41 protein-coding genes (1 of these 41 running past the window's edge) are annotated in these 57,671 nt (G+C 33.9%); 15 read left to right on the forward strand and 26 right to left on the reverse strand.

The genetic code is table 11. The features are described from left to right. The first annotated feature begins 342 nt into the window (after nucleotides 1-342). Nucleotides 343-621, forward strand: coding sequence for a hypothetical protein (locus tag AVL50_RS00890; protein ID WP_044208412.1), 279 nt, complete (start codon nucleotides 343-345; stop codon nucleotides 619-621). A gap of 61 nt (nucleotides 622-682) precedes the next feature. On the opposite strand, the gene AVL50_RS00895 is transcribed toward AVL50_RS00890, so the two are convergent. From AVL50_RS00895 to AVL50_RS00935, 9 genes are all read right to left on the reverse strand, one after another. Continuing rightward, a complete protein-coding gene (locus tag AVL50_RS00895) occupies nucleotides 683-922 on the reverse strand; it encodes a hypothetical protein (protein ID WP_062614591.1) in 240 nt (79 codons plus the stop codon). Between the two features lie 433 nt (nucleotides 923-1,355). After that, the gene (locus tag AVL50_RS00900; protein WP_062614592.1) at nucleotides 1,356-2,339 is read right to left on the reverse strand and encodes an HNH endonuclease; all 984 of its coding nucleotides are present in this window, start codon (nucleotides 2,337-2,339) and stop codon (nucleotides 1,356-1,358) included. Then, on the reverse strand, nucleotides 2,317-4,035 hold the full coding sequence (locus tag AVL50_RS00905) for an AAA family ATPase (RefSeq protein ID WP_062614593.1): 1,719 nt from the start codon (nucleotides 4,033-4,035) through the stop codon (nucleotides 2,317-2,319). Before AVL50_RS00905 ends, AVL50_RS00900 begins: the two co-directional genes overlap by 23 nt. Nucleotides 4,036-4,316: 281 nt before the next feature. Then, nucleotides 4,317-5,615, reverse strand: a complete 1,299-nt coding sequence (locus AVL50_RS00910) for a toprim domain-containing protein (RefSeq protein ID WP_062614594.1) — start codon at nucleotides 5,613-5,615, stop codon at nucleotides 4,317-4,319. A gap of 296 nt (nucleotides 5,616-5,911) precedes the next feature. Further along, nucleotides 5,912-6,418, reverse strand: coding sequence for a hypothetical protein (locus tag AVL50_RS00915; protein ID WP_062614595.1), 507 nt, complete (start codon nucleotides 6,416-6,418; stop codon nucleotides 5,912-5,914). A gap of 60 nt (nucleotides 6,419-6,478) precedes the next feature. Next, nucleotides 6,479-6,727, reverse strand: coding sequence for a hypothetical protein (locus AVL50_RS00920; RefSeq protein ID WP_157491083.1), 249 nt, complete (start codon nucleotides 6,725-6,727; stop codon nucleotides 6,479-6,481). A 119-nt stretch (nucleotides 6,728-6,846) separates the two neighbouring features. Then, nucleotides 6,847-8,016, reverse strand: a complete 1,170-nt coding sequence (locus AVL50_RS00925; RefSeq protein WP_062614597.1) for a hypothetical protein — start codon at nucleotides 8,014-8,016, stop codon at nucleotides 6,847-6,849. Nucleotides 8,017-8,034: 18 nt separating this feature from the next. Further along, complete coding sequence (locus tag AVL50_RS00930) at nucleotides 8,035-8,376, reverse strand: hypothetical protein (protein ID WP_062614598.1); 342 nt, start codon at nucleotides 8,374-8,376, stop codon at nucleotides 8,035-8,037. Beyond that, complete coding sequence (locus AVL50_RS00935) at nucleotides 8,373-8,732, reverse strand: hypothetical protein (RefSeq protein WP_062614599.1); 360 nt, start codon at nucleotides 8,730-8,732, stop codon at nucleotides 8,373-8,375. Before AVL50_RS00935 ends, AVL50_RS00930 begins: the two co-directional genes overlap by 4 nt. A gap of 190 nt (nucleotides 8,733-8,922) precedes the next feature. Here AVL50_RS00935 and AVL50_RS00940 point away from each other — a divergent pair, with 190 nt between their 5' ends. From AVL50_RS00940 to secG, 5 genes are all read left to right on the forward strand, one after another. Then, a complete protein-coding gene (locus AVL50_RS00940) occupies nucleotides 8,923-9,420 on the forward strand; it encodes a hypothetical protein (protein ID WP_062614600.1) in 498 nt (165 codons plus the stop codon). Nucleotides 9,421-9,549: 129 nt separating this feature from the next. Continuing rightward, nucleotides 9,550-10,884: a sigma-54-dependent Fis family transcriptional regulator gene (locus tag AVL50_RS00945; RefSeq protein ID WP_062614601.1), complete on the forward strand. Its 1,335-nt coding sequence runs from the start codon at nucleotides 9,550-9,552 to the stop codon at nucleotides 10,882-10,884. Beyond that, nucleotides 10,877-11,407, forward strand: a complete 531-nt coding sequence (lptE, locus tag AVL50_RS00950; protein ID WP_062614602.1) for an LPS assembly lipoprotein LptE — start codon at nucleotides 10,877-10,879, stop codon at nucleotides 11,405-11,407. The genes AVL50_RS00945 and lptE overlap by 8 nt, the downstream gene beginning before the upstream one ends. Nucleotides 11,408-11,492: 85 nt before the next feature. Then, nucleotides 11,493-12,824, forward strand: a complete 1,332-nt coding sequence (locus tag AVL50_RS00955; RefSeq protein WP_062614603.1) for a hypothetical protein — start codon at nucleotides 11,493-11,495, stop codon at nucleotides 12,822-12,824. 31 nt (nucleotides 12,825-12,855) lie between these two features. Then, nucleotides 12,856-13,215 carry a preprotein translocase subunit SecG gene (gene secG / locus AVL50_RS00960; protein ID WP_082795605.1) on the forward strand — a complete coding sequence of 120 codons (360 nt, stop codon included), beginning with the start codon at nucleotides 12,856-12,858 and terminating at the stop codon, nucleotides 13,213-13,215. Nucleotides 13,216-13,284: 69 nt separating this feature from the next. Here secG and AVL50_RS00965 read toward each other — a convergent pair whose 3' ends face one another. Then, complete coding sequence (locus tag AVL50_RS00965; protein ID WP_062614605.1) at nucleotides 13,285-13,701, reverse strand: DUF1761 domain-containing protein; 417 nt, start codon at nucleotides 13,699-13,701, stop codon at nucleotides 13,285-13,287. Between the two features lie 210 nt (nucleotides 13,702-13,911). Here AVL50_RS00965 and AVL50_RS00970 point away from each other — a divergent pair, with 210 nt between their 5' ends. Beyond that, nucleotides 13,912-15,768: an amidohydrolase gene (locus AVL50_RS00970; protein WP_062614606.1), complete on the forward strand. Its 1,857-nt coding sequence runs from the start codon at nucleotides 13,912-13,914 to the stop codon at nucleotides 15,766-15,768. 241 nt (nucleotides 15,769-16,009) lie between these two features. Here the strand turns inward: AVL50_RS00970 and AVL50_RS00975 are convergent, their stop codons facing one another. The 5 genes from AVL50_RS00975 to AVL50_RS00995 form a co-directional block, all read right to left on the reverse strand. Continuing rightward, entirely contained in the window at nucleotides 16,010-20,776 is a 4,767-nt protein-coding gene (locus tag AVL50_RS00975) for a glycosyl hydrolase family 18 protein (protein ID WP_062614607.1), read from the reverse strand. Between the two features lie 309 nt (nucleotides 20,777-21,085). Continuing rightward, complete coding sequence (locus AVL50_RS00980; RefSeq protein ID WP_062614608.1) at nucleotides 21,086-22,132, reverse strand: ArsO family NAD(P)H-dependent flavin-containing monooxygenase; 1,047 nt, start codon at nucleotides 22,130-22,132, stop codon at nucleotides 21,086-21,088. Nucleotides 22,133-22,287: 155 nt separating this feature from the next. Continuing rightward, nucleotides 22,288-23,721 (reverse strand): BCCT family transporter, encoded by a 1,434-nt coding sequence (locus AVL50_RS00985; RefSeq protein ID WP_062614609.1) that lies wholly within the window; start codon nucleotides 23,719-23,721, stop codon nucleotides 22,288-22,290. A 4-nt stretch (nucleotides 23,722-23,725) separates the two neighbouring features. Continuing rightward, entirely contained in the window at nucleotides 23,726-24,664 is a 939-nt protein-coding gene (locus AVL50_RS00990) for a bifunctional UDP-sugar hydrolase/5'-nucleotidase (protein WP_062614610.1), read from the reverse strand. A 4-nt stretch (nucleotides 24,665-24,668) separates the two neighbouring features. Next, nucleotides 24,669-25,391 (reverse strand): 5'-nucleotidase C-terminal domain-containing protein, encoded by a 723-nt coding sequence (locus AVL50_RS00995; protein ID WP_172826735.1) that lies wholly within the window; start codon nucleotides 25,389-25,391, stop codon nucleotides 24,669-24,671. 266 nt (nucleotides 25,392-25,657) lie between these two features. Between AVL50_RS00995 and AVL50_RS01000 the strand changes: the two genes are divergently transcribed. After that, the gene (locus AVL50_RS01000) at nucleotides 25,658-35,380 is read left to right on the forward strand and encodes a T9SS type A sorting domain-containing protein (RefSeq protein ID WP_062614612.1); all 9,723 of its coding nucleotides are present in this window, start codon (nucleotides 25,658-25,660) and stop codon (nucleotides 35,378-35,380) included. 154 nt (nucleotides 35,381-35,534) lie between these two features. On the opposite strand, the gene AVL50_RS32850 is transcribed toward AVL50_RS01000, so the two are convergent. Further along, nucleotides 35,535-35,675 carry a hypothetical protein gene (locus AVL50_RS32850; RefSeq protein WP_157491084.1) on the reverse strand — a complete coding sequence of 47 codons (141 nt, stop codon included), beginning with the start codon at nucleotides 35,673-35,675 and terminating at the stop codon, nucleotides 35,535-35,537. Nucleotides 35,676-36,031: 356 nt separating this feature from the next. Here AVL50_RS32850 and AVL50_RS01005 point away from each other — a divergent pair, with 356 nt between their 5' ends. Both AVL50_RS01005 and rfaD read left to right on the forward strand, forming a co-directional pair. Continuing rightward, on the forward strand, nucleotides 36,032-37,951 hold the full coding sequence (locus AVL50_RS01005; RefSeq protein WP_062614613.1) for an OmpA family protein: 1,920 nt from the start codon (nucleotides 36,032-36,034) through the stop codon (nucleotides 37,949-37,951). A gap of 67 nt (nucleotides 37,952-38,018) precedes the next feature. After that, nucleotides 38,019-38,990: an ADP-glyceromanno-heptose 6-epimerase gene (rfaD, locus tag AVL50_RS01010; RefSeq protein WP_062614614.1), complete on the forward strand. Its 972-nt coding sequence runs from the start codon at nucleotides 38,019-38,021 to the stop codon at nucleotides 38,988-38,990. A gap of 76 nt (nucleotides 38,991-39,066) precedes the next feature. On the opposite strand, the gene cydB is transcribed toward rfaD, so the two are convergent. The 5 genes from cydB to AVL50_RS01035 form a co-directional block, all read right to left on the reverse strand. After that, the gene (gene cydB, locus AVL50_RS01015) at nucleotides 39,067-40,104 is read right to left on the reverse strand and encodes a cytochrome d ubiquinol oxidase subunit II (RefSeq protein WP_062614615.1); all 1,038 of its coding nucleotides are present in this window, start codon (nucleotides 40,102-40,104) and stop codon (nucleotides 39,067-39,069) included. Between the two features lie 12 nt (nucleotides 40,105-40,116). Further along, nucleotides 40,117-41,493 (reverse strand): cytochrome ubiquinol oxidase subunit I, encoded by a 1,377-nt coding sequence (locus AVL50_RS01020; protein ID WP_062614616.1) that lies wholly within the window; start codon nucleotides 41,491-41,493, stop codon nucleotides 40,117-40,119. Nucleotides 41,494-41,797: 304 nt separating this feature from the next. Further along, the gene (locus AVL50_RS01025) at nucleotides 41,798-42,253 is read right to left on the reverse strand and encodes a CBS domain-containing protein (RefSeq protein ID WP_062614617.1); all 456 of its coding nucleotides are present in this window, start codon (nucleotides 42,251-42,253) and stop codon (nucleotides 41,798-41,800) included. A gap of 176 nt (nucleotides 42,254-42,429) precedes the next feature. After that, the gene (locus tag AVL50_RS01030; protein WP_062614618.1) at nucleotides 42,430-43,173 is read right to left on the reverse strand and encodes a LytTR family DNA-binding domain-containing protein; all 744 of its coding nucleotides are present in this window, start codon (nucleotides 43,171-43,173) and stop codon (nucleotides 42,430-42,432) included. An 11-nt stretch (nucleotides 43,174-43,184) separates the two neighbouring features. Then, on the reverse strand, nucleotides 43,185-44,252 hold the full coding sequence (locus tag AVL50_RS01035; RefSeq protein ID WP_062614619.1) for a sensor histidine kinase: 1,068 nt from the start codon (nucleotides 44,250-44,252) through the stop codon (nucleotides 43,185-43,187). A gap of 236 nt (nucleotides 44,253-44,488) precedes the next feature. On the opposite strand from AVL50_RS01035, the gene AVL50_RS01040 reads away from it, so the two are divergent. From AVL50_RS01040 to AVL50_RS01050, 3 genes are read left to right on the forward strand one after another with little or no spacing between them, the layout of a single operon-like run. Continuing rightward, nucleotides 44,489-45,616: an efflux RND transporter periplasmic adaptor subunit gene (locus AVL50_RS01040; protein ID WP_062614620.1), complete on the forward strand. Its 1,128-nt coding sequence runs from the start codon at nucleotides 44,489-44,491 to the stop codon at nucleotides 45,614-45,616. A 22-nt stretch (nucleotides 45,617-45,638) separates the two neighbouring features. After that, entirely contained in the window at nucleotides 45,639-48,854 is a 3,216-nt protein-coding gene (locus AVL50_RS01045) for an efflux RND transporter permease subunit (RefSeq protein WP_062614621.1), read from the forward strand. Between the two features lie 59 nt (nucleotides 48,855-48,913). After that, nucleotides 48,914-50,236, forward strand: coding sequence for a TolC family protein (locus AVL50_RS01050; protein ID WP_062614622.1), 1,323 nt, complete (start codon nucleotides 48,914-48,916; stop codon nucleotides 50,234-50,236). 270 nt (nucleotides 50,237-50,506) lie between these two features. On the opposite strand, the gene AVL50_RS01055 is transcribed toward AVL50_RS01050, so the two are convergent. Continuing rightward, nucleotides 50,507-50,962 carry a TspO/MBR family protein gene (locus AVL50_RS01055; RefSeq protein WP_062614623.1) on the reverse strand — a complete coding sequence of 152 codons (456 nt, stop codon included), beginning with the start codon at nucleotides 50,960-50,962 and terminating at the stop codon, nucleotides 50,507-50,509. Nucleotides 50,963-51,358: 396 nt separating this feature from the next. On the opposite strand from AVL50_RS01055, the gene AVL50_RS01060 reads away from it, so the two are divergent. Beyond that, on the forward strand, nucleotides 51,359-52,258 hold the full coding sequence (locus tag AVL50_RS01060) for a hypothetical protein (RefSeq protein ID WP_157491086.1): 900 nt from the start codon (nucleotides 51,359-51,361) through the stop codon (nucleotides 52,256-52,258). Nucleotides 52,259-52,437: 179 nt separating this feature from the next. Here AVL50_RS01060 and AVL50_RS01065 read toward each other — a convergent pair whose 3' ends face one another. Both AVL50_RS01065 and AVL50_RS01070 read right to left on the reverse strand, forming a co-directional pair. After that, entirely contained in the window at nucleotides 52,438-53,796 is a 1,359-nt protein-coding gene (locus AVL50_RS01065) for an MATE family efflux transporter (RefSeq protein WP_062614625.1), read from the reverse strand. A 121-nt stretch (nucleotides 53,797-53,917) separates the two neighbouring features. After that, a complete protein-coding gene (locus AVL50_RS01070) occupies nucleotides 53,918-54,499 on the reverse strand; it encodes an NUDIX domain-containing protein (protein ID WP_062614626.1) in 582 nt (193 codons plus the stop codon). A 253-nt stretch (nucleotides 54,500-54,752) separates the two neighbouring features. Here AVL50_RS01070 and AVL50_RS01080 point away from each other — a divergent pair, with 253 nt between their 5' ends. Further along, nucleotides 54,753-55,244, forward strand: coding sequence for a hypothetical protein (locus tag AVL50_RS01080; protein WP_062614628.1), 492 nt, complete (start codon nucleotides 54,753-54,755; stop codon nucleotides 55,242-55,244). A gap of 70 nt (nucleotides 55,245-55,314) precedes the next feature. Here AVL50_RS01080 and eat read toward each other — a convergent pair whose 3' ends face one another. Together eat and AVL50_RS01090 are read right to left on the reverse strand one after the other, a co-directional pair. Then, nucleotides 55,315-56,649, reverse strand: a complete 1,335-nt coding sequence (gene eat, locus AVL50_RS01085; RefSeq protein ID WP_082795609.1) for an ethanolamine permease — start codon at nucleotides 56,647-56,649, stop codon at nucleotides 55,315-55,317. Nucleotides 56,650-56,772: 123 nt separating this feature from the next. Beyond that, on the reverse strand, nucleotides 56,773-57,671 hold the 3' portion of the coding sequence (locus AVL50_RS01090; RefSeq protein ID WP_062614630.1) for an AMP-binding protein. It continues 742 nt past the right edge of the window; only the last 899 of its 1,641 coding nucleotides appear in the window; its start codon lies beyond the right edge, outside the window; the stop codon is at nucleotides 56,773-56,775.

Genomic DNA, 57,671 nt, shown 5'->3' on the forward strand with positions numbered 1-57,671 from the left:
GGATGGGAACAAGTGGTCATACTCATTTCCTGACTGAATTCTTCGCTTTTTATCTACTGTAACACCCAAACCGCCATTCAAGTATCTTACTTGATGTTGGCTCATAATTTCGTTGTCTCTATCTTAATTCTTAGGCAAGAACGCACCATTTTTTTGTTTGATAAAGAGGTGCTTCTCTAGGTAAACTAATTTGATGAAATAAAATTAGGAGCTTAGGTTTATGAAATTTTGATCTAATTCAACGTATTTAATCTAGTTTGATGTTTTTACTTTTTTTCTAATGTTTTACTAGAATAGAAATGATTAACTTTAATACTTCAGATAACTTAATTCCAACTAAATATGATTCCTGGTAGAGATAAAATATCCAATAGTGACTTTATTAAAATGCTCAATCAAAATATCCATTTTGATATTAAAAACAAGTTTATTGAAGAATTCAAAAAGGGAACTGTTGTATTTCAAAAAAAGCAAATTGCTGCAATGCTAAATATCAATGAAGGCTCATTTAACTATCAAGTAAGACAACTGGGCTACGATAGCCGTAAAATAATCAAACGTAAGGACGTCATCGATATCCTCAATGAATTGTTTCAAATTGATTTACTTGAAGAGGATTAAAAAAAGCCATCACATTGTGACGGCTTTTAATAGCTATTTTTCTGATACTAAATTACTATGTTTATCTCGATTCTTCCTGATTTAGCCCCATACCTTCCCCTTCATATCCTCCATCATCTGAATCCAGGTGATTAAGTTCCATAAGATCCGCCAACCTTTTCAGCTGAATACCCTGAAGCATTGAAGCTATAACACCAGGATGCTGTGCATGTTTTTCTCCCAAAGTACCTTTTACTGCTTCTTGAACCTCAGTGATTGCCTCTTTATAGTCTTCAACAATTTCTTCATTAATGTTTTCCATCTTAGTGTTTCTAATTTGTGTTCTAATTCTTTAAGAACTCTAAGATAGAAGACAGTAAATCCGTTCTAAAGAGATGCTAATCTGTGTTAGCCAATTTGACCTGATTACTTGTTTTTATTTTGAATATACACCTCAGTGTTCATGCAAGATTGTATAATATTAAAAATGAACGTTGGAATAGCGTAAATACAGTGTAAAATGTACGTAGTAACGGTATTTTGACTTGTATTTAAAGTATAGTTTGAACGTAAAATAAAGTTAGAATTGAAGGTCTTTGTTAGATAAAAATTTTATAATTTCAATTTGTGTATAAAAAATATTCTTATACTTTGAAAAGTATAAGAATATATAAACCTAGCTTAACACATTATTTGGAATAACTTACGTTCAAACACCATAATTATGTAACTATCATATATGCCCAAATAACTTTTCATATTAGTTTTTTACACCATGTGCCCTCATATATATCCCTTTTTAACTTTCCAAGTTTATACAAATGCACTTGTTCTTTACATTTTGGAATCTCTGCCACTTCCAATAGGTCTTCATCAACTTTCTCATTAAAAATAGCTTCAATTTCATTCTTTTTACTTGGGGTCATCTTTGCAATTAAATTAAACTTCTCTAATAATTGAGCTTTTGCTGTATTGTAACGTTCAATCAGACATAAATCTCTAATTGACTTATCAGAAAAGCCATTTATACTTTCAAAAGTTATTTGAAATTTATTCAAATCCATACCATAAATAAACGGATTTTCTAATTGAAATTGGAAATAATTTTCAAAGGATTTATCGAATGGATTAATATGTGTATTTATTAAAAATAATATTTCACCTTTAAATCTTGAATTACAATTGTGACATGAAGGAACCAAATTATACATAGATAATGCTAAAAAAGGGTACTTACTCTGAGGAACAAAATGATCTAGATCTAACAAAGCTAATTTGCTTTTTTTTACATCTCGAGTCACTATACTTAATTCATCAAAATTACAATAAGGACATGGTATTCTTTGTTCGAAACCTAATTCTTTTAAATAATCAATACAGAATTTAGACTGTCGAAATGTATCATAATTAAAGATTCTTTTTAGATTATTTCCTATTGTAGAATCTACAATTTTACCTTTAGAGTTAGTTGTATAAAAGATATCAGTAGAATATTTATCATTAAACAAAGTAATGATTTCGTTTAATAAAAAGGGACTACCAATTAGTATATTTTTTAACCTTATCAATAAAAAGCGATAGACTTCTTTATCAATTTTTGTAGTGGCTTTATGATATTCATTCTTTAGCTTATAATGAGTTGAACGTTTCATAAATGTGCCATCTTTTTTTTTGGGATTAAGGTTTTTGTAAAATAACTCCTCTTGTTTTACTCTATTATTGATTTCTATTTTTAGCATTTTCCAACATTTTTTCTAATTTAAATCTAATCACATCATCACCTAAAATAGAAACTATGTGTTTAACTTCTTCTAGTTTGTATTCATCAAGTTCTGAAGATTTTAGCATAGTTACAGCATTTTTAATTTTTGTGTAAGCAAATTTACTTATCGTTCCTCCATTGAGGAAAAATGAATTAGTATATAAATCAAGGAGATTTGTTCCAAAGGTTTCTTTTGGAGACTTATTATATGGAATTACCTCACACATAAACTCATCATTTTTATCCAAATATATAAGATTACACCTAGGCAAATCAGAAACTAAAAATGGAGAATGAGAAGTAAGTATTATCTGAATTTCAACATCATATATTAGATCAAAATATTGAAGTATTCGGCTAAGGAATTCTTGTTGCCAAACAGGATGCATATACAAATCACCTTCATCAATGCAAATTAATAAATGTTTCCTATTATTTACTTTTTTTATTACGGAATGAAACTGTGAAAAAACATTCAAAAAGGCTTTATGACCAGAACTTATGCCTCCCCATGACAATTCTAGAATACGTTTATGATTAAAAATCGATAAATTATCTTTTAAGATTTTTTTATTTTCATGGTTGAAATCAATAAAATAAAAGGCTTTCGACTGATTATACTTTCCTTCTTTGACTAATCTAGGATTTAAATCTTTAATGGCTTTAATAAAATGTAATAATGAAAATGCATCATTTTTAGTTAAACCATTTATTTCAGTAAATTCAAAAAATATTAATTGAATAAATTTATCAATAGCCTCAACAAGATCTTTGATATTTAAATTATTGTAATTTTCAAATACGCTAGTAAATATATCCTTTAAAGATGTAAACCCTGTATTTATCTCAAATAATTCATTACTTATATTTCTTATTTCAATTACCGCTTCAGATAATATATATGAAAATAAGGAGTATGTATATGAATAAGTAAAATGATTAATTGGATTACTTGTTTTTAAAGCATTCTTAAACTTTTTATTAATAACATCTAGAATTTCAGAATCAATGTAATTTATTTCGGCTTTATTTTTTTTTACATAAGATGGTTTTATGGTAGTCGATATAATTATACTTCTTGGAATTTCTAAATCTAGATTATGATAATTTTCTGATAATAAGAATTTAAATTGATTTAGGATATCACTTTTTCTCTTAGTAACAGATTTACTAGGTGTTAAGTTAATTACAGAACTTGGTATATTTAATTCTCTATCATCTTGTATATTTGAAAAATATGCAACATTTAAATTGGATAAATCTTCAGAGTCATTAATTAAATTGAATGGGGTCTCAGAAATAATACTTGAATTAAAATTTGAATAAACATAAATCCGGCTGGCGGACCTTAAATTTGAATCAACTCGTAATTGAATATCTGGTGTGTTATTTGATCTAAAAACAGCCACAAAATTAAAATAAAATGTACTTTTCTTGCTTTTAATAATGTTAGCAATAAGTTCAAGTAAATTACTTTTCCCTGTTGAATTCTTACCAATAACACCTGTAACATTTAATATCTTTTCCCCAAAAATATTATGTTTTTTTTCTATTTCATCTAGTTTAAGATGTTTACTATTCCTTTGATATTCTATCTCGTAACTATCTGACAGGTTAAAACCAATATTTTTAAAATTACGAAATCCATCAACCCAAATATATAAAAGTTCCATTTGTACGTTAGTTAATTATCTGATTACTCAATAGATAAGATTATATGTAAACATATTCATGAATGATGTATATTGTAGCTAAACTTCAATTATTGAAAACTTCATACAACTGATATTTAATGATTTACCATTACCAACCTAAGAATTTACTTAGTCAACAAAGATGAAAACTTTGTACACCATATTCACTTTTTAATATATCTTTTTTGTAATGTTATATTAGTTACTACAAATAAACGTGTTTTACTTAACAAAACATGCATGTATTTATCAATACATAATCACAAAATCGTATTATCCACGCCCTTCACTGCCTGGTTATAATAAAAAGTAACTGATTGCACTACCCCCTCAGCTTTTTGTTTCATTACCCTATCATACATTATTTTAAAACCTGAAAAATTAGAAATCAACTCATCAATAGTTTCATTGAATTTCAATTTCTTTTGATGCTTTTCTCTTTCCTCTTTTGTATCTAAAGAATACCAATATTTTGAAGCTAAATCATCTGTCATATGCACAGAAGTTGACTTCTTATATAGTACTAAAGCCTTAAAAATTGACTCCTTGAAACTTGCATTATATCTCAATGATGTTTGATCTATGACACCTCGTTCTGCTTGATGCCTTACAACCTTATCATTGATGTCTTTAAAACCATCAAAGAATGGTCGACAATCGTTTACCAAAATTCTTTTGCTTTCTATTTTAGATTGTAAAGATTGTATGATTTGTGTTCCGGCTTCGTCATTATCAGTATAGCAATGGAACGTATGGTAATGATTTGTCAACCTTTCAAAGTACTGTTGAAATACAGCAGTTGTATTGAGGATTATGATATCCGTATTAAAAATTAAATCTGCTCTATTTGTATAGTTTAAAATGGAAAGAAAATCAATCATACTTTCAAATATTGTCACTTCTTTCACTGTTGTATCAAACCTTTTACATCTTATATAAGTTAGATCTTTTTTACCAATAGAGGATTTAAATCTTTTATCGGTAGACATTGAGGTCAACTCCCAACCGTCTGACATATTTTTCCATCCAATTGCAAAAAATGGCTTCCCATCTTTTCTTAAATTTCCGTTTGATTTATAGAGAACCACAGACATATGATTTGCTGCATCATTAGGATTAACACCCCTACTTTTTAAGTATTTTATTGCCATACTATTTTTCAAAATATCTTTATGGCTTATGTATTCATTTTGTGAAGTCTGGAAAACTTCTCCTTCATTGATTGTTTTTGCTTGTACATCATGAAAAGTTTCTGTCATTTTAGAATGATCTGCAACTGGTGTTTCATTATACAAAATTCGATAGGCTTCTTTATCTGATACATTTTTCATTTGTACCACTAGATCTGCAATATGACCTCCTACCCCAGTTGAGTGATCAAACCATACATCTTTTTGTATATCAACTTTAAAACTTGGATTTGAATCACTTCCAGTAATTGGAGAACTATACCAAAACTCCTTACCTCCTTTTCTTATTTTCTTGGGTATATGGTTCTGCTTGAATAAATATTCTGCAATTGTTGGTAACTGCGTTGATAACTTTTTTTCTTTTTTCATATTTGAAATCTTTATTTAGTATGTACTTAGAATGAAAAACTTAGAATTAAGAGACTTAGAATGAATACTTAGAATTATAAGTTTTAACAGTCTTTACCCATTATGACTATTAATGAGTCTGTATTTTGAGACGAATACATTAAAGTTTAGGGTGTAGGATATCAGGCCACTTTTTGAGTGGCTTTTCTTTTTTCAAGTTTTTGAGTGTCCCTCAGCTGATCAATACTGAAAGGAATACGTCTATTCAATACTCAAAAAACAATTATATTTCTTTAAGGTGTCTAACTCTTAGAGTGTTACAATGAAAGGATAGAATGCAATAGGAAGATGGCCCAAAAGTTTTTCTCATTTTTAGAAATAACAATTACTCCAGCTTCTTCTAACCGGTTATAATGCCTTTGTAAACGTTCGTAATCTGCTTTTGTGTAATTACCACGTGTCTTGATTTCTTTTGTGCTAATTGACTTACACATCGCCATTGGTGGTAAATCTAATTGTACATATTTCTTACCTTCAATAATTTTTGATTTGCCTTTTACTTTTTGATCATTTGCAAACCTATATCCTAAATATGCTGTAAAGATCTTATCTGCACGCATAAAGTGGGTATCTTTTACAGATTGCTTTTTGGGTGCATCCCCCCTATTGTCATTATACACTTCTACTTGTATGTTATATTTTATAAGGTGATCTCTTAGATTATTGGCTGTCTCGATAAAAATGTCTTTACGTTCCTTTCGAATTCTTTCAGGTGCTGTACGTACTTCTTTGTTATCGGTTGTAACCGTAACTGTATTATTCATTTTATTATTGCTATATGTGTGACTGTGTATTAACTGTGTAATTGTGTATCGACTGTGTGTTTACCAATCAAAAGACATAAACTGCATTAAATTCTGTTTGTCCAATCCATTAAGAAATTCCAAAGGATTTTTAGAATTCACAAATGTTCTATAGAGATGCTGTCCGCATTCACCAAAACATTTATTAAAGTGATATTCTTTTTCTGTTGGTGAACTGCATTTCATTCTACTTTCGAAATCTCTCACATTACCAATGAACATACTAATTGTGATATAAGTCTGACGCTCATTTATTATAGAATTACTCATTATGATTAAATTTTAAACACAAACTTTCTACTGTGTTTTACACTCTACACAGACAAACATATTGTGTAGGTCTGTGTAAGAGTGTGTAAACAACATAAAAGTGAACCGCTAAGCTATACCTAACTAATTTTGCTATTACTGAAATCTAATTCTGATTGTCCTGGGTTGGTGTAATGAGGGCGATGTTCATTATTGTATTTATCCTTACAATTTCCATCACCTTTATTACAACAAAACTTCTGAGAAGGGTGCTTTGCCTTAAAACTTCTTCCACAAGTGAGGCAAACTTTCTGGTTCTTATCAGGTAGGGGAGCAGAAAAACCTATTCTACTTTCTTCTTTCTTTTCTTCAACTTTTGGAGGTCCAAACGCACTAATAGAATAGGCTCCTTGTTGTGGAACATGAAAGTTACTTGCATTACTCATTTGTTGATTCTTATGAGCTAGTTGATAACTAATTTTGCCAGCTATTTTTTCCGCAAACTTTGATTCAACTGAATAACAATAAAACAACGATAACCATAATGTTACTTCAAATAAAATGGAAAGACTCATCGCAATGGATTCCCAAAATTGAAAGTTCTCTGAATTATCTGATAATGCTTCCTGCTCCAATTGCGATAAATCATTTAATTTGCTTACCCTTTCCTTTTCCAAAACTGCTTTTCTATCTTCTACATTAGTAAGTTTTTTTCTCACAGCTAGATTAGAAACATTTATCTTCCCTTTGTAGCTAACGGAATTAATATATTCTTTTGTTTCTTGATTTATCTTCAAAATTGCATTTTCGAAATCATCATTCACCTTTTTTCTTTCCTCCTCATAATTCACTTTTATAGAGTTGGATTGATCCGCGAGATATTCACCCCATTTCGCTCCTCCAAGAGTGGAAGTAAAAGCAGATACTAAACCAAGTAAAACAATAAAAAAGATAAGGGATGAGGAATACTTTTTAGTATTGTAGTGTTTGGCTAATAATCTTTCTAAGCTAAATCGTTTTGAAAGCTCTATCAATCCGAGTAAAAGAATACTGGCCACTAACAGTACAATTACGAAACCTTTATTGTTATGAAGATCAATAATAAAGGAAATTGGTAAAAAAGCAGCTAATAAAAAGCTAATAATTTGAGCTATAAAACTCACTCCTTTAATAAAAAGAGGAGGGGTACTTTTTTCTTCTTTAGAATACTTATTATGTATTCTCAAAGCTTCATTAAGTTGACCTTGTTGTTTAAGCCAATTGGCTTCATGATCTTTTTGATTTTGAATTTGATCAAACACATCTTTCATAGTTATTGTATTTAGGTTTTAATCCTCCACAATTATTTTCCAGCCCTCTTTTTCATAGTAAGTAATTAAAGCCCAAGTTCTAATAACAATATCTTTTACTGATTTATGATACCCATTAATACCTGATTTACTACCACGAAGAAGAAAAATGTAACCACCTGAATCAAAGGTTAAATCGAAAATACCTTTATTAGATATTACTTTGATTTTTCTATAATCAATAGTATCAAGGTCAAAATTTGGCAATAGAACTACTTCCTCATATGAAGAAGACAAAGAATTAACTTTAACTATTCCATTTTTTTCGATCTTATTTAATTCAAGGTTTTCTAAAGAGCAATTATAGCTTGTTCTGTTCATTTGTAGTTTGTTGGTAAAAGTATTATCTGACCAGCTTTTAAGTCATTTGCGTTTGCCACATCATTTAGTAAAAGTAACAAACAAAAGTTTACTTCATGAGTTTCTGCAACTCTCCACCACGACCATATATCGTTGGGATTATAATCAGGAATTACAAACTCCTTTATTTCATTACACCGTTTCAATCGATGTACCTCCGCAATCATTTCAAAAGTAAATTTACAGATTGAGAAAGTGCTTAATACAGCGTTTCCAGCCTTATCATTATTTTTGATAGGCGTTATTTCTACAAAACTTGATAATACTACTGTTAATAATATCATAAGAATTGCATTTGAAACTTTAAAATGTTTCATTTGTTGTACATTTTTATTTAAATGATAAAAGGTCACGAGGGTTGCAGCCCGTTATGTGGCCTTTTTTATTATTAAAGATTTTTTTTAACTTTGTATAAGTAAATCTTTAACTCAAAGATATAAGGTTAAATTTAATAATTCAAACTTTGATTTAATATTTTTATAATGTTTAATTTAAATTATAACAATTATGAGTGAAATCTCAGAAAGAATTATACAGCTGTATGATTTGGATACTTGGGGAAAATCAAAGGAACTTGCTGATAGAATGGGAGTTAGTAAAATCACAGTCAATAATTACAAGAACTGTGAAACTCCTCCACAAAAATTAATTCAGCAAATAACAAAAGACTTTGATGGTAAAGAAGGGCGACCTTTAATAAATTGGAATTGGCTTTTTTCTGGTGTTGAACCTATGTTCAAAGAAGTTTCTGAAACTCCTTTGGAACCTAAACCAGAAAAAAGAGAAGATAAATTAGATAAAATACTTTCTAAAGTAGATCTTATGGAAGATTACATAAAAAGACTAGAAAGTAAGTTTAAAGAATCTGAGATGAGAAACCGTCTTATGATGGATGGTTTAGGCTTTCGGCTCACTAACTTAGAAGGTGGAGATTTAAACGTGGGAAAGCAAAATGATGGTTCATTAGGAGTTACTATTGCTAAGGTTTACAAGCCTGTTGCATAACTCCGGTCAATCAACCAAAGATACTAATATTTTAGTATCGCGGTCGTGAATCATCAACATAAATGATTGATTATCAAAGACCTTGTCTGAATGTAATATTTTCATGACAAATAGTCATATCAAAATTCTATGGAGAACAGAGAATTATTATCTATAAAACAAAGATTCGGAATTATTGGCAACGCCAGTAGTCTGAACCATGCTATACAAGTAGCGGCACAAGTCGCTTCAACAGACTTAACTGTAATGATTACGGGAGAAAGTGGATCTGGTAAAGAGTCCTTCTCTAAAATAATTCATCAGTTAAGTGCTCGAAAACACGGAAAGTTTATTGCCATAAACTGTGGAGCGATACCAGAAGGCACCATCGACTCAGAACTTTTCGGTCACGAAAAAGGATCATTTACAGGAGCTAATGAATCTAGAAAAGGATACTTTGAAGTAACTGATGGAGGCACAATTTTTCTGGATGAAATTGGTGAAATGCCTGTGGAAACGCAAGCAAGGTTACTTAGGGTACTGGAAAACAAAGAATTTATCCGCGTAGGTTCTTCTAAGGTTCTAAAAACGGATGTACGAGTTGTAGCCGCTACAAACGTAAACCTTTTGAAGAATGTACAAAAAGGTAAATTCCGTGAAGATCTTTATTACCGTTTGAATACTGTGCCGATTGCCGTCCCTCCATTAAGAGAAAGAGGCAATGATATTGAATTATTATTCAGAAAGTTTGCCACAGATTTTGCAGAGCAATACCACGTACAACCTCTTTCACTTACGCCTGAAGCAAAGAGAATTTTGTTAAGCTTTTCCTTCCCTGGTAACATCCGTCAACTGAAAAACTTAGCAGAGCAAATGTCAGCTTTAGAATTGGAACGCGTTGTTTCTGGAGAAACAATGCAACGCTATCTTCCCAATGCCAATAATCAATTGAGGGTACTGGACAATGAAGATCAATCTTTAAATGAGAGAGACCTATTATATAAGGTGTTGTTTGACATGAGGCAGGACATGAACGATTTGAAAAAAATTGTGATTCAATTGGCTCAAGGTAAAACCAATGCAAGTACTGTTTTGGCGGAAAATCCGAAACTTTTCAGTAATGTAATGGACGAAGGAAGCACCAGTACTCCTGCACCAAGCAGAGAAACTGGACTTACGGTGAGACCTAACACAACGCCATCTACTTTTAATTACAATACACCTCCTCCCCCAGCACCTGAAAATAATGATCCTTTAATTATCACTTCGGATGACGACAACTACGACAACAATACCTATGATTTAGATAAAGTTGTAGAAGTGAAAGCTGAAGAGGAATCTCTTTCTATAGAAAAGAAAGAAAAAGAATTGATTATTAAAGCATTACAAAAAAACAATAACAAAAGAAAGTACGCCGCACAAGACTTAGGTATTTCAGAGCGTACCTTGTATAGAAAGATAAAACAATACGAATTAGATGAATAAACTATTCAAATTCTCAAGGGTACTTATCCTTTTACCTCTATTCGCATTATCAGCTTGTACTGGAGTGCGGTTTACTTTTTCAGGGGTAAATATTGACCCTGCCATTAAGACTTTTTCGGTGGAGCAATATACCAATGAAGCTTCAGACGGACCTCCAACAATGGCTTTTACATTTACGGATGAACTAACACAATATATTCTTCGTAATACAAGTTTGACGATGGCACCTCAAGGCCTTAAAGGCGATCTTGAATTTGGTGGGGCCATTACGGGATATAGAGTGACACCTGTATCTCCAGGTGGTGGAGAACAACAACAAACGGAGCAACAACGTCTTACAATTACTGTTAAAACGAACTTTATCAATAATTTTGACGACGAAAAAAGTTTTGAACAAGGGTTCTCATTTTTCTTTGATTTCCCTGGTACTCAAAATGTACAAGATGTTGAAAGTGAAGCTGTAGACATCATTTTTGAACAAATTGTTTATGATACCTTCCAAAAAGCACTAGCAGATTGGTAAAAAAGTGTATATTTGGATATAAAGCAATATTTTGTTTTATATCCAAATATATTTTTATCCCCCACTTCGAGCTTACTCTTAAAACGTGAATCATATATTAATAAAAAATTGGTTACAAAATCCTTCGACAATAACCAACGATGATGCGGAGGAAATCAAGAAAGCAATTGATGCCTACCCCTATTTTGCAGCTTTGAGAGTTTTATTAGCTAAAGCTGAAAAAGGTAATGATGAGGTGGTTAAAAGTGCGGCTGCATATGTATCCCACAGACCATCATTACAAGCCTTTTTAGACACTGATTTTGACAATAACATCAATTTACCTAGCACTAGTGGTATTGAGATTGAAAGAGATGAAGCAGAACTACTAGAAACGTTATCATCTGAACAGGAAATCAGTGAGTTGCAAGAAGAAGCAACAGAAGAGGCTCCTACTACTTATAATACCACTGAAGAAACAACTACAATTGAAGAGGAAGAAGTTGAAAATGAACTAACTCTGACTCCAATTGAAAGAGAAATTGAATCACTTAACACTTCACATGAAGAAGATTTAGAAGAAAAAATCTTAAGTGATTTAGCCGCAAACGACGAGATCAACACCACTCCAGAACCTTCTGAAACAACCACTTCAACATCTATTGCTGATGAAGTGCTGGCAGAACTTTCAAGAATGTCAAGCCAAATTCATGATGATGATGAAAATGTTGAGGTAGAAACATCCAACATCACTGAAGAAAAGGTTGAAGAAGAAGAAACTATTGAAGTAGAAAATAATACAATTGAAGGGGAGACAATTGAAGAAATTGATGATGACACCTCTTTAGGCATTACTTCTGATGAAATGATGGACCGCTTCCAAGGCTTCTTGGATACAAAGAAGAAAAAGGAATCTGAAATCATCAATGAATTATCTCAAGAAGATGAAGTGGATGCCGATCTTTTAGATTTTAGTAAAAATGCTTCAAAGTACGCTGTAGAAGATGTCAATCAAGAATTAACTTTCAATGGCAATTCTATTCCTTTATATGACATAAATCTTCCTGATGATGTAACGGAAGAAAACAGTTACGAGGAAAGTATAAAAGAAATGGATGATTCGAATATCATTGACTTCAATCAATTCAACCCGGAGTCAACGATGTCATCTCAACAGAAAATCATTAATCATTTCATCAATGAGCATCCTGTAATTCCTCCAGTAGCACAAAATGAGGAAGGTTCGGAAGACAGTATAGATCTCTCTGAGGTGAACCAAAACAGTGAATTCACACCTAAAACGGAGAGTTTCGCAAAAATGTTGGAGAAACAAGGAAAAAAAGAGGAAGCAATATCAATTTATCAACATCTTATCTTGAAAAATCCAAATAAAGCTACTTTATTTGCAGAACGAATTGAATTCTTACAAAAGAATTAGAGTTATATAAAGTTATAAACATTATAATACAATGATGTACTTTTTCATAATCTTGATCTTAGTAATTGCTGTACTTCTTGTATTAGTAGTTTTAGCTCAGGATTCTAAAGGTGGAGGACTTACTGGTGACATGGGCGCTGCAAGTAGCTCTATGATGGGTGCAAGAAGAGCTTCTTCTTGGATTGAAAACGCAACTTGGATTTTAGCTGTATCTTTGTTTGTATTATCTATTGGCGTGAACATCTTCATTCCTAAAGATAACACAGCAAATACACCGACTTCATCAAGTATCGAAAACGCAGAAGAGGTATTGCCACCAACGCCTACTACTCTTCCAGCTGAAGAAGGTACTCCTGCTGAAGCTCCTAGTGAAGCAGCTCCTGCTGAGTAACACACATAATCAATATAGATTAATAAAAAAACCACTTGATTCAACGAGTGGTTTTTTTATTGCCTAATTTTAGAAAGGCCAGCCTCCTATTATGGCTCCTTGCACGGTTAAAAATGTGATTTGATAACCACAATCAATCAACCATAATTTAATAGACCTTCTTTGATACAGATAATTAATCCCCATGGAACAGCCCACAAACATTATTCCTATAATAAAACCATGCATTGCTCCATTATGAAGTCCAAAATCCTGATTACCGTGAGCCATTAACATTGCTTGTCCAAATGACATCACTAACATTAAAATAAAACTTGTCCCAAAAATCTTTGGCATACTCCCTTCTTGTAAGTATTCATCTGTAAATCCTAATTCTTTTTGCCAAGTCTTCCCAAAAACAGAGGGATTATACCATATTGCTCCAAAAACAAACGAGACCAATGCAGCAACTAATACTGCTAAAAAATTAATTGAAGAAAAATCCATAGTAAAAGTTTAATAAACAGTGAGTAGTTATTCTAAGTACAAATTCAAAATTAAATTATCAATTCAATAGAACAATAAATTATCACTTACCTTATTAAATATCAACGAATTACTAAATAAACTTTCAAGAGAATAAAATTATTTTTCAAATACAATAGGGTTTTCTCTCCTACTTTCCCCTTCCATAAGTAGATAATAAACTCTAGAAAAATGAAAAAATTAATACAATTCTCCGCAATTATCGGACTTCTTACATTCGCTTTATTCACTTCATGTGAAAACATAGAAAAGGCAGACAAAGTATTTCTTCATGGTAAAATTTACACCGTTAATGAGCAACAGAAATGGGCTGAAGCTGTTGCGATTAAAGACAATAAAATTGTTTTTGTTGGTAATGATAATGAAATAGAAAAATATATTAATTCGAATACTGAGGTCGTAGATCTTGATGGGAAAATGATGCTTCCAGGCTTTGTAAGTGGTCATGATCATCTTATTTCTTCCAATTGGATGAAAGCAGGAGTAGAACTTTTTGACGCAAAATCAAAGGAGGACTACCTTAGAATGATCAAAGAATATGCAGATAGTCATCCGGAAGAGCCAATTGTTTTTGGTTATGGATGGAATAAAGATACTTATGGTGGATGGCCAACAGCAAAGGAACTAGATAAAGCTGTCCCAGATCGTCCTGCAATGATATTTGACTTTACTATTCATGATATGTGGTTCAATACAAAAGGATTGGAAGCAGGTGGTGTCACTAAGGACTCTCCTGATACCGTTCCGGGGATGTCGTATTGGAGAAGAAATCCTGATGGTTCTCCTCAAGGTGTGGGTGTTGAAATCATCTGGCTGGAGGCTTATATCAAAGCTGGTGCTTGGAACCCTGCCAAAATGATGGAGGAAAGTCAAGAAGTACTTTATAACAAATCAGCTTCAACTGGTATGACTACTGTAATTAATCAAGGCCTAATCACTCCTAACTTGATGAACTTTGAGCGTTACAAAAAGGATATGGTTTATTCTTTTGAGATGTTGGATTCATTGGATAAAATCGGTGAGTTAAAAATCAGAACTTTCCAGAATTATGTCTATAAAAATTCTGATTTCGATGTAGACGAGTTCGTTGCTGATGCTCTTAAATTAAAAGGGAAATATAATTCAGACCGCCTTAGACTACATGGTATTAAAATTCACCCTGAAGGAAACTGGAATAGCAACACTTCATTGATGCTTGAAAATTTCAGCAATATTGATTCTAAGGGAGTATCAGGTGTTGGTCAAGATAAGCTGATGGAAATTCACTTAAAATCCAACAGAAATGGATTGGATGTGCATACTCACGTAGACGGAACAGCAACAACAAGATATACTATTGATGCTATTGAAGCTTCAATAAAAGAAGGAAATACTGCTGCTAGAAATGTATTGCAACATTATTTCTGGACACACCCTGACGATCATCAAAGAGTTTTGGACATGAAGATTCCAGTGAATACTACTCCATTATTTGGTTCTGACTGGCAGGGTCAAGCAAAAGATGCTTATAAATTTATGGGCAAGTACAGAACAGACAATTACTATATGCGATACACAGAGTTGCCTGTTCATGAAGGACACAATTTAAGTATCAGTGCTGATGTTCCTAGTTCACCTGTAAACCTTGTAGATCCACTGTTCAGTGTTGAAGGAGCTGTAACGTTACAAGATCCGCAAAATGAGAACTCAATACCTTTCCCTACTACAAAAACGCCAATGCAAGTAGAACAGGCAATCAAAGCGGTAACCATCTACCCTGCATGGCAAGCGAGAATGGAGGATAAAATCGGTTCAGTTGAAGTAGGAAAATATGCTGATTTTGTGATTCTAGAAGAAAATGTTTTTGAAGCTGGCTTAAGAGACATTGCGGACATTAAAGTATATGCCACAATTATGGATGGTAAGTATACTTATCAAAAAGAAAATGATGGCAACCTAACAAATACAGGTTCAAAGCATAAAGTATTCTTACCAAAAGAATTAGGATGTTGTGAGCATGGTCATCCAGAACATCTTCATAATCACTAAAATTCTGTCAAAGACAAGAAGCTATTTCACGTGTTGTGAAATAGCTTCTCTTTATTTAAGTACCAGGACAAATGATATTTTTTTTATCCTAATACTTATGTAGCCCCTGTACACTGTCCACCGTACACACTGTACGGTGTATAGTGTACAAGCAGTACGGTGAATAGCGTACAGTCTGTACGGTGGGTAGTGTACTAAACATTCACTTTCTTCCACCCTATTCATTAGATTGAGATATGATTTATTTCTTCAAAATTCTCTTCACAATCTGCTGCTCTCCTACTTGGACTTTTACTAAGTAAATGCCAGAAGTAAGCGAGGCTCCGTCCAAATCAATCACTGTCTGTCCTACTTGAACATCCTTAATGATTGTATTCAATACTTTACCTTGCAAACTGATCAGTTGAAGATTCATTTTACCAGACTCATGTACATTCAACTGAATGCTTGCTGTAGTGTTGAAAGGGTTTGGATAAGTAGTCATTTCCAATAATTCACCTTCCAATGGATTATTTACAGCAATTTGTCTTGTACTACTTGAAGCTGCATTATTCATTGCATTCAACAAACTGATTGAAGGATCCTCTACATCAAAAGTCAATTCCCAGATGATTGTACCTTGTAAACCGTTATTTCTTGCATAATTCACTTTTGCCGCCGCTCCTTTTGGTGTTTCAAAGTAGATATCTCTTCCATCAAGACCCACATAACCGTTTAACTGATTGGCGTCATTTGGATCATAAGAAGTAGGTGCATCAGGATATAAACTTACAATTTCATCATAACCGATAAAATAGAATCCATTGGCTCCTTGCCCTGCCTCAGCTTTTGTCAGTGAAAGATCATAACCGTAGAAAGGCACACCAATTGTCAGCTTACTCTTATTCACACCGTGACCAGACCCTTGCCAAGTAGACCAGTTACCACTCCAGTATTCTAATGAAGTTTCTACAGAATAAATAGGGTTATCAGCACTTGCTTTAGCGTATTTACTATTGTCTACATCATACAATGATGAGTGAGGACCAATTGGCGAATCACTCCAAGAACCTGTAAAGTCATAGGTCATCAAGCCTAACCAATCAAGGTATTCTACAAAATCAGCATCATAGTTATTACCATACCAAGGCGTAGCAAAAACAGCTGATGATAAAAGCATTGATGGACGCTTCGCTCTTAATTTCTTCGCCAATAAAGTCAATCCATAAGCGGCAGGGTGAGCTCCTTGCTCTACTTCTCCACCCCATTTATCTGTACCTCTTGTTCTACCACCTTGCTCTGAAGTACCCGGAATTGCAGGATCTTGCCAGAAACATTCCATATCCAAGTCAATTCCATCTAAGTTATACTTATCTACAAAAGCTAATAATTTATCAGCTGCCGCATCAATTGAAGCTGGATTACTTCTATAACCTTCCATTACTTTAAGGAAACCATAATCTTCTGCACCACCTAAGGCGATTGAAACTGTAGCTCCTGCACTATGTGCTTTTGGAACAATGATCGGCAATAATGAATCTAGTACATGAAGTGATTCAGCTGTATATTCACCACTTGCAAAATCAGCATCTGTATAAGCACCGCCTACTTTTGTATCATAAACAAGGAACGATACATTAACGTGAGTAACTTTAGTATAATCCAAATCTCCAGGGCTTCCTTTCCAAGTTGGAACATAACCAATAATACGTTGTTGTCCTGTTGGAGCTGGCGCAAATGGACCTGTCAGATTAATACTACCGTCTGCATTGATATCATTAACCGCTGAAGTTGTGAATTGAACCGCTTTTGTAGCTGTAGTCACATTACCTTGATCATCAGTTGCTGTTGCTGTGATTTCATAAGTACCGAAAGCTGTTGGAGTGAATGTCGTTGAAGAAGCATTGACCGTCATTCCATCCACAGTTAATACAACGTTAGAAACTGTTCCATTCTCATCAGTAGCTTCAACTGCAATATCAATTGTTGTCAACGAAGTATAAGTATCTCCAGATGGATGAATAAATGTTACTGTTGGTACTACATCACCGATACCGCCATTTCCGCAAACTTCACCAGTATCTGACCAAGGATCACCACCGTCAGGAGCATTACCTTGTGTCCACCATTTTGCACTGTAAATTACACCATTGTAAACTACTTTGTCTCCACCTGTGTAAACCTCTGTCGATGACCATTCAGGATAAGGACATTCTACTACATCTGGCTTTTCTGAAACCGTGATTACTTTACTATCCGAAGCTGTTAAACCATCATTGTCAGTTACAGTTACTGCTACAGTGTATGTTCCAAAAATAGTAACACTATAATCGCCTTCTGCAACTACGTCACCATTGACAGTGTACTCTGTTGAAGCAATAGTACCGTCTTGATCCGAAGAAGTAGATGAGATTGTGAATGTATATGGAAGTGTTTCAACTTCAACAGTTCCAGAAGCTGATAAAGCTAATGTCACTTCAGGTGCTAATGGCTGAGGTTCGGTTACAGTTACTACCGCTTGAATCGTTGCTGTCAAACCATCACTATCTGTAGCCGTTGCCACAACAGTATATTCTCCATAAGCATTGATATCAAATGATGTACCTGTTACTGCTTCACCATTAACCGTTACTTCAGTCGAAACCACTGTCCCGTCTTCATCAGTACTAGTCGTTGATAAATCTAATGTATGCGGGAAGCTTTCTACCATTACAGTTTCAGATGCAAGTGCATTAAAAGAAACTGATGGTGCTACAGGACCTACTTCACATGGACCTAATGTTTTCCACCAATGTTCTGCTGAACCTGGAGTCACATTGTATAAATTATTAACAGCCGCTTCATAGAGAATTCCATTATAGCTAACTACATCACCCGAGTTGTAAATTGTAGGATATCCTTGATATTCTGGAGCATCACATCCTATTGTACCTGTAGTTTCCTCTTCAATTGTGATAGAAACAGAAGCACTAGCGGTTGCTCCCTCATTATCCGTTACAGTTACTGCAATAGTATAAGTTCCAAAAGCTGATGGCGTCCAAGAAGCTGGTGAAGCTGTAAATTCTTGACCATCTACTGCAATAAGCGTTGATGCAATCGTTCCATCTTCATCTTGTGCATCCAATACAATTTCAATTGCATCTAATGTTTTCGAAGTGATTTTTGTTCCATCTAATGGTGATGTAATTGATACAGTTGGATCTATATTCGGTACAGTAGGATCTGAAATAGTAATAGTACCCGTTTTAATTGTCGATTTTCCTTGATCATCTGTTACCGTCACTTCTACAGATTGCTCACCATACGCTGAAGGCAAGAAAGATACTGTATTTGTATTTCCAGAAGTGGTATAAGCTGCATTATTTCCATTGACTAAAACTGCAATTGAAGCAATTCCTGTATCATCAGATGCTGTAAAAGTGAAAGACACTTCAGCTAATTCAGTTTGTTCGATGGCTTCTGAAGGTAAAGTCAATGCCACTACAGGAGCTGGATTAACAGGACCTGCATTTTCTGCAAAAACCTTATTAACAACATGTACTAATTCTGGCTTCGTATCAGGACATAACGGATAAGTTCCAACCTTTCCAGTTTCAGCACCCACATTCCAATCTGTAAATACAGTCCAGATTATCACACCTCCAATATTGTTATCTGTGATATATTTTGATTTCAGACCAATAGACTCCTCATCATCGTAACTTGTGAAATAGCTTACACCATTTGCCTCTTTCGTCATATAAGGAACCTGAGCTTGACTATCCCAGTGTCTTGTCCAGCCACCAGACGCCAAAGCTTCTTTTACTTGGAAATAGTATGGAGAACCTTCCGTAGCACCCCAGTTATTTAAATCTGCCGCTGATGAAACTGGTCCATCTACAGAGAAAGTAACATCTTTTTTAATGGTCGGCACATTCACGCCAGGAGTACCTTCCACAACGACACCTCTACCATAAAAGGCCATTCCCATGTTGATCTTTTCAGTATCAACACCTAGTTCATCACGCATATAAGAGAATGTTGTATGCCATGAGAAATCTCCCCACTCCTCACCATCATAAGGATATAATGGTGAATTGTGACCTGAAATACCTGACCATCCACCATGAAAATCATAAGACATCATGTTGTAGTAGTCCATTACTTTGTTTAATTCAGTCCACTCCAAATTTTGCAATTTTGCAGGAGCTGCACTAAACGCCGCTGTTAGTAAACGGTCTGGCCCGATCACATCTCTGATGTCTTGCATCAAAAGCGTAAAATTGTGGTAATCGGCTTCAGAACCTGTAAAATTCATACCTGCAAATGGCCCTGGATATTCCCAGTCGATATCAATTCCGTCAAAACCGTAATCTTCTACCAAAGTTCTACAATCTTCTAAGAATCTTGCCTTTTTAACAGGATCTGCCGCCATTTCTGGAAAATGCTTACACATTGACCAGCCACCAATAGAGGCCATTACTTTCACTCCGTACTCATGTGCAATACCAATCATACCCGGTGTAGGATATTCTGTCAATGGCCAACCGCCTGTTTCACCAGTAGCAGTTTTAGTCCATCCTTTCCAACCTCCATCAGGGTGAGGCTCATAACCTAATTCTGACAGCACTTCATCCCATCCCCAGAATTCTTGAGGAAAACCAAGTACCATTGCCTGATCATGAGACGAGTACTTATCCGGATGTAATAAATCGGCAGGGCTTTGAATCGCACTTTCTTGGTAAATCTGCTTGTTTCTCAAATCACCACTGTGCATAGATCCATCTACAGCCACTCCAAAGAAGGAGAAATTAAGAATGGTGTACTGTGAGTAATCAATGTTGTAGTGGTTGAGCGCTCCTTTCGGAATGTTGAAGTCTGCACCTTTCCATGCATCCCAGTTGGGTACATATCCGATGACTTGTTTTTGGTGATCGCTTGTAGCATAAGGGCTTCCGCTGTCAATTTGAGCGTAAGCACTTGCAAAAGAGAGCATACCAATAAGGCATGCATAAAGTCCAAGCCTGAACTTTCTAGTTAAGCTTTGCATTGTTCAATAGTTGATAGTTAAAAATAATTTAATGTAGTAGCTTGAATGAGGAGTGTTACTGAAGAATTACAATCCTCTTTGCTGGTTACACTTCAAAACTATTTCATTTACAACTATTTACAATAATTCAAAGTATGACATTTTCGGGTACTAAGTGTTCATTAAACACTTTAATAATGGGTACAAATTAAAAATTGAAGAGGGTACAAAACCATTACAAAAGTCGTTTTTTAGAGTGAGTTTAAGGGTACAATCAAAAATAGAAGGGAAACAAATAAGATTTTTCATTTACATTCAAAAGAACGCATATTATTGTAGAATATAAGCTACAATTTCCTCAACGGTTCTTCTAGCGGTTTTTCCAACTCCATAAATTGTTGCCGAAGCATAGCCAGTCCAGTTTCCCATTCCCACTAGCCATAACCCCTCTTGCCCTAGTACTTTAGTATTCTTTGTCTTTACTTTTTCATTTTCAACAATATTCAATGAAGAAAGATAATCCAACTTTGTACTAAAGCCAGTACACCACAATACAGTATCAAATTGTTCATGAGTACCATCTTCCCAAATTACACCATCTGAAGTAAAAGTGAATGTGCTTGGTCTATGATTCAACACCCCTCTTTCTCTTGCATCTTTCACAGAATCGAGCATTACAATATCACTGATTGAATAGGCTTCCTCTGAGATTTCACCTTTTAAATATTCTCTGTATTTTTTATTCGCTTGCTCAAAAAGGTGTCGACCATCTACGTCATCAGGTAAAAAATTTGGAGGTGATAAAGTAGCCCACTGTACTTTTTTATGTTGAGTCAATTCTGCCACTAGTTGAGCTCCGCTATTTCCTCCTCCAACAATCAATAATTTATCGCCTTGAATATCTGAGGGCTTCTGATAGTCAACAGAATGCAACTGTTGTCCTAAAAAAGAATCTATTCCTTCATATTGAGGAATTTTTGGTCCTGATGCTGTTCCTGTTGCACCAACCACTGCTTTCGTTAAATACTCTCCTTTATTGGTTTTGATACGGTAAAGTCCATTTTCATAAACTGTATCCTCTACTTTTACAGGTCTTTCAATTGGGAAATTGTAACGTTTTTCGTATTTCTCAAGATAACTGATAAACTCTTTTTTGGTTGGATATTCCTTTTCAGGAGGAGGTAACATCCACCCAGATAAAGAAGAATAGACCCCTGGAGAAAATAACTGAAGTGAGTCCCAAGCTTTATTCCATGCTCCTCCTGCTTTTTGGTTATCATCTAAAATTAAAAACTTCAAACCATGCCTATTTAAAAAATAAGCCACTGACAATCCTGCTTGCCCACCTCCTATTATTATTACATCAAATTTATTCATTCTCAATCGTATACTTTACTCTGCAGTAAGAGATGTTTCAAACATGCTCAAAAGGTTACCACAAATCCTTCTATAGTTATTATCACAAAATAAGCACATTTACAGCGTGATAGAACTATACTTTTTAATAACAATCTTAAATTTAATGACAATTATCATTTTTTATTTTCAATTCCATTTGAATTCACCAAACTAAAAAGAAAAGAAATCCCCTGAAATATCAACAAAAAAATAAATGGAATTGCCCCTGCAATAGCAATCACTTTATTCAAGTCAACGTTATTTTCATAAATCAATGCTAATGTGATACCTATCATTACAAGGCTCCACATCATTTTATTTGTTTTAGATTCTTCTTCTGTCAGCAATGCGGTCACATAAACAGCTGAGTCGGCACTTGTAATTACGAAAGTGATCAATAAAACAATGGCAATAAGGGAAAGTAATAACGGGTATTGAAATGCATCGAAAAAAGTAAAAATACCTTGAGTATAATCCTTCATCACTTCAGTTTCAATCGTTGAATAATTACTCATAATACTACTTCCACCTCCAAAAGCTACAAACCAAATCATAGATATTAGAGTAGGGACACCGATTACGCAAATTAAGAATTCCCTGATTGTTCTGCCTTTTGATATTCTTGCTATAAACAACCCTGTAAATGGAGCCCATGCCACCCACCATAAAAGATACACAATGGTCCATGCCCTTGACCACTCTGCGTTTGCCTCATTGATTGAAAAGGAAACTTTAGGTAAAAAAAGGAAATAATCAATCAATTCCTCAAAAAATAAGCTGGATAATGGGGCAACCCCAACACAAAAGATGATCACAAGCAATAATGCAGATGCTAAGAACACATTAAAATTACTCAATAATTGCACCCCTTTTTTTAACCCCGAAAGAGATGATAAAGTAAAAATAACAGCGATAAAAAGAAGAAGGATAACCCTAAATTTCAAGCCTAATACTTCACTCTCGAAAATGGAATTCAAACCTGTCTGGATTAATGCTATTGAATTGGCTAATGTACCAGATACACCAAAGAGAATTGAAAAAACAGCTAGTATATCTACACTTTTCAATAAGTATCCTGTTTTGGAGGACAAAGTGTAAGAAATTGTCATCTTCCTGCCTTTGTTGTAGGTGAACCATGCTATGATTAATCCCGAAAAAGCATAAATACTCCAAGCATGCAATCCCCAATGAAAATTAGTGATACTTAACGCAATGATAATATCGTTAGTGCTATTTAAGGGAGATGACAAATGGAAGATTGGCTCTGCTACTCCCCAGAAAATCAAACCAGATCCCATACCTGCTGCAAAAAGCATGGAGAACCATGATAAATTGGAGAATTCTGGTGTAGAATTCCCCAATTTAACTTTCCCGTAAGGAGATATTATTAATATTAAACAAAGCAAAAGTATTGATGTAATAATGAGCAGGAAAGTTGTATCAAACGTTAACAAAAGAACTCCTACAACATTGTTTACTACATCAATGCTATGCTTTGGAAAAACCAAAAAAATAAGTGCTACTGTAATACTCAGCCCAAGGCTTAAGTGATTAAAGGTAACTTTCATAAAATCAGACTAAGTAGCTATTAAAAGCATCTGTATTATAAGCTAACTTTTCTTTTGTTTTTTGATTGAAGTAGAAATCTAGTCTACCTAATTTAATTCCAGCATACCCTACCTGAGTGATCAATACATCCTTTTGAACTGCATTTTTCTTTACAACAGGCTCATCTAAGAATGTATGAGAGTGTCCTCCAATGATCACATCAATATCTTTTGTTTTTTCAGCCAAAACCATGTCAGAATAATCACCTTCATTGAACGCTTTAAAACCTAAATGAGAAAGACAGATCACAAGATCACATTTATTCTCCTCTTTTAGAGTTTTAGTCATCTCTTGTGCCTTTTCAATAGCATCAAGATAGATTGTCTCTTTATAACAGGACTTAGATACTAGGCCATCTAATTTAATACCAACTCCAAATACACCAATTTTTAAACCGCCTTTTTCAAAGATTTTGTACGGTTTAGTTTTCCCGTCAGCTGATGTATTTTTAAAATCGTAATTACTAACTAGAAAATCGAAATTGGCATGCGGTAACATCTCAGAGAAGCCGTCAATAGTATTATCGAAATCATGATTTCCCATTGTTGCGGCATCATATTTCATCTCTGACATAGATTTGAATTCAATCTCTCCCTTGAAAAAGTTAAAATAAGGAGTGCCTTGAAATATATCTCCAGCATCTAATAATAACACATTATCCTCCTCTTTTCTGATCTTTTCAACCAAAGCTTTACGCTTGGCAACACCGCCTAAACCACCATATCTTTTATGGCTATCAGGGAAAGGTTCGATCTGACTGTGCGTATCATTGGTATGTAAAATTGTGATTTTAACAGGTTTCTGATCAGCAGAAGCCCACGACATAGGCATTAATAAACCTAAGGTACTTAATGCAGAACCTTTCGCTAAAACTTTAATAAATTCTCTTCTATTGTTCTCCATTTCCTTAAATAATCCTTGATTTATTATCTACAACAATGCCATTTGGCTTAGACTTACAATATTCTAATAATACATCTCGTATCATTAGTTCAAGATCTATATATCCAGTACCTTTTTTTAGGAAACTCATATTGTCTCCGCCATGGTACAAGTAGTCTGAAGTTAATATTGCATACTCCTTATTAGGGTCAAAATCTTCTCCATTGACCTTAGCATCAACCACTTTATCACCTTCTAATTTCAAAAGCAAACCTGAAATTGCTTCTTTATTTTTGGCTACCATATTGATTAAATCCATCATTTCATCCCCTTTTAGATAAATGATAATCAACTTATTATCAAATGGCATTAACTTATAGATATTTCTCACTAAAATATCTCCGGCAAAAATATTAGACCTTAAGCCTCCGTTGTTCATCAAGCAGATGTCAACTTTCGCTTCTGTGTGATTCTCTACATACTCTCTAGTTGCATCACAAGTGAAGTTCCCAAGTGTGTTTACCTCTCCCCATTTCACAAGATCAACAGGAGTAGATGAAAGCACCTGATTCATCTTTTTATCCAATTTTTCTTTATAGGGTTTGATAAGAGTTGAGAGCGTATCATCCGGAGTTATTGAATTATCGATAGAAGTTGGATGATAAGTAATTTTTGTAAGACTTTGCCTCTCGGTTTTACAACCAATAAGAAGAAAAGCCACAATTAAGAATTGGTAAATTTTGTTCATTTTGAACATTGAGTTAAACGATCATTTAGTAGGCGATAAAAATAGAATAGATATTCAGCTTTATCAAAATGGAAATGATAATTGATTCAAAAATGAGCATTTTGATTCAATTTTAACATTTATTTGACTTTTCTTCTTCTCTGAATGCAATTTTTACCCCATATGATATGATTATAGAATCTTTAATAGTATTTTGCGTAACATTCATTTTATAATAATCGTTAACAAAAACGAGCTACAATTTAATTCATCAGATTATAACTAACATGACGAATAAGATACATTTCTTTTTTATTGCTCTTTTCACGTTTTTATGCTTTAGTGTACATGCACAAGATGTTATCATTGAGAAAGAAAATGGACAATTGCCGGCCCCTGCTGGTGAGCAAACAGGATTTGGACAAAAAATTCTTTATTCCAATTCAAACAATTTATTATTCACCCACAACGACCAAAAAGTTTTTTCTTATCAAAGAAACTCAAGCGGTGATTATGAATTAGTGGATACAAGTTCGGATTATACTAACTACAAGGCCACTGTCACAACCATTACGGTTTATGATGAAGGCAATAATCCGACTAATATTGATTTAATAAAAAGTGATTATAAGTATGTCATCAATACTGGATCAGAAGTTGACCTATTTGACTATGAAGCAACTACTGACCATCCTATCCTTTTAGGTTTTGACAGTTCTGAAGGACTTTGGTATTATGGTATTTTCATTACTGAAATTCAATCTTATTACTATTTCAATTCGCCTTTCAGTTTTAGTGATTTTTACTTGAATAACACTAACGACTCTGGTGAATTCACGCCTATGACTGGTCCTCTATTCTTTGGACAGGATATGCACTACACTTCAGATAACATTACAGTAACTGTAGGTGGAAATGATTTCACTTTGTCTAAAATGAAAGATGAGTTTGATAATGATGTTTATTTAGATTTAGATTTATCAAGTGAAGCAGGACAAATCATTAACAATACGAACAACTTGATTTATGGACTAGAATATTCTTCTGGACGATATTTTTATTACGTTTATAATGAGACTGATGCTTTATATGAATTAGTTGACACTTCATATCCTACTTTTGAAGATTTTGTAACTAATGATTATTTCCCATATGATTCATTTATTGAAGAGAGGGACTATAGTGTAAAGGCTCTTTCTACTAGTGAAATCACACTTTCAAGAACACTTTCTCATGTTGAATTTGATGAAACCAATCAACAATTATTGCTAGGTTTTGAAGATCAATATTACAATCAAGGTGTAATTGAAAAGTACAATCTCTCACTTGAGTTGCTTGAAGCAGGTATGGGATTATGGGATAAAGCAGGTATTATTTCACCTATTCATGCCGTTTCTGGTTTTGGTAGAAACTTTGACATTGGAAACAATACTGTAATTGCATCTGATCAAGGCATTGAGATACAAGATAATTCAAATACACTCGTAGACTCTGTACACATCGCATCAAAAGTTGTTGGTTTAAAACACTTTAATGATAATAGTTCTGTTCTGATATGGACTGAAGACGAAATAGCAATCTATCATGAACCAACGTTTACAAGTGTAGGAAGTCTTGTTAATATTACATCTATTTCCACTCCAGTAAATGATGCTGAAATCATTGAGAATGGGGATGACTTTGCGGTTCTTATAACTTTTGACGATGATGAAGTAATTCATTCTTTTAGAAGTACCTTCCCTACTTCACCAAATCCTTTCAGCTTACCAATTACACCTCTAGCAGTTGTTACTAAACCTAATGAAACTCCAGGTGCAAATCAAAACTTCATTTTCTCTCAAAGTGATTTAGGAACATTTGGTTTATCCAGAGATCTTCAAAGTCTATTTACCTTAGATTATGACTTCACATCAAATATTCTTACTCTAAGTAAAATAGATGATATCACAGGAATTGAAAACGCAGCTTTATTTGGTGAAGATTTCAGTTTAGAGTCGAGTTTAGTGATTTCTACATTCGAAAATTATCTTACGGAATATATTTTCCAATATCAAACGGAAGCAGATGGAGATTGGACTGCTGCTTCAACATGGGTGAACGGTTTTGTTCCTTTAGGTCTTGATCAAGATTTGATTAAAATTAGCCATGATGTCTACAAGGATGATGAATTAACGATAAAAGCATCAAGTTTTGAAATTGAAAATACTGGTATACTCACTTTACCGGAAGGTAATGCTACTTCTGCTGCAATTGATGAGTTCACAAACAGTGGTACTTTAAATGTCGGTAGTAAATCAACATTTGCCATCCAAGCAGGTATAAATAATACAGGAGCACAAATAAACATTGGCAGTGACAATCAGTTCGAAAAACGTGAAGCTCTGTTTGATTTCTTCCAAAACTCTGATGACACTAGAGTATTTAACAATGAAGGTTTAATTACAATAAATGAAAGTGGTTACTTAATCATTGGGGGTAACTGGAAAAATACAGCCGCTAACGGTATTGTTTTTACAAGTGATAGCGATCAAAGTGATTCTGAATATGCAAAGATTGAGATTTATACAGAAGAGCATGATATAACTGTTGATCTAGTTGATATTTCAATTCCAGACCTAACACTTTCCAACTATTCTAGTAATTTAACTATTACAGGTGATGTTCATGTTCATAATAATTTTTATCAAGATATAGAAGGTGATATTATCAATACTGATGGATTGAACCTTTTTATTGAAGCTCCTATTTATGAAAGTGATAGAGTATATGTTGAATTTGGAGATCTTGTATTAAACAACCTAACAATTGTAAGTGATCAACATGAATTAGATGGTTTTTCTTTTAAAGTAAAAGGAATTCTAGATTTACAGGCCGACTTTTATCCATACGGTGAATTCATAATTGAAGTAGATGAAACGAAAAACCAGATTATTGGTGATTATGCAATCCGTTCTGATTTTGATTACTACACTGCAAGTTTCTATTTAGATTTAAATAAAGAACCTAGTAGTTTTTCAATGAATATTCCATTTGCAGTAGACATGAATAGTGAAGGCGGACAATTTAGTTTTGATACTCCAATTTCACTAAATAATCTTACTCCTACTTACCCAAGTGAACCGGATGGTAATATTCAAATCAATATCACACCCAATACTTTTTATTATTCGGACATATCATTCCAAATAGAAAGTGTTGATTATTATGCATATAAAAATAGAACTTGGAACTTCTATTTAGAAAATATAGATCAGCTTTCAGGTAGTGTCACAACCTCTTTAGAAGGAGCAATTCCTTATTATGTTGATGAAGTTTCAGATTACAACTTTGCACTTTATGATGCTTATGCAGAGGGTGATCCTTACTCTCTGCTTACTGGTCATACTATAGTAGATGATAATATCTCTGTTAATATTAATTTTACAGCTCAGGATTACAACCTTTCACTTACTTCACTAAAAGACCAGAAGTTATTCCACTCTATTAAAGATGACTTATGGGATTCGAATGAGACTTGGGATATTTATGATATTCCTTCTTCAAACGATAGTGTAGTTGTCAGACATGATATTATTGTTGAATCTGGTTATTTTGGAGAAGGAGAAATTACGGAAGGTGAGTTTACTGTTGGAGAGTTAACAGAAGCTGAAACTTCTGAGTCAGAAACTAACAATATTATTATTTCCGGCATTTATAGTGCTAACGCCGTAAATATCACTTCAAGAGATGTTGAAGGAGAAAATGTATATGGCTCTTTATATGTCGATGGATACTCTTCTCCTGTATTATTTAGATGTAGCAATATTATTATTGACGATCAATGTGATTTAACACTGTCAGATTATGCCACAGTTGTAATTGATGATATTGAAGAACTTGAAGTTCCAATTATACCTGAAGGAAAAAGCACAACTAACCCTGTCATTAATATAAATGGAAACATTAGTATAAATACTGAATCATTTTTAGAAATACACAGAGACATCAATTGGAATGGTACACTTTCAAGTGATGAAACTTCAGAAGTTTCATTTTATGGTGATATCATCTCGGGTTCCTCAACTTTCCAAGCCTCCAATTTCACTTTTAATGAGTTAGACTCTGAAGACGACAGAGTTATTAACATTAATGTTCCTTTTGAAATTTTAGACTATGGCTCTATTCAAAGCCAAGGTCAATTAGGTATTAATTTCAATAATGGCTTTTCAATGGCCTCATCAGCATTAATTCAAGACTTAGGTTATGTAACGATTAATGGAGATGAGAGTGGTTCTTCCGATGTATTGGATTTATATACTTTTGAATATTCTAAAGAAAGTGAACTCGTTGTTGAAATAGTTGAGAACAATGACACTGATAACTTCTTAAGCCTTACAATTAATGACTATGAGACAGTCAATTTCAATAATAGTGTAACTATTGGAAAGAGCTTAATTGTCAATAATTCAAATGATAATAAAACCACAATCAACCATCATGGAGATAACTTTATTATAAATTATGAAGGTAATTCACCTGATACTTTTGAGGAAATTCTTTCCTTTACTAATGTTGAAAAATTCATAGGTAACCTTGATGCATCTACAACATTGAACTTGAATTGGGAAGGACTTCAATTTAATAAACCTATTTTCGATGGCTCCACTTACTTTGAAAACTTTGTAAGTGTTGGTGATACTGTATACTTGGTCAATCCAGACTTTATTAATATCTCAGGCAGCTTTGCCTTATTAGCACAGCAACCTGTTATTCGCCATGTAGAAAAACAATTATTAGATGACTCTTTTGTTCAAACTGATATCATAAGATCAGATCAAGATTCTATCTACTTTAGGTTTTTGGTCAATACTTTAGGTGGTACACGAAATTCATTGCATGAAGAAGAAGTATTAAACATTTATTATAATGACAACTTAATTAGCAGTGCATCATATACCATCATTCCAAGGAGCTCTGATGGATCTACCACGCAAGAGGCTTACGGCTTTCCAAAAGAGGATTTAGATGGACTCGGTGGTTTTGATATATCAGCGTATCAAAATGTTGATTTGTATATGGCATTAGAACATGATTCTGTTTCAAGTTCTGAAAGTACTAGATCGCTTATTACCTACTTGAATATTCCAAGTGGATATGTTCATGAAATTGATAGAGAACCGTTAGTCAACTTCATAAGAAATTTAGAATTTATTGGTAAAGAATCTGTTGAAACACAATTTAACTGGACCGATGATGATCTCACACAATGGTTAACTTATGGTGTATTAGATTCTTTAGAAAACCTTTCTGATTATATAGTACTAAATGGTGAAGGTAGAGTTTTAAGTATTGATTTTTCTAATAAAAATATCGTTGGTGTTGACTTCACAACTTTAGATTTTAGTAATGTAATTTCTTCTGAAGGTGAAGGAATTATCCTCAATGATGCGGAGCTGTTAAGCACTCCTATTTTAGAAATGGAATACCTAACAATCATCGACCTTGACGAAAACTATCTTGATTACAGTGATTTAGAAGGTTTTGATCAAGGAAGTTTCAGTTTTGATCTAGAATACAGCACCCCTGCCTCTCCTTTTGATTCATTTAGTTTTGACTTCAAAAAAGACGTAGCGAATACAACATACATCTTCAATCAAGAGGGTACTTATCAATATGATAATATTGCCATTACTAATGATACTGACCCGGGTGACGCAATCAATGTAATCAATAACGGAGATGGAACACATACATTTGAATTTGATTACACAGGAAAAGCAGAAGGAGACCATAATTATACAATCGTCATCGAAAATACCGGGACATTCGAAAATCTTTCAAGTGTTCCTCAAATTGAATTTGCCCTAACAGCAACTATCGAAAACGGAGAAGCTGAAAAGGATACATTATTTAATTTCTTAACTGCCTTAGGTGGTTACGAATCAATAAGTATGGCTGACAATATGAGAGATTGGGCCGATGCTGATAAATTTATTATTGATGAGTTTGGGTATGTAACTGACATTGACATTTCTGGTTTAGGACTTACAAGTGTTCCTGAGAAGATCTACGATTTTAATAATTTAACTGACCTTAATGTAAGTAGTAATGAATTATTTTTTGATGATCTAGATGCTTTATATACAGGTTTTACAGCTAACGGATTATCTGTTGATATTGTATTTGACACTCAAGACTACAGTTATACGATCAATACTCCAACTATTCATCATGGAGAACAATTTATTACTGAAGAAGATTTCAGTTCTTATTCAGGTGAAAATGATTTAACATATGAATGGTATCTTAATGGTAGCTTTGTTTCAGATGCTAGTCTACTTAGCGGAGACCACTTTACCATTCCTGTAATTGATGAAACTTATGATGGCAACAACCTTGAATTACAGTTAACACATGGTAATTACGATGAACTTGTAATTACGGTTGCTGAATATAATTTAGTTTACGCTTTAGGTCGTGAAGACTCCGTAGCTCTTTATGACTTATTGGTTGAAATTGGTTTAAATCCTGACTTGACTTTAAATATGAGAGAATGGGTTGATGAAGACAACGAAAGCATTGCTACAACTATTGATGTATTTGGTAGAGTCACCGCTCTTGATTTATCTGACAAAGGATTGTCTTCAATTCCAACGAATTTGAGTAGGTTGGAGTATTTAGAAACTGTTAATATTGCAGACAATAACCTTGAAGACATTACACTAAGCAGTTATGTTAATAAAGGTGGAGACAACATACTCTTTAATGTAGATAACAACCAGCTTTTCTTTGATGACATTATTGATAACCAAGACTTCATTAGCAGTTACAATATTCAAACATACAATAGCTTCACTACTGAAAATGAAGTGGTGACTTACGGAGATTCTTATAGCTACGATGGTAGTATTTCAGGCTTTACGTTGAATTATACTTGGGTAAGAGAAAGCGACAATTCTAACTTTGAAGCTGCATCTCTTTTAAATATTCCATTTATGGATGATACTTTTGCTGACAGTTACCTTTTAAGTGTCACTTCAAATGATGTTGCTAATTTATCGATTGATATTGCAAGAGTAAATCTAGGGTTTACACTAGGCCAAGAAGATTCAGTAGCCTTATATAATCTTTTTGTTGAATTAGGAATCACACCTGATCAAAGTTTGGAAATGCGTCAATGGCTAGATAACAATAATGATAGTATCGCTACTGAAATTGATAATTACGGTAGAGTAATTTCATTAGACTTATCAAGCAGAGGACTCTCAAATTTACCAGCAAATGTAGCTTCTTTCGATTATCTGACTACTGTTGATTTAACTGATAATCAATTTGAAGATATTGCTCTGACATCTTATATCAATACTAATTCAGAAAATATATTATTTGATTTAGATAGCAACTATCTTTTCTTTGACGACATCATTGACAATAGTGCGTTTATCAGTAGTTATGCTGATCAAACTTATATTGATGCAGATACATTAACTCAAGTAGTGAGTTATGGAGACAGCTACAGTTTTGATGGAGCTTTTGTAGGACAAACTTTAAATTATGTATGGACAAAAGAAAGTGACGACTCTCAAGTGAGTCTTACATCGCTATTCAGTATTGATTTCATGGAAAGTCAAGATGGAGATAGTTACAGACTAAACGTAACTTCTGACGCGGTGAGTGGCTTAACTATTTTCACAAAACAGATTGATGTATTATTCACTTTAGGTCAGGAAGACTCTTTACTATTGCATCAGATGTTTACAGAAATTGGTCATACAGCTTATGACCCTTCTACTGAGTTTAGAACTTGGATGCCAGAGAGAGTTGAAATTGATAATTATGGTAGAGTATTAGGATTGGATTTATCAGGCTTTAATATTAATGACGATGAAACCAATGTATTAAGCAGCCTACCTTCTCAATTAAGTTCATTTGAATATTTAACTGAGCTACAGCTTGAGAACAACTATTTAGATTTTGATGATCTAGCGTCAATTGATGCTCTAGTTGACATTACAACTTACACTCCTCAGCTAAGCGTTCCATTTACAGAGAGTCATTTTGTAGTACAATACGCTGACTTTTCAAAAGAGTACACATCAACAGAAACGAGAAAATACTCATGGGTATTTAATGAAGATACTTTGAATACTGCTGATGTTGCTTTACTTGAAGTATTCTCTTTCGATCCTTCAAAAGAAGGTTTATATCAATTGATTGAAAGTGCCCCTGAGAGTCAATGGAATGATTTAAAATTACTGATTGGAGAAGTGACATTAAACTACCAAAGTTTAATTTCTGAAGCAGATTCGATCGCCCTCCATCGATTATTCACTCGTATGGCTGTTGACTTTGATGATACTGAAAGAATCATTGATTGGCCAAGAATGGAATACAATTTAGATGGAGAAATTACAGCAATTTTCTTACACGAATTGAATAGTTCCGATTCACTTCCAAACTTAATTGCTCAATTTGATGATTTAGAAACTCTTAAGTTATACAACAGTAATATTTCCCATATCAGCGACAGTCTATGGAATATCAATACACTGGAATATCTTGATTTATCTGACAATAATTTATTTGATGATGATATCAATGGATTAAGCAGATTAAGCAACCTCACTACATTATGGTTGAGTTTGAATAACCTTTCAGAGATTCCTGATATCAGTGGCAATTTCAACTTAAGATACTTTATTGCAGATGATAATAATATCACGAATATTGGATCTGAATTTAACGGTTTATTGAATTTAATTGACTTATCACTTGCCGGAAATAATATTGAAACCATTACTACTGATTTCACACAGTTGATTTCATTGAAAAAGTTAGATTTCTCAAGAAACAACCTAACAGAGTGGGTAGCAGAACTTCCTGAAAGTGTTGAAGAGTTACTATTGTACACCAATTCAATTTCATCGTTGGCTAATATCCCAAATGATATTATTGTCAATATTGCTGACAACATCTTATTCTATGATGATCTTGAAGGATACTTAGTAGAGTTCTTAAACTACTCTCCTCAGCGTTTTGATATTCAATATGAGAACATAGCCATGATCCAAGGTGAAAACTACAGCTACTCACACAATTTTGAAAGTGAAGAATTAATTTATATCTGGTTTAAAGATGGTGTTATTATAGACACACTTCAAACAAAAGATATTAATCTTGTTGATATGAAAAATGCTGATGCAGGGGTTTATACATGTTTTGTTTCTCATCCGTATTGGACAGATCTTTCGATTCAAACGGTACAAATCAGCATTGGTATCAATTGTGGAGATGATTTGAGTGTTAGCTTGCAAACTAACTCTAATGAGTGGTTCTGTGATGGAGATGAGATTGATGTACAGATTGAAGCAGTCAGTTCATCAAGCGATCTTACTTACATCTGGTATAAAGGTGATGAATTGCTTCCATTGTTGAATACTGCAGTGGTCAGTGTTCATGAAGCTGGTAAATATTCTGTAAAAGTTCAGACTTCAGAAGGTTGTATTTCTTTCTCAGACAGTATAGAAGTTCGTATTTCAACACCAATTGAAATTCCAACTATCATCGCACAAAATGATTCTCTTACTGTAGATGTGGTTGATAACAATCTTCAATACTTCTGGTATATTGATGGCGAATTAACAGAAGAAAGTGGTGCTATCATTCCAAAATATGTCAGTGGTAATTACACTGTTGAAGTCGTGAATGAATCAGGCTGTTCTGAAACATCAGAAATATTTACAGTTCTTCCTTCAGATATAGTTACAAATCTTGATAATGAACTAAAAGACTTGATCAGTTTGTACCCTCAACCAGCAAATCAGATCTTGAACATTTCATTTGACAGCTTTATTCAGGTAGATCAAATTAACTTTATCACTACTTCAGGTACAAAAGTGAACATTGACTTCACTCAAAACCAAGATAGTTATGAAGTTCCTACACAAACGCTGAAAAATGGTATTTACTTATTGGAATTAATTCAAAAAGATGGACTTACATCTTATCATAAAGTCTTGATTACACACTAAAAAATAAAGCAGTTGATCTTTCGTAAAACGATTGACCAACTGCTTTAAAATAGACAAAATTAAAGTCCTAGCTGCGAGCCATGCATCTAGGACTTTTAATTTATACAGAAAACAGGTTTGAGTTATGATTCTATTATTTGATAATGTGTTATTCTTATTCTACAGTAATGACATCCATTGATGATTCATTAACTTTGACAGTAACGTCTCCTTCTTCCCCGGTCTGCATAGCATTTAACATTGAGAATAAACCAATTAAGAAAATCAATGCTAAAATTTTAATTAATGCTTTCATGGGGGGAACTATTTTTTTTTAATTTACTATCAATTTTATAACAATTAAGTACGGGCAAAAGACAAATTAATATAAGTTTTTATGCAAAATAACTGAATAATACAAGCAATATCTTCAAATAGTACTATTTATATAAGTCTCTTCATTTTTCAACTCTAAACGAAATCACATTTACTTTTTTATTCCTATTTCAAGTGAAGAATTTAACTTTATGGAAAAAGAGAATTATATTTATTCTTAAGTTTTCTTATGAAAAATATAATCACCAATATTTCTATAATATGCTGAAAATTCTCTGTAGTCTTTTTCTAATTATTAACTTTTGTAATACCACTTTCAGTCAAAATGACTCCACATTGACCAAAACCTTTTTTCCTAAAAAGGGAAAAGCTCTCAATACTGCAAAACAAAATTTCAAGATTGGTGAAAATTGGTTGAATCAATATAACAACTTAGACAGTGCATTATTGTACTTCAACAAGGTAAATGATTTTTGTTCAAATATAAATGAAGTCAATTATCAACTTGGTTATTGTCACCTTCAGCAGGGAAACCTTTCTCTTGCCGATTCTTTTGCAACAAAAGCGTATCAGCTTAATACTACCTTACCAATACTTTATCTTAATGCAAGAGTACATCATTACAGAGAAAATGCCGTAAAAGCATTGCACTTCTATCAAAAGTATATTGAGTTATACAAACCTCCTACATCACCTGATAAAAAATATGTAGAGAGGTTGATAAAACATGCCAAAGCTATGCTTCTTTCCTCAAATGAGAATTACGTAGTTAATAATATGGATAGCTTAAACTCTGAATTTGATGAATTTTCTCCAATATTTATCCCTAGTACTCATCAGCTTTTCTTTACTTCCAATAAAAAGTCGATGAGTAATATCAATGAAGAAAGTACTAATATTTATTATTCTTTTTGGGAAGATAGTTTATTTCAAAAAGGGAAAATTCTTAACAATAGAAGTATTAATATAAAAGGAAACAGTGGTCTTTCTTCTATTTCAAAATCAGGCAAGACAATGGTGATCTATCATGGTTTTGGTGTGGGTAAATTATATTATGCTAAAATTGACCTAAACAAAGACATCAAACTTCCTGAAAACAAAAAGAAATTACCCTCTCCTATTAACAACTTCTTTTATGAAGTGGTAGGGGGAACATTTACACCAGATGGAAAAGCATTTTATTTTTCTTCAAAACGTAAAGATGGTGCTTTCAATCTGTACTACACTAAGAGAGATGGTAAGAAGTGGATAGATCCTATTTTGGTTGAAAACATCAATTCTAAAGGAAATGAAATTGATCCTTTTTTCTCAACTAATGGAGATACACTTTTTTTCTCATCTGATGGACCTAAAAGTATTGGTGGATATGATATTTTCTATACTACAAAAAAGGATGAAAATAATTGGTCCACTCCTATTGGATTACCAATGCCAATCAATTCAGCTTATGATGAAAAAACACCAAGTACCAATGACAATGGCAGTTTAATTTTATTCAGTTCAAATAGACCAAATGGAAAAGGTGGTTTTGATATTTATAGTTCTTCTTATGAAAAAGAGAAAGCGATTGTAAAAAAGGATGTACAATCAAAAGCGAAAAAAGGTAGTAATCTATTCGATTTAGATTCAATTCTCAGTGAAAATCTTTTGAACACCAAATTATACATATTAAGTAATGTAGACTCTAGTCAAATTGCTGATGCAGATATTACAATCTATACTCATCCTGAAAACACCGTAATGAGAAGGCTGAAAACCGATACAAATGGAATAGCAAAAATTGATGCTGTTCCCATAGAGCATGTTTTCGGGATCAATATTATCAAAAAAGGTTATGATTTATATTCTCGAAAAATCTATATCGACTCGCTTCAAAGTGTATATACTCTATTTCTAGGCCCCATTAAACTAAATCAAAACATCACCTTAAACAATATATTTTTCGATACCAATTCTAGCAAAATAAAAAAAGCGTCCTACAATGAGCTAGAAAATATTCTTTCCTTTTTGACCGTAAACCCTTCTATTGCAATACAAATAGAAGGCTATACTGATAACACTGGAGACCATGATATTAATGTGATGCTTTCACAAAAAAGAGCTGATGCTATCGTCAACTATCTTATCACATCAGGAATTAAAAAAGAAAGACTTGTAAGCAAGGGCTTTGGAGAAGAAAACCCCATAGCCGACAATAACACTGCTGAAGGGAAAGCCAAGAACAGAAGAACGGAATTCAAGGTCATTAAAAACTAATTCCCATTATTTTGTTGGTCTAAGAAAATGATCCGTTATCTTCGTACAAAATTAAAAATATAGAACAATGATAGTTGTAACAGGTGCTGCCGGATTCATTGGCAGCTGTATGATTTCTAGATTGAACGAAGATAACTTCAATCATATCGTTGCAGTAGACGATTTTTCATTTCCAGAAAAAAATAAAAACCTTGAAGGAAAGAAAATCTTAGAGAAAGTTGAAAGAGAAGAATTCTTTGAGTGGTTGGATAAAAATCATTTAGAAGTTGAATTTATTTTTCACTTGGGTGCTAGAACAAGTACAGCTGAATTCAATAGAGAGATCCTTGCTCATTTGAATACTGATTACACAAAAAAAATGTGGAATGCGACCATTAAATATGCTATTCCATTAGTCTATGCTTCTTCTGCCGCTACTTATGGCTTAGGAGAATTAGGGTACGAAGACAGCGAGACAATTATTCCAGATTTGAAACCTTTGAATCCTTATGGAGAATCAAAGAATGATTTTGATATTTGGGCTTTAGGTCAAAAAAAGAAACCAATGTTCTGGGCTGGTTTGAAGTTCTTCAATGTTTATGGTCCTAACGAGTATCATAAAGAGAGAATGGCATCAGTAGTATTCCATGCGTTCAATCAGATCAGTAAAACAGATGGAATGAAACTTTTCCAATCGCACAATCCTGATTATAGAGACGGAGAACAACAAAGAGACTTTGTTTATGTTAAAGACGTTGTGGAAATCATGATGTTCTTAATGTATCACCGTCAAGCTAAAAGTTCTGGCATCTATAATGTTGGTACTGGTGAAGCAAGAACATTCTTAGATCTTACAAAAGCTACTTTTAAGGCTATGGGTAAAGCAGAGAACATTTCTTACATTCCAACTCCAGAAGACATTAGAGACAAGTACCAATACTTTACTGAAGCTACAATGGAGAAGCTTAGAAAAATTGGCTACGACAAACCTTTTACTTCTCTAGAAGAAGGTGTTGAAGACTACGTGAAGAATTATTTGACAGAAAGTAAGCGTTACTAATTGATCAAATTGATATAAAAAAATGCCTTAGCTTTAATTTTCAAAGCTAAGGCATTTTTTATTTTAGGAGGAAATCCTAATAACTATGTTCATCTAATTTCACTCTTCCCCAGAATACCTTATATACAATAAATGTGTAGGCCAAAACCAAAGGAGTTCCAATCGCTGCAATTGTCAACATCAGTCCTAATCCTTTTTGAGAAGCTGCAGCATTATAAATTGTAATTGAATTATTCGGGTCATTAGAAGCAATCAATAAATTTGGATACAATTGAACTGCCACTAAGATTAAAAGTAAACTAAAAGTTAAAGAAGAAAATATAAACGCCTGCATATATTTCTTTTTCCTTGCCAAACGTGGAATATTTGCAATGGCAAGAATAGCAGTTAAAGGCAAGAAAAATAATGAAGGATGGTCTTTAAAACGTTCTGCTAAATGTGGTTGAAAAATCAAGGTAAACACACTTAAAACACCAAACATCACAATAAAACCAATCATACATTTCTCCAACATTTTCACTACTTTATCAAATAGCTTTCCTTCTGTTTTTAATGTAAGATAAATTGCACCGTGCATCATCATCAAGGCCAATGTTGTTAGACCTACTAAAATAGAAAAAGGGTTTAAGAACATCGTTAAATGAGGATTTATTGCTTCATAGTTTTCATCCAAAGGAAAACCTTTCAAGACATTTCCTAAAACAACACCTAATAAAAAGGCAATCATTCCACTTGAAATACTGTAGGATACATCCCACATGGTTCTCCACCATTTCATCTCCTCTTTACTTCTAAACTCAATAGAAATGGCTCTCAAAATGATAAACATAATAAAGAGCATAAAGGGAATATACATGGCTGAAAACAAAGTAGCATAGAAAACAGGGAAACCTGCAAACAAAGTACCTCCACCAATGACTAACCATACTTCGTTACCATCCCAAACTGGACCTACTGCATTCAAAGCAATACGTCTGTTACGGTCTTCTTTAATAAATAAATGCATGGCTCCTGCTCCTAAATCAAAGCCATCTAAAATGCCATATCCTGAGAATAAAGCTCCTACTACCAAAAACCAAAGCGTAGGGTAATCTAATCCTAAAAATGTTTCCATGGTTGTATTTTATTATTCTGAGAAAAAGTCATTAATTCCTTGTTGGTGCGGTCTGTGATCCATTAAATGTGTATCAGAAGGACCGTGCTTGATCTTTTTATTCAACAAGTAAATAAAGAGTATAAACAGTAATGTGTAGATAAAGGTAAACATGACCAAAGAGAATAATACTTGATCTGCTTGTACGGCTTTAGATAATGCATCTGACGTTCTTAACAAGCCGTAAACCACCCAAGGTTGTCTTCCCATTTCAGCCGCAAACCATCCAAACTGATTGGCTAACTGTGGTAATATCACTGCAAACACAAATACCCATAACAGCCATTTCTGCTTAAATAAGGTACCTCTAAACCAATAGAACGAACCTACTACTGACAATCCTATCAACATCATTCCAATACCTACCATCAAATGATAAAACTGGAACACAGCATTGATCTGTGTTGGGATTTCATCTTCTGGAAAAGCATCTAACCCCTCTACTTTACCGTCAAAATTAAACTGTGTCAAGAAGGCCAGTCCTCCTGGAACTTTCACTCCATAAACTTCTTTACTCTCTTGATCTACCCAACCAAATAGGTATAAATCCGCTGAGTGATCTGTATAATAATGTCCTTCAAAAGCCGCTAATTTTGCAGGTTGATTTTCCGCTACACCATCGGCTGACATATGTCCTAAAAACAACTGTACAAATGAGAAAAAAGTGGCGGCAATCAATCCTAACTTAATACCTAATTTTGAAATATCTTGATGTCTTTCTCTTACTAAATAATAAGCATGTACACTGATAAATAAAAAGGCTCCTGCTAAAAAGGCTCCTACCCAAACGTGTAAAATTCTCTCCACACTTGACGGGTTAAAAACCATCTCCCAAAAATCTGTAATTTCAGCCCTTGCTTCCATTCCTTCTCCCACAATTTTGTATCCTGCAGGAGTCTGTTGCCAACTGTTAGCCACCACAATCCAAATGGCTGAGAACATTGAACCAAAGAAAACACCAACGGTTGACATAAAGTGTACCCTAGGGCTCACTTTATTCCACCCAAAAAGCAGAATCCCTAAAAAACTACTTTCTAAGGCAAAAGCAAAAATCCCTTCTGCAGCTAATGCAGAGCCAAAAATATCACCAACATATCTGGAATAAGTGGCCCAATTGGTACCAAACTCAAACTCCATTACAATACCGGTGGCTACTCCAATACCGAAAGTCAAGGCAAATATTTTTACCCAAAACCGAGTCAGTACCTCATACCTTTGGTCTTTTGTTTTTAAAAATAATCCTTCTGAAATTACCAACATCAATCCGATTCCGATACTCAATGGTGGATAGATGTAATGAAATGAAACGGTAAACGCAAACTGAATTCTTGATAGTATTTCTACATCCATAGTTAGGCTATATCATAGTGTTTTGACTTTACTAACTTAATCAACTTTTGGTTGATAATCTTTGTTTTTTTATAGTAAAGTCGAAATATAAATCTGTTGCACAAAAATACTCCAAATTAATTGAAGAGTAAGCCCATTTTGGATTGTTCACATACATTTTGAATTCAAAAAACAATGACACCACTACGACAGTACTTTATAAAATCTTAAAGTTTGTTATTGAAAAAAATCTAGACATTAAAAAATGCGATTCCATGAATTGAAACCGCATTACTATTACTCATTTTGGATTTATAATTTTTACTTACCAAGTTGTAGAGCTTAAATCGACTGCAGCTCTAAGAATATCTCTTCTTGATACCTGACCAATTAATTTTCCATTTTTTGTTATTGGGTATCTTCTGAATGAAGAATTCTCGAATAACATGGCTACTTCCACAACATCTTTGTCAGATGAAATAGAACTTACAGCTTTGGTCATGTAATCTCTTACTTTTCCTTGACTTGCCGGATAATTGAGATATCTGCTTTCAAGAATGACATGTAAACAATCTTTCTCTGATAGCATCCCTACCAAATCTCCGTCTTCATTTACAACTGGTGCTCCTGAAATTTTCTTTTCTACAAGCACTTCCATTGCCTCCTCTATATTTTGTTCGGGAGTGAAAACGATCAGTTGTTTAGTCATATACTGCTCTACACTAGGATAAGGTTTTACGTCATGTGGATTTTCGAGTACTCTTTTGGGTGTAAAATTCATTTTAGTAATTATTTAGTGGTTATTGGATGAGCGATTAAAACGATAATAGAAAAAATCTCTACTAATAATCTTATTTAGTCTCATAATATACACATTATCAGCGTTAAAAGCTAATTAAAACTCTAAATAATACAGACGTATGAGAATTATCCAATTGTAAAATTAAAAATGAAGTACTACTCAAACACCTTCAATAATTCACCTCTATAGCTTTGACCAACAGGGAGTTCTACTTCACCCAAGCCCAACACATTTCCTTCCAAAGTTTCTATCTCATCAACATTGACGATATACGACTTATGAATACGGATAAACCCTTTGTCCGCTAATGAATCCTCTAGCTTTTTTAAGGAAGCTAACGCCAAAATAGTTTTATCTTTTGTATGAAAAGCGACGTACTCTTTCTTCCCTTCCATATAAATTAGCTTATCAAACCTCACTTTATACAGTTTATAATCGGCCTTTATCGTAAGGCTATCTGATTTAGTTTCAATATAAGAACTGCTATGTGAGTCTTCCTGTGTTTCCTCTTCTTTGGATTGATGACGAGATTTAATCAGATCAAACTGTTCTATCACTTTATTTACCGTTTGTAAAAAACGCGGCAAAGTGATGGGTTTCAATAAATAATCAAATGCATTGAGTTCAAACCCTTTAATAGCATACTCTGAATATGCCGTAGTAAAAACAATCATTGGACGTTTCGCTTGCATGGTTTCAACAAACTCAATTCCAGATAAATTGGGCATCTGAATATCCAAAAAGAGCAAATCAACTTCATTGCTTTGCATAAACGTCATCGCTTCTATCGCATTTTTGAAAGTCCCCAACACTTCCAACTGTGGAACTTTAGAGGCATAATCTTTAATTAAGCTTCTTGCTAAATGCTCATCATCAACAATTATTGTTTTTATTTTCATTTTAATTTCAGCTATTTTTTGATTTCCAATTTAATCTCAAACTCCTTCTCACCTTCGTTGATATCCAAGTGATGAGCATTAGGATAAATAAGATCCAATCGTTTTTGAACATTTTTCAGTCCAATTCCTCCTACCGCTATTCGGCTTACATTTTCAGTCACTGTATTCTTCACTTTCAACGTAAGCTGTTCTTCTTTCTGCTGCAACTCAATGGTCACAAAACCCTCCGGATTTTCCTCCAGCCTACTAAACTTAAAGGCATTTTCAATAAATGGTTCTAAAAGCATAGGTGCTATTTGAAACTGTGGATTCTGAATATCAATTACAAATGAAATATTCTGTGGTGATTCTGTTTTCAGTTGCTGGAAATCTATATAATTATGTAAATAAGTAATGTCTTTTTCTAAGGCCACAATTTCTTCATTACAATCATATAATAAATAACGGAGCATTTCAGAGAGCTTTGCAATATTGTCTGTTGCTTGTGGCATCTGCATGTAAGACATACTGTAGATATTGTTAAGTGCATTAAACAAGAAATGAGGATTGATCTGAGATCTTAAAAACTTCAATTCCGCTTCAATTTTACCTTGCACCAATTCTTTTTTCTTAAGTTGTTCCTTTTCATCGTGATTACTCAACTTCAAAACCGTACTGACCAATATTGAAATCAAAATAAATACACTGCCAAAACCAAAAGGCCAAATCCACTCAAATGTCAGCTGTCCGTTGAGCTTTTCTTTCAATTCTAAATGCTCTGCGAAAAATAGTTCAGGATCTAATAAATGAAAAGTTTCTCTGCTCAAAAACAATAATATCTTGATGGCTACGATATAAAGTACAATCGCTGCTATCACATAAAATAGATTCCGGTTTCTTTTTATTAATAATTGGGGAACTAATAATTCTATATTAGTAACTACCACAAAAAGAAAAATACCTGTTGTGATGGAAGCACGGATCAATGCAAACTTAGCACCCAGCCAAAAATCTGTGCTTACTAGAAATATAAATAAAGCAATGGAAATTAATGGCAACACCGCTCTACTTGGTATAGAAAAGTTAAATCGTTCTTTCATTCAGCTATATTTTCCTCAAAAGAATAGATATAAAAATTAAAAAAATAGTTCTATCAACAAAACTGCATTTTTTATCGATAAATAACATGATTTCCTCAACGAACAGGGTTATTGATCAAATATCCTCATTCGTAGAAAGGTTCAGCAAGTTGGTTGATTTAATTATGCTCCAGCATATTGAATGATTTATTTCGAGCTTGAAAATAAATCAAACATTATCAAACTATCTAATTTTTATGTCTCGTAAACACCTTATCACTATTGTAGGCGTTATCGTTTTAATTGGAGTGGCAAGCTTCAGTTCATATACAATGCTCAAGAACAAGCCTGTTCCCGCTAAAGGTATTAAAAAAGAGAAAGTCTTATCTATCAAAGCTGAGAAAGCTAAATTTATCAATGTAGACAACAATCAGATCTACCATGGTAGAGTAAATGCAGCACAAACGTATATCCTTTCTACAGAGGTTTCTGGTAGAATTATGAATACAAATGTGGCGTTGAAAGAAGGTAATACTTTCCGAAAGGGACAAAAATTAGTACATATATTCAGTAATGACATAGAAGCTACTTTAAAATCACAAAAGAGTAGTTTTATGAATACAATTGCTTCCATATTACCTGATCTTAAGATTGATTATAAATCGGAATACGACAAGTGGTATGGATTCTTTAAACAAGTAAATATTGCAAAACCTTTACCTGAACTTCCAACTATCAATTCAGATCAAGAACGTTTGTTCTTAGCATCTAGAAATTTGATTACTGAGTATTACTCTATCCAACAGTCAGAAATCAACCTTGCAAAATACAATATCTACGCACCTTTTAACGGTACTTTCAAATCTGTACGCTTAGAAGCTGGATCTATTGCTTCTCCGGGTACCGAAATTGGAATTATCAGCAGAACTGATGCATTAGAAGTTATTGTTGAAGTGGAGCCAAAAAATGCCAAGTGGATTAAATCTGGCGACCATGTGAATGTAGTGACGGAATCTGAAGACCACTCTTCTATTACAGGTAAAGTAATCAGAAAGGCAAAAATTGTTGACCCTCAATCACAAACTATCAAGGTTTATGTAAGAATCAGTCCCAACTCAAATGATCAAATCTATGAAGGGCAATTCGTTTATGTTGAGTTTAAAGGTGATGAGTTAAAAGACGTTGTTGAATTACCAAGAGAGGCTATTACTGACTCTAAATACATTTTTGTGGTAGAGAACAAACAGTTGAAGCAGAAAGAAATTGACATCATCAAAACCAATGGTGATAGCTATTATATCAAAGGGGTTTCTTCGAATGACGTGATCGTTACAGAGTCCGTTTTCAATGGAAAAGAAGGAATGAAAGTAAACATCAGAAGCTAATCACTACGCATAAAAATCAAATATGAAAAAGCTTGTCACAGCATTTGTAGAAAAACCTTTCTATGCACACATGTCTTTACTTCTTATCATTCTGCTAGGAGGTATTGCCACATACAGCATGAGAAAAGCGTCTTTCCCGCTTATTGAATCACGTATTATTACAGTCACTGTAATGTACCAAGGTGCTTCTCCAAAAGAAATGGATGAAGGTGTCACAACCCTTATTGAAAATGAAATCAGAGGTATTCCTGGTATAAAGGAAACAAGATCTGTTTCGGCTGAAAACGTTGCCACTGTTACAGTTACCACAGAAGCCAAGGCTGATATTGATGAAGTATTGACCGATGTCAAAAATGCCGTTGATGGTATTTCTAACTTTCCTGCCGGCGCTGAAAAACCTTCTGTTTCCAAGACTAGAGCAACAACGAGTGCCATGTTCTTAGACCTTAAAGGTGAAAATCTAAGAGATCTGAAAAATTATGCACAGCGTATTGAAGATGACTTCCTTGCGTCTGGAAAAATCTCTCAGATTGCAATTTCAGGCTTCCCTAATACTGAAATTTCAGTTGAAGTAGATGAAGACCTTTTACGTCGTTATAACATCAGCATCGATGATATCAAGACAGCTATTTCGAATAACAACCTTGATATCACTGGTGGTACAATTAAGAATGAAAGAGAAGAAATTGCCGTTTTAGCAAGATACCGTTCTTCTGACCCTGATAAAATCAAAGATATTGTAGTAAGAGCTACTACTGATGGCCGCGTAATTAAAGTTGGTGATTTAGCTGATGTACATTATCAATTTGCCGATGTACCGAATGCCGTTTGGATGAATGGTAAAAATGCCATCTCAATTCAAATCAGCAAGTTGCACACCGAGGATTTACAAAACATTTCTGAGTACATCAATGAGTACAAAGAAGAGTTTAATGCTACTCATGATGACGCCGAACTGATCATTGGATTTGACTTCCTCTCAGTCGTTAATACGCGTTTAGATACTCTAGTTGAAAATGGACTGTTGGGTATTATCCTTGTGGTCATCACGTTATCATTGTTCTTAAGTTTCCGTCTTTCACTTTGGGTAGCTTGGGGTATTCCATCTTCATTCCTTGGTATGTTTATTTTTGCCAGTTTGATGGGTGTTACACTAAATATGATCTCCCTTTTCGGTATGATCTTGATTATCGGTATTCTGGTGGATGATGGTATTGTGATTGGTGAAAATATCTTTACGCATTATGAAATGGGTAAATCTCCTATCAATGCTGCAATTGATGGTACAATGGAAGTAATCCCTGCCGTTCTTACTTCAGTTTCTACAACAATTATTGCTTTCTTCCCTTTCCTTTTCTTAGAATCAGGTTTAGAAATGATGGCAGAAATGGCTTTGGTTGTAATACTCTGTCTGTTGTTCTCATTATTTGAAGGTATGTTCTTATTGCCGTCTCACGTGAGTTCTCCAAAAGTATTAACGCCTAGAAAAGATGAGTCGAAGTTCAACAAAGTTCGTAAAGCACTTGATAGAGTGATCTTTACTTTCAGAGATAAAATATATGTTCCAATCCTTCGATTCTTATTAGATCACAAATGGTTTGGCATCTCAATTCCAGCGGCCGCAATTATTATTACAGTGGGTTTGATTGGAGGTAGAGTAATTGAATTGACTTTCTTCCCTAGCCCTCCTGGTGACTTCTTTAATATTGATTTAGCCTTAAAGCCCGGTATTCACCAAGACACTACCAAAACATACCTAATGCGTTATGAAGATGCTGTCTGGGAAGCGAATGAGGCGTTGAAAGAAGAATATAATACTGACTTTGAGTTTTTCGAACATACATTTGTGAGTTTAGGCAGTGCCTTCAGTGGTTCAGAAAGCGGTACACACACTGGTTCAGTTTTCGTAATTATGGAAGACCTGACAGACTCACCGATTGATGCTTCAACCATCAAAGCAAAAGTAAATGAGATTATTGGTGAAGAGCCTACCGCCCGTAAATTATCTGTTGGAGCCAACAACATGTGGGGCGCACCTGTATCCATCAGTTTATTAGGCTATAATTATGACGAGCTAGAACAAGCTTCAGATTTCTTAAAAGCTGAATTAAATGAGCATACGTCCCTTTACAATGTGATGGACAATAATCAGATTGGTGGTCAGGAGATCCGTTTACATTTGAAACCAAAAGCGTATGCATTAGGATTTACTGAAGCTTCTTTGATGTCGCAAGTGAGAAATGGTTTCTTCGGTGCAGAAGCACAGCGCCTGCAAGTCAATAAAGATGAAATCCGAATTTATGTAAGGTACAAGAAAGAAAACCGCAACACCCTCGGTGACCTTGAAAGAATGCGTATCCGTACAGTAGAAGGTTTATACCCTCTTTCATTATTGGCAGACTTTAATGTTACTCGTGGTCCTGTGGCCATCAACCATTACAATGGTGAAAAAGAGATTAAAGTAGATGCCTATATGTTGAATGCTCAAGATCCTGTAATTCCAATTATTGAAGACTTAGAGAAATCTGTACTTCCAGAACTTGAAGCATTGTATCCTTCAGTAAGATATGAATATCAGGGACAATTGAAGAGTTCAAAAGAAGATTCTGAGGAACTGGTGAATACATACGCTATTGCATTCCTCTTAATCATCATGATTTTGATGCTCCACTTCCGTTCATTCACACAAGCGGCCATTGTTCTTGCTATGATTCCGTTGGGTATCATTGGGGCAATGTGGGGACATGGTATCGAAGGGCAAACCATCTCAATGTTCAGTATGCTAGGTATGGTCGCACTTTCGGGTACTATTATTAATGACGCCGTAGTTTACCTTTCAAAATTCAATCAGGATTTATTATCAGGAATGAAATTCGATGACGCCCTAATCAACGCCGGTAAATCAAGATTCAGACCTATCCTTTTGACAACTTTGACCACAACTATAGGTCTATATCCAATGATTTTGGAGACATCTCCACAATCTAGATTCTTAGTTCCTGTTGCCATTTCATTGGCCTACGGAATTATGATTGGTACGGTCTTCATCTTAACTATTCTTCCTGTGTTAGTAAAAGTAATTAATGATGCTAGAAGAGGTAAGAAATGGGTATTGACAGGTAAAAAGCCATCAAGAGAAGAAGTAGAAAATGTCTTTACTGAGATCGAAGCATCAAAAGCTATGAAAGCAAAGGATGCTCAATATAATGAAGACAACAAAGTATTAGAAGCCTATTAGATCAAAAGATATTCCCTGCTTGAATCTTACAATTTAAGTAGGGATAAAAGAAAATGATAATGAAAAATATATTTATTTCGGCACTTTTGTTTCTGTTTACTTTTTCTCAAGTAACAGCACAACAACAGGAAGTGACTGTTTCTCAAACCATCAACTTGGGTTTAGCTGAGGCTATTGCTCAAGGTTTGGAAAATAACTACGATATCCGCATTGAAGCACAAAATGTAGATATCGCAAAAACAAACAATACATTAGAAAATGCCGGTTTGTTTCCTTCACTTAGTGTCAATACTGCTTGGAACCAACAATGGTCACAGGCTGTAAGCTCAAGTTTAGGAAATGTTACTCCTGATGTAAAAACACAGTTCACCATCTTCAATGGTTTCCAAGTTTGGATCAATAAAGCACAATTGGAAGAGCTACAACATTTCTCCGAAGGAAATGCTCAAATTGTGATTGAAAACACCATCAAAGATATTATTGTAGGATATTATGGGGCGTTGTTAGAGCAAAACAGACTGGAAGTTGCAGAACGTCTTTCTCAATTATCAAAAGAACGTTATGATTATACTAACTCTCAAAAAGAGTTAGGGCAAAAAGTAACTTATGATGTTTTACAGGCCAAAGTAGCTTGGTTTGAGGATAGAAAGACAGCTTTAGAACAAAAGAACACTTTGCAGGTCAAACTTCGTGAGTTAAACTTTATCATGGGAGTTCCTGAAGAGCAACAAACAACTTATAATCTTACAGAAGATTTTGAAGCTGTTGAGAAAGATTATGTTCTTCAAGATTTGATTCAGAGGTTAAATGCCGACAACTCCACACTGAAAAATCAGTATGTCAATCAAATTATCAAACAAAAAGATATTGAATTGGCAAAAGCTGCTTTTATGCCTCAAGTCACAGGTAATGCCAGCCTTAATTATACTCATCAATACGCTGTGGGAGGAAATATTCCCAATTTTATGGTGGATGGTATCAACGGTTCTGTAGGAATGACTCTTTCACTTCCAATCTATATGGGAGGAAGCAGAAGAAGAGCAAAGCAGATTGCCACTATCAACAAACAAATTGCAGATATTGAAACTGCTCAAATGTCACATAGCTTAAACAATCAAATGATGCAAGTGTATGATACTTATGTTCTTCAAAGAGAAATTTTAGATTTAGCGGAAGAACAAGTAGCTACGGCTCAGTTGAACTTAGATATGTCGACCGAAAGATATAGAAACGGACAGATTAACTCCTTTAACCTTCGTGATGTTCAGATTCAATATCTGGACGCACAAAATTCCCGACTGTCAGCCATCTTTAATTTAATTTCTACGAATACAGAAATTGTAAGATTGACGGGAGGTATCATTGATGCCTATGGCAATTAGAGCATGTTTGAAACATCTCTTTTAGTAAAAATTTAGATTGATTTATTTTTAAATCCCAATCAGTTTTGGTTGGGATTTTTTTATAAGTAATAAGGTAGAAGAAAGTGAATGTTTCGTACACTACCCACCGTACACACTGTACGCTGTTCACCGTACTGCTTGTACACTATACACCGTACAGTGTGTACGGTGAATAGTGTACAGACAATACATAAGTACTAGGACAGAAAAAGGAGCAATTTTAGGTTTTATCTTTTTTCCTGATTCTTACTAATTATAGATCACCACATACGCATTCAAAGAAGTGGCGATATTAATCCAAATGAAATAAGGAAGAATTAATAATGACCAGAACCTAAGTTGTTTGTAATAATTCAAAAGATAAATATAAATCAAAGCTGTCAGAGCAGTGATGATAACCAAACCAAACAAGGTATTTCTGAAATAAAAGAATACAGGATTCCAGCTGATATTAAGAATCACTTGAGCACCATAGAGTACAAAAAACAACAATCTATTTTCCTTATTATAAAGCTTTGCTAAAAACACTGAAAAAGTAATCATAATGGTAGTCCATGCCACACCAAATACCCATCCAGGAGGCGTCCATGGTGCTTTATTCATTGCCTGATACCATTCTGATGGCACACCATCCCCAGTAAAAAAGCCACCTATGGCTAAACCTGAAAAGTTTATTATTAAGAAAACGATTATTCTAATCCACATAAATCTTTTTTTTTGGAAGTTTGAATTGATAAAAAACGAAGTTCAATTGAATCAAACTGATTTACTTTTACAGGTATTCAAATGAGCTTTCCTATTATTAAATCTATAGTTGCAAAGATTGTTTTAGAGCATGTTTGAAAAAATAGAAGTTCTATAGTTGATGAAATTAATAAACTCACGTTCTGAGAGGATGAATTTTCACTAAAAGAGATGCTTCAAACATGTTATTAGGACTGTTGAACTAAAGTTACATTTTGATTAAATCCCCTTTAAATTGGAACTTTTTGTATTAATTGAAGTCTCTTGATAGTGATTTAAAGAACTTTTCAGATACATGAAACTGTGGTTATCACTTCACTGTTAAAGAAGTAACTATTCCTGTTAGACCTAATTTTTATGAAAAACCTAAAGCTGCTTTTACTCGTTATTGCACCATTTATTGTTATGGCCTGCGACCTCATCAATGATGAGGAAGACTGCTCTACTGCAAGTGTTTTAAGACATTACAACACACTAATAAGCGACATTTCCAGGGCAGATACAACGGACTGTCAAGCAATAGCTGAAGCCCTAGATTCTGCAATTGTTTTTGTGGAAGACAACAAAATTTGTGTTGTGACTTCTTTTGCATCCGCAGACAGTACCATTGACGCACTTAGTTTTATTGACAATGAGCTTGAAAAATGGAAAACAACAAGAGCTCAATACGATGAATGTGCTGGATTTACTACATCCGTTGCTCCTTGCTCAGCAGAAATGATCGCTTCTAAAAGAGATGAATATAAAATTGCATATTATGATGCTTATGATAGCAGAAATTGCGATGACATTTTAGCTGCTATTGATACTTATGTCTCTTATATGGAAGAGAATAAAGATTGTATTGCAGAAAGCTCTTCTATTGCTGCAGTTGATACTGAAATAGAGGTATTTATCAGTGCACGAAAAATCATTTTAGAAAGTAGTTGTCACGCAGATGTTTTGGAAACATTCAATCTTTTTGGACAAATAACTGAAGTCAGTGAAATGAGTTGCGTTCAAGCCGCCTCTACTTTTGTCAAAGCGGAGAGTCTTTATCAAGATGCATTGCTTGAACAAAATTGTCATTCATTGATTTTAAATGCTGAACGTATTATAGAAATATATGATAATAAATTGGACTGTTTAGTGGAATTTGTAGCTGACAAATATGAATTCACTGAAGACGAAGCAAGAGAGATCATCACTCAGAAAATTGGTATTATTAATCAAAATCTAGAGTCTGCAAAATCAAATTGCTCTGGTTTTGATGAATGATTAAGAAGGAAGTTATTTTCTTTTGTAATTAACCTATAATAAGTGGTATTCCACTAGCTTTAAGTTTATTTTTTAAGTATATTTATTGAAAGAAAAAATTAAAAACTCGATTGGTATTACAGGTGCATAGTAGACCAATGTGAGTGGCCTTTCAAGCAATTGAAAGGCTTTTTTTATGTCTAGTTATTTACCAAGTTCTTAGCCCATTTTCCGGAGTTCTTTCTCCACATATAAACTGCCAAACGTAGATATTCTTCCAAAGAGACAATGATGTAAACCCAAAAGATGGAAAGGTCAAAAACAAAAGCACCTAAAATTCCGAGCGGTATAGAGAATATCCACGTACTGAACATCCCCAATACTGTGGTAAACTTGGTATCACCGCCTGATCTTAAAATACCTGCTGCTACGATAAAATTGGACATTTTACAAGGTAAAAGGAAGGCAAAAATATAACACAGCTCCATAGTAATTACGGCTACTTCATCTGTTACTTGATATAGCTTAATGTAAAGTGGAGTGAGCAAGGCAATAAACACCGCAACGATGATAGAAGAAATCAGGGTCAATTTTAATAACTTAGTGCCATATACTTTTGCTTTAAGAATATTGTTTTGCCCCAACTGATAACCAATAACAATAGCTCCTGCAGATGCTAATCCCATAAAGAAACCAATACTCAACATTTGTAATGGCAAAGTCATAGTCATTGCGGCAATATCGACTGTACCCATTTTACCATAAATCATGGAATAACAAGTTTCTCCAATAGCCCAAGACATATCTCCAAGGATTAATGGTGCACTTACACTTAGTAATGGATAGATAGCAGATTTATCAAAATGGAATAAATGGTTTAGCTTTACATTTCCAGGATAATTTTTCCATTGCATAATTCCCCAGAGGGCAATTGCCTCAATCCACATCGAAATAACAGTGGCCCATGCGGCACCTTCCATTCCTAATGCAGGAACACCAAAGCCACCAAAAATCAACCAATAGTTTACAATTGTATTGACAATCACTTTAATAAAACTCAACTGCATCACCAGTTTCGCTTTACCTATACTTCTTAAAGAAGAACTATATGCACCACTTAACAATATGGCAGGAAAACCGACAGCTACAATCTGCTGATAAAGTCCTCCATAATGTATTACTTCAGGATCATTGGAAAATAATGAAAGAATTTGTGAAGGAAAGAGTACACTCATTGCAATACCCAAAAGCATTACCAGGAAACCAATTTTCAATAAGTCTCCCACTAAATAACTGATCTTGTCTTTTTCCTTTTTCCCCCAATATTGAGCGATAAAAACACCAGCACCGTTGGCTAATCCCATGATACCAACAATGTAAACGAAGGTAAGTCTTCCTCCAAGCCCCACTGAGGCAATGATTGTCTCTCCAAGTTGCCCTACCATCACTTGATCTACCATTCCTAATGCATATTGCAAAAGGCTTTGCATAGAAATTGGCAAAGCAACATCCCAAACTTCCTTGTAGAACTTTCTTTGATTGTTTTTTAAAGACAACATATTTAATATGTGAGAGTAACTAAATTGAAACATTACAAAAGTAAGCTCAAGTTGGTTAAATGGAAGAAGAGTTGAGCTTTATTAGGCAAGAAAGATTAGATTCTTTAATGGATTTTTATAATTACAGTCTCTCTGCGGTCATTTTTGATAACATAGCCCACTGAACTGCGATTAAGGTTTTAGCATCTCTTATTTTATCTGATTGATAGAGTTTGACCATCTCGTCATAAGTATATTTAATCACTCTGATGTCCTCTCCTTCATGAAGATTTCCACCTCCTTCTGATATTTGTTGATCCAGCTCTGCAAAAAACAACGCTACTTTCTCATTACATCCTCCTGGTGTTGAATAAAATGTAGACAGATACTGTACATTCTTTAAAGAATAACCAATTTCTTCCTTAGTTTCTCTACGCAATGCCTGTTCAGCTGTTTCTCCTTCATCTACCATTCCAGCCATGCATTCTACCAAAAGGCCATTAGGATTTTCCTCTGAAAGAGTGGGTATTCTTATTTGTTCAACAAACCAGTATTTTTGCTCTGCAGTATGATAAAATAAACCTGCAATCGCTTCATTTCTCACTACAACTTCTCTTGATATTTCACCAGATCTTAAACCGTTAAATTTTTGGTGATCAAATTTTACTACATCAATTTTTAGAAACCCATCATAGGCTCTTGTTCGCTTTTTAATGTTTATCATTACATTTTATTTAAATGATTCTCACCGCTAAAATAATCAACTCCTTTCATAAATTTTCAAATCTTTTTACTGTAGCTACAACTAGATTATTATTACTTGAATATGAAATATTTATATTTTGTCATTCAAAGACGATCAGTTGTCATAAACAAACAAATATTCCAATTATTTCAACAAATATCTTTACCTTACGTAATAGAAAAGATATTTTGAAAAGGAGTAAATTCTATTTTTCACAAAACTCAAAAGACAAATGAAAGCATTAGCACTATTTTCTTTTTTCATCCTATTTACCACTTCTTTATTTGCCCAGGAGAAATTACTCTTAGATAAGGATTACACTTATAAAATGGATTACAAAGCCTTCAAAAAGCTTTACAAAAAAGAAGATGATAGAGATAAAAAGGAATTTATTATTTATGATGGACTAAAAGCATATAAAAAAAATATGTCAGGTTACTATGTAGCCTATAAATGTAAATTCAATGCTCAAAGAAAATTAATCGGTTTTGATATTCAATTTGTAGCAGATTCTAAAGAAGATGTGAGAGATATTTCAGTTTCCTATATGCAAGAGCTAGTCAACGAACATGGCTATGTTCAGAAAAAAGTTGGAGGAACTAAAGTAGCTTATGAAAAAGATATTTTCTCTTATAAATTCCAAACTTTAGGTTATGATTACATTGATAAGAGAAAGAAAAAGTGGATCGCTAAATATCAGATGAGAGCTTACGACCACAATTAAAAATTATTTAATGCATTTAAATAGCCAGAATTTTATTTGTGAAATTCTGGCTGTTTTTTTATATAAAGATTTACCCTACCTCTCCTATTTCTTCTGTTTTATATTCCTTTTGAGAAAAAATAAAATACAAATAACTTCCTCCAAGAATAGCGAAGAAAATCATAGCTAAAGTAAAATTGTAATAGGTCATGGATAATATTGAAACTGTTGCAATAATTAGTGCTATAGCTGGAAAAAATGGATACAAAGGTACTTTATAAGATCTTTCTAGTTCTAGTTCATTTCTTCGTAAAGCGAATAAACTCAGCATAGAAATAATATACAATGTTAAAGCCCCAAAACATGCTATAGTAATAATTTCTCCAGTTTTCCCAGTAAAAAGAGCCACTATTCCAATACACATATTGATGATCAAGGCATTGGTGGGTGTCTTATATTTTGAATGTACTTTACCCAATTGTTTTGGTGCATAGCCTACCCTCCCAAACTCAAAAGTAGATCGGCCTGCCGCCAAAATAATTCCATGAAAAGAGGCTATCAACCCTAACAAACCAATACCTATTAAAAATTTATATAGAAAATGCCCTTCACTTACTACCTGCCCTAAGGCTAATGGCAAAGGAGAATCTGATGCGATAGAAGAACCTGAAGGGTAAACTATTTTTTCCCAGCCTCCTACACCAACAGCAGACAAAAATGTGAGCACGCATAAAAATACCAAAGTTGCAATTGCAGAACCAAAGCCTAAATAAATACTCTTTTGTGGATTTTTCGTTTCTTCAGCAACGTTTGCAATTCCTTCAATGGCAAGGAAAAACCAAATGGCAAAAGGAATTGCAGCAAATACGCCTTCATATCCAAATGGCAAGGCATTCATTTGTAGGTTTTGAACTTCAAAGTGGGGAAGTGTGAATCCTGCAAACAAAAGTAGCTCAAATACAGCCAAAATAGTTATAATCAACTCAAAAGAAGCTGCTAAATGGACTCCAAAAATATTGATGGCAGTAAAGATAAAATAAGCTCCAATGGAAAAATATATAACGTCAATTTCGGGATATAATAAATGGAGATATGCACCAATAGCAGCCGCAATTGCAGGAGGAGCAAAAATGAATTCGATGTTTTGAGCCATACCTCCAATAAATCCAAAATGTTTCCCTAAACCTCTATGTGCGTATTCAAAGGCTCCTCCTGCCTTCGGAATAGCACAAGCCAATTCTGTATACGAAAGCGTAAAAGTCACATACATAATAATGATAAAAAAAGTGGCGATAGCTAAACCTAATGTTCCTCCTTCGGCTAATCCTAAATTCCAGCCGAAATACATTCCTGATATAACATAACCGACTCCTAGGCCCCATAGCATTAAGGGAGTTAGTGTTTTGGATAATTGTGAGTTGCTCATTTGAAATAGTTATTAATGCATATTTCTATCAAATCCTTAAGATTTTGTTAATATGCCTTCGTTCAATAAAAAAATAAAAAGCCCCACACAAGTATGAGGCTTATAAAAAGGGTGAATATAATACTATTCGAAAATTACAGTTTCGGTTTCTTCAAACCATTGACCGTAATAAGGACTATGTATTTTTTCTAAATGGTTTCTCTTCAACTTCAATGTTGGCGTCAATAAACCATTGTCAATTGTCCAATCTTCTTTCATCACAATAGCTTTAGCTACTTTTTCATAATTTGGAAGATTTTCGTTCAAGTCTTTTAATGAACCTTTAATGGAAGTTCTTAAAGCGTCTTGAGAAAGTTCTTTACCCACTTCAGAAGGAACAATTAGAGCAATTGGCTGAGGAATACCCGTTCCAACTACACAAACCTGTTCAATATTTGCATTATCTGATAATGGCAATTCAAGGTGGTTAGGAGATATATATTTTCCTTTATCCGTTTTGAATTGATCTTTTACTCTACCAACAATCGATAGGTATCCATCATGATCATATTCACCTAAATCACCCGTTCTCAAATAACCTTCATCATCAAACAGTTCTTTTGTTTTCTCTTCATCATTGTAGTAACCAAGCGTCAAACAATCACTCAGCAAGCAAACTTCACCTTCTGGCGAAAGCTTGGTTTTTATATGGTCATACTTCTGCCCTACAGTACCAATTTTGTTCATACCAGGAAAGTTCATATGGGACACACAAATATCTTCTGACATACCATAACCTTGATTTACATCAATACCCAGTTTCTTAAACCACTCTTGCAGGTCTGGAGAAATTGGTGCTGCACCAGAAATTACAGAAACAGCTTCTTGGAAGCCCAAAGCTGAGATAATTTTCTTTTTAATGACATTGTTGATAATTGGTATCTTAAGCAATAAGTCTAATCTACTTTGAGGCATTTTCTTTAAAATACTCTCTTGGAATTTCTGAAAAATTCTCGGTACTGCGAAGAACATATGTGGCTTTG

Source organism: Flammeovirga sp. SJP92, assembly GCF_001583495.1.
Classification (GTDB): domain Bacteria; phylum Bacteroidota; class Bacteroidia; order Cytophagales; family Flammeovirgaceae; genus Flammeovirga.

Bases quoted from the DNA above. Each gene is read 5' to 3' on its own strand.
- AVL50_RS00985 (WP_062614609.1), bottom strand. From the start codon at position 23,721: ATGAAAGTTACCTTTAATCACTTAAGCCTTGGGCTGAGTATTACAGTA.
- eat (WP_082795609.1), bottom strand. From the start codon at position 56,649: ATGAGCAACTCACAATTATCCAAAACACTAACTCCCTTAATGCTATGG.
- AVL50_RS00995 (WP_172826735.1), bottom strand. From the start codon at position 25,391: ATGAACAAAATTTACCAATTCTTAATTGTGGCTTTTCTTCTTATTGGT.
- AVL50_RS00980 (WP_062614608.1), bottom strand. From the start codon at position 22,132: ATGAATAAATTTGATGTAATAATAATAGGAGGTGGGCAAGCAGGATTG.
- AVL50_RS01070 (WP_062614626.1), bottom strand. From the start codon at position 54,499: ATGATAAACATTAAAAAGCGAACAAGAGCCTATGATGGGTTTCTAAAA.
- AVL50_RS01000 (WP_062614612.1), top strand. From the start codon at position 25,658: ATGACGAATAAGATACATTTCTTTTTTATTGCTCTTTTCACGTTTTTA.
- cydB (WP_062614615.1), bottom strand. From the start codon at position 40,104: ATGGAAACATTTTTAGGATTAGATTACCCTACGCTTTGGTTTTTGGTA.
- AVL50_RS01040 (WP_062614620.1), top strand. From the start codon at position 44,489: ATGTCTCGTAAACACCTTATCACTATTGTAGGCGTTATCGTTTTAATT.
- AVL50_RS01025 (WP_062614617.1), bottom strand. From the start codon at position 42,253: ATGAATTTTACACCCAAAAGAGTACTCGAAAATCCACATGACGTAAAA.
- AVL50_RS01060 (WP_157491086.1), top strand. From the start codon at position 51,359: ATGAAAAACCTAAAGCTGCTTTTACTCGTTATTGCACCATTTATTGTT.
- lptE (WP_062614602.1), top strand. From the start codon at position 10,877: ATGAATAAACTATTCAAATTCTCAAGGGTACTTATCCTTTTACCTCTA.
- AVL50_RS00970 (WP_062614606.1), top strand. From the start codon at position 13,912: ATGAAAAAATTAATACAATTCTCCGCAATTATCGGACTTCTTACATTC.
- AVL50_RS00935 (WP_062614599.1), bottom strand. From the start codon at position 8,732: ATGAAACATTTTAAAGTTTCAAATGCAATTCTTATGATATTATTAACA.
- AVL50_RS00890 (WP_044208412.1), top strand. From the start codon at position 343: ATGATTCCTGGTAGAGATAAAATATCCAATAGTGACTTTATTAAAATG.
- AVL50_RS00990 (WP_062614610.1), bottom strand. From the start codon at position 24,664: ATGGAGAACAATAGAAGAGAATTTATTAAAGTTTTAGCGAAAGGTTCT.
- AVL50_RS00910 (WP_062614594.1), bottom strand. From the start codon at position 5,615: ATGAAAAAAGAAAAAAAGTTATCAACGCAGTTACCAACAATTGCAGAA.
- AVL50_RS00895 (WP_062614591.1), bottom strand. From the start codon at position 922: ATGGAAAACATTAATGAAGAAATTGTTGAAGACTATAAAGAGGCAATC.
- AVL50_RS00930 (WP_062614598.1), bottom strand. From the start codon at position 8,376: ATGAACAGAACAAGCTATAATTGCTCTTTAGAAAACCTTGAATTAAAT.
- AVL50_RS01055 (WP_062614623.1), bottom strand. From the start codon at position 50,962: ATGTGGATTAGAATAATCGTTTTCTTAATAATAAACTTTTCAGGTTTA.
- AVL50_RS00900 (WP_062614592.1), bottom strand. From the start codon at position 2,339: ATGCTAAAAATAGAAATCAATAATAGAGTAAAACAAGAGGAGTTATTT.
- AVL50_RS32850 (WP_157491084.1), bottom strand. From the start codon at position 35,675: ATGAAAGCATTAATTAAAATTTTAGCATTGATTTTCTTAATTGGTTTA.
- secG (WP_082795605.1), top strand. From the start codon at position 12,856: ATGATGTACTTTTTCATAATCTTGATCTTAGTAATTGCTGTACTTCTT.
- AVL50_RS00945 (WP_062614601.1), top strand. From the start codon at position 9,550: ATGGAGAACAGAGAATTATTATCTATAAAACAAAGATTCGGAATTATT.
- AVL50_RS00925 (WP_062614597.1), bottom strand. From the start codon at position 8,016: ATGAAAGATGTGTTTGATCAAATTCAAAATCAAAAAGATCATGAAGCC.
- AVL50_RS00975 (WP_062614607.1), bottom strand. From the start codon at position 20,776: ATGCAAAGCTTAACTAGAAAGTTCAGGCTTGGACTTTATGCATGCCTT.
- AVL50_RS01045 (WP_062614621.1), top strand. From the start codon at position 45,639: ATGAAAAAGCTTGTCACAGCATTTGTAGAAAAACCTTTCTATGCACAC.
- AVL50_RS00915 (WP_062614595.1), bottom strand. From the start codon at position 6,418: ATGAATAATACAGTTACGGTTACAACCGATAACAAAGAAGTACGTACA.
- AVL50_RS00920 (WP_157491083.1), bottom strand. From the start codon at position 6,727: ATGAGTAATTCTATAATAAATGAGCGTCAGACTTATATCACAATTAGT.
- AVL50_RS01065 (WP_062614625.1), bottom strand. From the start codon at position 53,796: ATGTTGTCTTTAAAAAACAATCAAAGAAAGTTCTACAAGGAAGTTTGG.
- rfaD (WP_062614614.1), top strand. From the start codon at position 38,019: ATGATAGTTGTAACAGGTGCTGCCGGATTCATTGGCAGCTGTATGATT.
- AVL50_RS01050 (WP_062614622.1), top strand. From the start codon at position 48,914: ATGAAAAATATATTTATTTCGGCACTTTTGTTTCTGTTTACTTTTTCT.
- AVL50_RS01035 (WP_062614619.1), bottom strand. From the start codon at position 44,252: ATGAAAGAACGATTTAACTTTTCTATACCAAGTAGAGCGGTGTTGCCA.
- AVL50_RS01020 (WP_062614616.1), bottom strand. From the start codon at position 41,493: ATGGATGTAGAAATACTATCAAGAATTCAGTTTGCGTTTACCGTTTCA.
- AVL50_RS00905 (WP_062614593.1), bottom strand. From the start codon at position 4,035: ATGGAACTTTTATATATTTGGGTTGATGGATTTCGTAATTTTAAAAAT.
- AVL50_RS00940 (WP_062614600.1), top strand. From the start codon at position 8,923: ATGAGTGAAATCTCAGAAAGAATTATACAGCTGTATGATTTGGATACT.
- AVL50_RS00965 (WP_062614605.1), bottom strand. From the start codon at position 13,701: ATGGATTTTTCTTCAATTAATTTTTTAGCAGTATTAGTTGCTGCATTG.
- AVL50_RS01080 (WP_062614628.1), top strand. From the start codon at position 54,753: ATGAAAGCATTAGCACTATTTTCTTTTTTCATCCTATTTACCACTTCT.
- AVL50_RS01030 (WP_062614618.1), bottom strand. From the start codon at position 43,173: ATGAAAATAAAAACAATAATTGTTGATGATGAGCATTTAGCAAGAAGC.